The sequence below is a fragment of the Streptomyces sp. UG1 genome (assembly GCF_049974585.1).
Lineage (GTDB): Bacteria > Actinomycetota > Actinomycetes > Streptomycetales > Streptomycetaceae > Streptomyces.
Genome location: NZ_JBNGGG010000059.1, coordinates 1 through 49,298 on the forward strand (window position 1 = coordinate 1; position 49,298 = coordinate 49,298).

Consider the following 49,298-nt stretch of genomic DNA (forward strand, 5'->3'; position numbering starts at 1 on the left):
AACTCGTCCTGGAAAAGGGCCTGCTGCCCGCCGAGACCCTCGCCGACCTGCTGCGCCCGGAGGTCGTCGCGGGCAGCCGCCAGGCACTGGCCTGACCCGGGTGAACCCGCGGATGCGCGCCGGGAACGGCCGGGAGGCACAATGGTGATCATGGCAGCGTCGACGTCGTCCCTGACCTTCCAGCCGATCCTGGAGCGCATCGCGGAGGAGATCGAGCGGACCCCCGGCCGCGGCCGGCCCGCCGACTACATCCCCGCGCTCGCGGCCTGCGACCCACGGGCCTTCGGCATGGCCGTCGCCGAACTCGACGGCACGGTGTACGGCGTGGGGGACTGGCGCGAGCCGTTCTCCACGCAGTCCATCACCAAGGTCTTCACCCTCGCGCTCGGCCTGGCCCGCGAGGGCGACGAACTCTGGGAGCACGTGGGCCGCGAGCCCTCCGGCAACCCCTTCAACTCCCTGATCCAGCTCGAGTACGAGAGCGGCATCCCGCGCAACCCGTTCATCAACGCGGGCGCGCTCGTCGTCACCGACCGCCTCCAGACCCGTACCGGAGACGCGGCCGGCGAACTCCTCGCCTTCCTGCGCACCGAGAGCGGCAACCCGGCCCTGGACTTCGACAAGGACGTCGCCGCCTCCGAGACGGCACACGGCGACCGCAACGCCGCGCTCGCCCATTTCATGGCGTCCTACGGCAACATCGACAACCCTGTGCCGGCCCTGCTCGACCAGTACTTCCGCCAGTGCTCGATCAAGGCCTCCTGCGCCGACCTCGCCCTGGCGACCTCTTTCCTCGCCCGTCACGGCGTCCGCGCCGACGGCACCCGCCTGCTCACCCGCAGCGAGGCCAAACAGATCAACGCGGTCATGCTGACCTGCGGGACGTATGACGCGGCAGGCGACTTCGCGTATCGGGTCGGACTCCCGGGCAAGAGCGGCGTCGGAGGCGGCATCATCGCCGTCGTACCGGGCCGCTGCACACTGTGCGTGTGGAGCCCCGGCCTGGACGAACGGGGCAATTCGGTGGCAGGGGTGGCGGCCCTGGACAGATTTACGACGCTGACAGGCCTGTCGGTGTTCTGACAGTACTTTCTGACGAGGGATGCGCCCCTGCCGCCGAGGGGCGCGGGGAACTGCGCGACCAGCCCCATACGGCCCGCACACTGCAAACCACCGCAACCAGCCAGACGCTTCCCAGCCAACAAGCCAACCCGCAGACGATCACGCGCCGGACACACCCCGGCCTCCCCTCAGAGGGAACCCCGTCAACTCTTGGCCACCCGGCGTTGACAGCCTGACCGAGTGTTGGCCATGGCTTTCCCCGTCGATCTCCGCCGCTGCCAGATACTCGGTCTGGCCGGCACCGCCTTCCTCGCCCTGGGCGGTGAGACCGCCGGTGCGCTGCCGGTCCGGGAACTCCTGGCCCCGAGCTCGGTGCACGCCGCCCTCGGCCTGGTCGGCGTCTACTTCGGCGTGGTCCTGCTGATAGCGGCGTGGCTGCTGCTCGGCCGGCTCGTGCGCAGCGCCGACCCGCCGACCCCGCGCGCCCTGCTGCTGGTCCTGGCCGTCTGGGCCGCCCCGCTGCTGATCGCGCCGCCGCTGTTCAGCCGGGACGTGTACAGCTACCTGGCCCAGGGCGCCATGGTCGACGCCCAGATCGACGTGTACGCGTACGGCCCCTCCCACCTCGGCGGCCCGCTCGCGGACGAGGTCGCCCCGCTGTGGCGGCACACGGCCGCCCCCTACGGCCCGGTGTTCCTCGGCGTCGCCTCCGCGCTGTCCGGCGCGACCCGCGGCGAACTGCCCGCCGGACTCCTCGGCATGCGGCTGATAGCGCTCCTCGGAGTGGCCCTGATGGCGGCCGCGCTGCCGCGGCTGGCCCGGCACAGCGGAGCCGACCCGTCCGCCGCGCTGTGGCTGGGTGCCCTGAACCCGCTCGTGCTGCTGCACCTGGTCGCCGGTGCCCACAACGACGCCATCATGCTCGGCCTGCTCGGCGCCGGACTGGTGGCCGCGCTCGGCCGGTGGCCCGTCCTGGGGGCCGTACTCGTCACGCTGGCCGCGCTGGTCAAGGCGCCCGCCGCACTGGGGCTCGTCGCCGTCGTACTGCTGCGGATGCGGGCCGGTCACCACCCGGCGAAGGCCGTCCTGACCACGACCGCCGCCTCAGCCGCCACCACGGTCGCCGTCACCGCCGTGACGGGCACCGGATACGGCTGGATCGGCGCCCTGGACACGCCGGTCTCCCCGCAGAACTGGGCGCTCACCAGCCTGCTCGGCCGCGCCACCGCCTCGCTGCTGGAGCGGGCCGGCAGCGATCTGGCGCCGCTGGCGGTCCCGGTGTGGCACACCTTGGGACTGGTGCTCACGGCGGTTCTCGTGGCCCTCATATGGTGGCGCTGGCGTCCGCGCCCCGTGTACGCGCTCGGCCTGAGCCTGGCCGCGGTGGCCGCCTTCGGACCGGCGATCCGCCCCTGGTACGCGCTGTGGGGCCTGTTCCTCATCGCCGCCGCGGCGCCCAGCGCCTCGGTACGGCACCGGGTGGCGGCCCTGACCGGGGTGCTCGCGCTCGCCGTGCTGCCCAGCGGCGGCTCCGCCGACGCCGGCCAGTTGGTGCTGGCGGTCTCCGGCGGCGTGCTCGCCGTGGTCGTCCTGTGGCAGGCGCACCTCGCGGCGCAGGCCCCGGCGTTGGAGCGCATCGCATGAGGCTGCCGCGCACCGACCGCGGCAAGCTGGCGCTGGTGCTCGTCCTCGCCGCCGCCGTGACCGTCTTCACCGCCACCGTGCCGCTGCTGCGCGACTGGTTCGACCTGCGCGTCTACTACGGCACCGTCGACCACTGGATCCACCACGACGGCCGTATCTACGACTACCGGGTGCCCGGCACGACGTACGGCTTCACCTACCCGCCGTTCGCCGCCGTCGTCATGCTGCCGATGGCGCTGGTGGACCTGCATGTCGCCATCGCGCTCGCGCTGCTGCTCAACCTGGTGGCGCTGGCCTTCGTGCTGCGGGTGCTGGCCGGGCGGGCCTGGCGGCGTCTCGGCTGGTACGGCTGTGCGCTGGCCGTCTGCGGGCTGGCGCTGTTCGAACCGCTGCGGGACACCCTCAGCTTCGGTCAGGTGAACATCCTGCTGCTGGCGCTGGTGCTGCTCGACTGCTGGTTGCTGGCGACCGGCCGGGAGCGCTGGGCGGGTGTGGGCATCGGCCTCGCGGCCGCGATCAAGCTGACGCCCGCCGCGTTCATCGGCCTGCTTCTGGTGGCCCGGCGCTGGCGTGCCGCCGCGGTGGCGACGGCCGTGGCCGCCGCGGCGACGGCGCTGGCGGCCTGGGTCGCGCCGGACGCCTCCCGCTTCTACTGGACGCACGCGATGTGGGACACCACCCGGGTGGGCCGCCTCGACTATGTCTCCAACCAGTCGCTGCAAGGCATCCTCGCCCGCCTGGACGTGTCGAGCCGCGCGGTGTGGGCGGTCGTGGTGCTGCTGGTCCTCGGCGTCTGGGCGGCGCGCACGCGGCGGGCGGTCGCGGCGGGGGACTGGACGGTGGCGTTCGCCCTGACCGGGCTGACCGCCTGCCTGGTCAGCCCGATCACCTGGGTCCACCATCTGGTGTGGCTGCTGCCGTCCTTCGCCGTCCTGGTCCGCGACGGACATCGCCGCGTCGCCGCCGCCCTGTACGCGGTGCTGTGCACCAGTGTGGTGTGGCTGTGGTTCGACGACGCCTCCGGCGTGGACGGCTTCCTCGGCAGCAACATCTACGTCTGGATCACCCTGGGCCTGCTGCTGTGGCTGCCGGCCGGTCAACCGGGCTCCGGCCGCTCGACCCTGCCGCGCGTCACGAGCGACACGGCACCGGCCCCGACCCCGGCGGCACCCGCGACAACGCAGGCCTCCGCCCAGCCGGCCTCGCCCTCGGACCCCACCGCCGCCACCACGGGCACCGTCGCCGGACCCGGCCTCGGCTTGGCCCGCAAGCCGTCGAGCGAGCCCACCGGATCGACCCGCCCGGCCGCACCGAACCCCCAGTCGAGCAGCTCGCCGGCCTCCTCGTAGACCGCGAACCCGCCGCCCGCCCGGGGGTTGAGCACCGTCACCACGAGGGTGCGGCCGCCCCGGCGGGCGGCGGCGACGAGCGTGTTGCCCGCCTTGCTGGTGTAGCCGTTCTTGATGCCGATCAGCCCGGGATACGGGGTCACGCCGCCCGCGCCGGTCAGCAGCCGGTTGGTGTTGTGGATCGGATAGGCCCAGCCGCCCCCGCCCGGGAACTTCGCCTCGGCCGTTCCGCAGTACCGCGCGAACTCTTCGTTGCGCAGCCCCGCCCGGCCGAACACCGCCAGGTCGTACGCCGACGACACCTGGCCGGGCGTGTCGTAGCCGTCCGGCGACAGCACCCGGGTGTCGAGGGCGCCCAGGGAACGCGCCTTGGCCTGCATCCGCTCGGCCGTGGAGCGCCAGCCGCCGTTCAGCGCGGCCAGCACCCGCACGGCGTCGTTGCCCGAGCTGAGGAACACCCCGCGCCACAGATCGGCGATCCGGTACGTACGTCCTTCGGCGACCCCGACCAGACTGCTGCCGGCCCCGATCCCGGCCAGCTCCTGCCGGCGCACGGTGTGCGGCACGCCGGCCGGCAGGGTCGGCAGCAGGGTGAGGGCGAACAGCGTCTTGAGGGTGCTGGCGGGCGGCAGCTTGCGGTGTGCGTCGTACGCGGCGAGGACCTCGCCGGAGTCCGCGTCCGCCACCAGCCACGACAGCGCGGAGACCCGCGGCACCCGGGGCGCCCCGGCATGCGGCCGCACATGGATGCCGGACCGGTACAGCAGCGAGGGCCGTGGGGCCGCCGCCGCCCGGGGTTCGCCGTGCGGTTCGGGGTCGTGCCCGGTGCGGGCGACCGCGGCGGTGGGCGCGAGCGCCAGCAGTCCCGTCGCGCAGAGCGCGCAGACGGACACAAAGGCCCGGGGAGTAAATCCGATCTTCATATCGCCAACGTAGGAAGGGACCGGCTTCGCGCCGCGCTGCCCGGGCCGTTCGGGGCGCGCCTGCACCCGGACGGGCGATGCCCGCGGCGTGTCACTCGCCGGGCAGCGTCGGCTGAATGCGCCGGAGGAACGTGGCGTTGTCGGGCGTCTCCCTCATCCGCTCCAGGAGGGTTTCCAGGGTGGTCTGGCCGTCCCGGGCCCGCAGGACCCGGCGCAGTCCGCGTACGGCGGTCGACTCGACCGGGGGCAGGAGGAGTTCCTCGCGGCGGGTGCCGGACGGGGTGAGGTCGACGGCGGGGAAGACGCGGCGGGAGGCGAGGTCACGGCTCAGCCGCAGCTCCATGTTGCCGGTGCTCTTGAGCTCCTCGAAGTAGAAGTCGTCGGCCCGGGAGCCGGTCTCCACCAGGGCCGTGGCGAGGATGGTGAGCGAACCGCCCTCCTCGGCCAGGCGCGCGGCACCGAAGAACCGCTTCGGCCCGTGCAGCGCGGCCGCGTCGACGCCGCCGCTCAGGGTACGGCCACCGGACGCGGCCGCGTTGTTGTGCGCCCGGCACAGCCGGGTCAGGGAGTCGAGCAGGATGACGACGTCCTCGCCCGCCTCGACGAGCCGCTTGGCCCGTTCGATGACGAGCTCGGCCAGCGCGATGTGCTGCTTGGGCGCCCGGTCGAAGGTCGAGGCGTACACCTCGCCGCGCACCGAGCGCCGCATGTCGGTGACTTCCTCGGGGCGTTCGTCGAGGAGCACGACCATCAGCCGGCACTCGGGATGGTTGCCGGCGACGGCGGCCGCGATCTGCTGGAGGAGGACCGTCTTGCCGGTCTTGGGCGGGGCCACGATCAGGCCGCGCTGGCCCTTGCCGACGGGGGCGATCAGGTCGGCGACCCGGCCGGTGAGGCCGGACGCCGGGTGCTCGAGCCGGATGCGCTCACGCGGGTGAAGCGGCGTCAGCTCGCCGAAGCGGCGGCGGTTCCGGTCCGGGGTGCGGCCGCCCACGCGGGCGACTTCGGTGAGGGCGCGCTGGGTGCCGCGCACGCCGTCGACGAGGTCGCCCTTGCGCAGGCCGTACTTGCGGATCAGCGCGGGGGAGACCTGGAGGTCGGCGGGCGAGGGCAGCAGGTTCCCGGCGCGCAGGTGCCCCTTTCCGTTCGCGTCGATGTCGAGGACACCGGTGACGGCGCGGACCGGGGGCTGCTGCTGGACTGTGGGGTGTTCGAGTGTGCTGGTCATGGAGGCGGGTCCTTTCACGGACGGAAGGCATGAGACATGCGGAGGGAAGGGGCGGGCCGCGGACATCGGGAAGGCGATCAGAACGCCTTCGGGCGGCGGGAAACAGCACCTCGGGTACGGCGGACCGCTGGTCACGAGGTGGTGATGAGAAGCCGGTACATGGACCGGCGGACTGAGAGAGAACCGGCACCGGCGCCCACGACAGGGGCGTGCACAAGTGCCATGGGGAACGTACCACGCCGGATCAGTGCCTGGCGAGCACTTCTGATCCGCACAACGTCTCTCCGGCCTCTCCTATTCCCTTCCCATGCCATGCATGCACTCAGGGAGAAAGTCCCCGTGGAGCCTTACTCCGAGCGGGCCGCCTCCGCCTCCTTCGCGATCCGGTCGAACTGCGCCCCCATTGCCTCGGCCAGGGCCTGGGCGCCGGACAGCGGCCGGACCATGACCATGAAGTCGTCGATCAGGCCGTCCTCGTTCACCCGCAGGAAGTCGCAGCCGTTGAGCTCCCGGTCGCCCACCCGCGCGGTGAAGACCAGCGCGTGATCGCGGCCGCCCGGGTCGTTGATCTCCCGTACATAGCGGAAGTCCTCGAAGACCCGCACGACCCCGCGCAGGATCGCCGCGGTGATCGCCTTTCCGGCATATGGCTTGAACACGGCCGGGCTGGTGAAGACGACGTCCTCCGCCAGCAGCGCCTCGACCGCATCGAGGTCGCCCGCCTCGACCGCCTCACGGAACGCGCGCATCGGATCACCTCATAGTCAATTAGTTGAGTAGGTGCCGATGAGAATAGTCACCTGCTGTTAACGTGTCCATATGTCCCTCAAGTACGCCGTCCTGGCCGCCCTCCTGGAGGGCGAGGCCTCGGGCTACGAGCTGTCGAAGGTCTTCGACATCTCGTTCGCCAACTTCTGGCCCGCGACCCCGCAGCAGCTCTACCGGGAGCTGGAGCGGCTCGCGCAGGACGGACTCGTCGAGGCCCGGTTCGTCCAGCAGGAACGGCGGCCCAACAAGCGGATGTTCACACTCACCGAGGCCGGGCGCGAAGACCTGCGCGCCTTCGCCGCCGAGCCGCCCCGTCGGCCCACCGCCATCCGTGACGAGCTGCTGATCAAGCTCCAGGCCGTGGACGACCCCGAGGCCGGCCGCGCCATGATCGAGGAGCGCATGACCTGGGCGCGCGGCAAGCTCGGCCGCTACGAGCGTGTCCGCGAGCGCCTGCTCGACGGCCGGACCGAGGAGACGTACCTGCGCGAGTCCGACAGCGTCGGGCCGTATCTGACGCTGCTCGCCGGGATCTCCTTCGAGGAGGGGAACCTGCGCTGGTGCGAGCGCGTCCTCGCGGTCCTCGAGCAGCGCGTCGCTCAGGGGCGGTGACGCGGATGTTCAGCCCTGAAGGCCCCTCCCTGCGCGAACTCGCCGTCCAGGCACTGTCGTCCGTCGAGCGCGGATACGACCTGCTCGCCCCGAAGTTCGACCACACCCCGTTCCGTACGCCCGACTCGGTGCTCGACGCCGTCAGATCGGCGCTCGCGCGGACCGGTCCGTACGACGACGGGCTCGACCTGTGCTGCGGGACGGGCGCGGGCGTGGACGTGCTGGCCGAGGTGTGCCGGCGCAGCGTCGTCGGCGTCGACTTCAGCGCCGGCATGCTCGATGTCGCGCGGCGGCGGTCGCAGGCCGGGGTGCGGGGCTCCGGGCGGCCGCGCGTCGGCTGGGTCCGCGCGGACGCCCGTGCCCTGCCCTTCGCGCCCGCCTTCGATCTCGTGGTGAGCTTCGGGGCGTTCGGGCACTTCCTGCCCCGTGAGCTGCCGGGGCTGTTCGCGCAGGTCCACTCCGTCCTGCGGCCCGGCGGCCGCTTCGCCTTCCCGCTGGTGGCTCCGCTGCGTCCGACGGACCCGGCCTATTGGATGCTGCTGGGCTTCGACGCGGTCATGCGGGTGCGCAACGCCGTGTGGCGGCCTCCGTTCGTCATGTACTACCGGGCCTTCCGGCTCGGAGAGGTGCGCACCGAGCTGGCCCGTGCCGGGTTCGAGGTGGAGTTGCGGGCCCTGCCCGAGTTCGGGCGACGGCGCGACGGGAGCCCGCGGGTGCGGATGGTCGTGGCGCGGCGGCCGGGCTAGGCGCGCGGGACGCCGGTCGGTGCACGGCCCGGCGGCCGGGCTCGTGCGGGCTCAGCCCGCCGCGGGCAGGGTGAACTCGTAGACCAGGGTGTCCTGTTGGCCGTCCACCACGAGGTCCGTGACCTCCAGGGGGCGGGCATGCTGGTCGTGGACCCGGCGGGTGACACGTACCGTGGACGTTCCCGGGAGGCGGGTGATGGCGTCCCGATGGTGCAGCGTGAGGCCCGCCTTGCGCATCCAGTCGTAGGCGCGGCGCAGTTGGGCCGAACCGGTGGCGTCCGTGCGGTCGCGATAGCGGGCCAGTTCCGCCACCTCGGCGAGCGCCACCGCGGAGAAGGACGTCACGGCCGTACGCCGACCGACCCCGTCGGCGTCCGCGGACTCGTAGCGGTGCACCAGGGTCCGTCGGTGCGGCGCGAGACCCAGGGCCTCGGCGTGCTCCGGCGGGGGCGCCTCCCAGGCGACCGTGGCCCGATCCGCGGCGCCCGGGCCCGCGCTGCGGGCGCCGACGGGGAAGGTCGGCGAGGTCGCCGTCTCGACCGGCAGGCCGGGCAGCGTGGCATGGCTGCCCCGCCGGTCGGTGGCGACCACACCGCCGCGCCGCAGCACCTCCAGTGCCTGCCGTACGGTCTCCCTGCTGACCCCGAAGTGCTCCGCCAACTGCCGTTCCCCCGGCAGTCGTTCACCGGGCGGGACGGTCCCGTCACGCAGCTCGCCGAGCAACTCGGCGGCGATCCTCCAGTACAGCGGCTGCGCGTCCGTGAGCGAACGGTCGTGCGGGATGGTGCGGGCCATGCCGCGCCTCCTGTGGTGACGTGTCGTAGCCGTGCGGGCTCCTTGCGTCACCAGATCCAAGCACTGGTCTAAACCACCAGGGAAGAGCGGCCCGTCACTTCGGCCGAAACGGCTCGCGCGAACCGGTCGTCACAGGGCGCCGTACAGGGCGTCCACCAACGCCATCTTCCGCGGGTCGTCCGCGATATGAGGCCCCATCCGGTTCATCACATAGCCCAGCGACACCCCGGCCTCCGGGTCCGCCAGCCCGCACGAGCCGCCGAAGCCGTCGTGTCCGAAAGCCCGCGGGTTGGGCCCGTACGAGCCGTTCGGCCCGCTCAGCCACAGGCCGAGGGTGGCCTCGGTGTCGCTCTCGAACCCGGCACCGAGCACCAGATCGCGGCAAGCGCCCTGTCCCTCGCGCACCCGCTCGGCCGCCTCGGGGGACAGGACGCGGCGGTCGCCGTAGGAGCCGTGCCCCGCGAAGATCCCGTACAGCGCGGCCACCGCCCGCGCGGTGCCGTGCCCGTTGACGGCGGGGAGCTCGGCGGCCCGCCACTGCGGCGAGTTGGCCTCGTTCGGCCCCACCGCGGGGTTGGTCAGCGCGGCCAGGGCGGCGGGCGCCAACTGACTGAAGACCGCCGCCTGTTCACTGCTGCGCGCGACCGGCGGCTGCACCAGCTCGGCCACCCGTCCGGATTCCTTCTCCGGCAGCCCGATCGTGAAGTCGATCCCGAGCGGCCCGGTCACCTCCCGCTCCAGGAACGCCCCCGGCAGCAGCCCCGACACCCGGCGCACGACCTCCCCGACCAGGAAGCCGTAGGTGAGCGCGTGATACCCGGACCGGGTCCCCGGCGCCCACCACGGCTCCATCGCCGCCAGCCGCTGGGTCGTCAACTCCCAGTCGCACAGTTGCCGGAGCGTGTGCGGCTCCCGCAGCCCGGACAGGCCGGCGCGGTGCGACAGCAGATGCCGTACGAGGATCTGTTCCTTGCCCGCCGCCGCGAACTCCGGCCAGTACGTGGCCACCGGCGCGTCGAAGTCGAGCAGCGCCCGGTCGGCGAGGATGTGCGCGCACAGCGCTGTCGGGCCCTTGGTCGTCGACCACACGTTGACCAGCGTGTCGCGCTCCCAGGGGCGGCTGTGCGCCGCGTCGGCCCACCCGCCCCACAGGTCCACCACCGTCCTGCCGTCCACCGTGACGGCGACCGCGGCGCCCAGTTCCGCGCGCTCACGGAAGTTCGCCTCGAACGCCGTCCGCACCGCCTCGAACCGCGGATCGCACTGCCCGTGCACCTGTGCCCCGTGCTCTGCCATGGCCCACCCCTCGCCGTCCGCCGGAAACCCCGGGGCGCGTCCCCGCGTCCTGGGCCCCCTGAACGTACCGACTGGTCGGACCAGGTGGAAGGGGGCCAGGGAAGGACCACGTCGGCGCGGTCACGCCATGCCTGGCGCCTCAGGCGTGCGCGCGCAGCCAGTTCACCTTGGCCGCCTCGTGGAAGGGGCCGCCGCCCTCGTGGTCGTTGAAGTCGTACACCTCGATGGCCTTCTCGTCGTGGGCCCAGGCGTTGAACGCCGCGAACACCGTGGAGGGCGGGCAGGTCTGGTCCTCCAGAGCCGCCGAGAACAGGGCGGGCGCCCGGCCGCGGGCCGCGAAGTGGACGCCGTCGAAGTAGGACAGCGTGCGCAGGGCACCCTCGGTGCGGCCCCGGTGGGTCCTGAGGTAGAGGCCGATCTCACGGTACGGGTGACGGTCCGTGACAGTCGCCGCGCGCGGGAAGTCGCACAGGAACGGCACGTCGGGCGCGATCGCCGCGAGGTCCGGGACCAGGCCGCCGACCGCGACCGTGAGGCCGCCGCCCTGGCTCACGCCCAGCGCGATCGTGCGCGAGGCGTCGGCCAGCGGATGCGAGCGGGCGGCCTCGACGGCACGGACCGCGTCCGTGATCACCCGGCGGTAGTAGTAGTTCTCGGGCGCGTCGATGCCCCGCGTCATGAACCCGGGGTACGCGGGCCCGGCCCCCACCGGATCCGGCGTCCCGCCTCCTGCGCCCCACGCGCTGCCCTGGCCGCGCGTGTCCATCATGAAGTGCGCCCGGCCCGTGGCGGCCCACAGCAGGTTCTCGTGCGGCAGGCCGCGCCCGCCGCCGTAGCCGATGAACTCCACCACCAGCGGCAGCGGCTCCGTGGCCCCGGCGGGCAGCCGCAGCCAGCCCTTCACCGGCTGACCGCCGAACCCGGCGAACGTCACGTCGTACACCTCGACGGTGGACAGTCCTGCGTCGACCGGCTCGAAGCGGGCGTCCAGGTCGTGCTCACGCGCTTCCTCGAGGGTCTTGGACCAGAACGAGTCGAAGTCCTCGGGCTCGACGGACTTGCTGCGGTACTCGCGCAGTTCGTCGAGGGGAAGGTCGAACAGGGCCATGAAGGACCGCCTTTGCGAAGAGTGACTGCGGTTGATCACACCGTACGTGGGTGATCGGAGGACTCGCCAGATCTCTGCCACGCCGAGCAGCCAGGATGGGGCCATGACGTGTGGCGCCGAACCTCCGGGTGGTGCCGCGGAGATCCTGGTCAGAGACATCGAATTGCTCGTCGTGGACGCAGGTCGAGGGACCTCGGCGGCCGGTCGGCCGTCAGAGATGGTCGGGTGACCGGCGTCAGGCCCGGCGGCCCGTCCACTCCGGCTCCGTGCGGGCCCACTCCTGATCCCACTCGGCGAGGCGACGACGCATCGCGGCGTGCCGGACGGAGCTGTGGCCGAGCAGGATGACGGCGACCGCGCCGCCCGTCGCACAGACGCCGATGGTGACGGTGTACTGCCAGACCGCCGTGCCGTCCGGCGGCGGCGCGACGCTCCGGCCCTCGGAATCGAGCCAGACACGGACCGTCTCGCCGGCCCGCGCGTCCGCCGGGACGCGCGCCGTGGCCGTACGCGGTCCGTCCTGCGGATCCGCCCAGCGGACCGTCGCCTGGGTGTACGGCTGCCGGCCACCGTGCGTCAGGGGAGCCGCGCCCGAGGTTCCGTCGACGACCTCGGCCCGGACGTGACGGCGTTCGGCGCGCTGCTCGCGGACCTCGGCCAGGGCGTCGTCATGGGCCCACCAGGCCGCCGTCACCCCGACCAGCGGCGCGACCACGAACAGCAGGACGGCCACCCCCAACACCGTCCACGTCTCCACGACATCGGACCGGCGCCGCAACGGACTCGGCCGCAGGCGCCAGCCGCGCACACGGCTTCGCATGGCGTTCAGGTACCCCGCAAAGCGGACATCGTGCCTCAAACATGCCGTCCGCTCCGCCGACACCCGGGCACGTACTGGCGGCCGGCACCGGAGGGTCGGTCAGCCGAAGCGCTCGATCCGGATGCGGTGCACCGGCTGACCCGCCGCCACCAGCAACCGCGAGGCATGCTCGGCGAACCCATTGGAGCCGCACACATAGGCCTCCCACCCACCAGGAGGCTGCTCGGCCAGGAGCGGCGCCACATGTGCGGCGGCCATACGTCCCACGGGCACACCCTCCGGCGCGCTCCGCGTGAACACCGGAGTCGTCTCCGCGCCGAACTCCCGCGCGTAGATCAGCTCCTCGGGGCTGCGCGCCGACACCAGCAGCCGCAACGGCACGTCCAGGCCGCGCGCCCGGTGGTGCCGCACCATCGACATCAGCGGTACGACACCGGAGCCGGCGCCCACCAGCAGTGCCGGCCGGTCCCCGGGCCAGGCGAAGAAGCCGCTGAGCGGCCCGCGCACCTCGACCGTGTCACCGGGCTTCGCGACGGTGTGGAACCAGCCCGACACCTCACCGCCCTCGACATGGTCCAGGGTCAGTTCGATGTGCCCGAAGTCATCGGGCGCGGAGGCGATCGAGTAGTGGCGCTGGGCCACATAGCCGTCCTCCGCGGTCAGCCGCAGCATCAGATGCTGGCCGGGCAGATGCCCCGCCCACTCGGGCACCGCGAGCCGGAAGGTGGCGGCGTGCGGGGTCTCGCGGCGGACCTCGGTGATCGTGGCCGTCCGCCACACCGCGGCGGCCTGCTCGCTGACGGCGATCCGACCGGGCACCGCGAACCCGGTCGGTGGCGTGAAGGTCTCGGCTGCCTCAGTCACCGGAGTACCGCTGCTCCTCCCAGGGGTTGCCCCGCGCGTGGTAGCCGTTCTGCTCCCAGAACCCCGGCTCGTCGTGGTCCAGGATCCGCAGCCCCGCGATCCACTTGGCGCTCTTCCAGAAGTACAGGTGCGGCACCAGCAGCCGCGCCGGGCCACCGTGCTCCGGAGCGAGCGGCCGCCCGTCGTACTCCCAGGCGATCCAGGCGCGCCCACCGGTCAGGTCGGCGAGCGGAAGGTTGGTGGTGTAACCGGTGTGCGAGTAGGCGACGGCATGTGTGGCGGACACATGGGGCCGGACCCTATGGAGGAAGGCGTCCAGCGACACACCACCGAACCGCACACCGAACTTCGACCAGCTCGTCACGCAGTGGATGTCGCCCTCGTACACCGATGCCGGCAGCTCGTGCGCCTCCCCCCAGCTCCAGCCGCGCGGCTCCTCGACCAGACCGTCGATGCGGAAGGACCACTTGGCGGGCGTCAGCTCGGGCGTGACCTCGGCGGACAGGACGGGCCAGTCGTCGCCCGCGTCGTGCTGGCCGGGCGGCAGCGCGGCGATGGGGGCACCTCCCACGCCTTTAGGGCTGTGGGGGAGGGCGCGGGGGCGTCCGGTGAAGCCTCGGGTGACGTTCATACGGGGAGTGCCTCCAGGCCGTCGGGGGCGACGGCCCGCGGGTCGAGCGTGATCGGTACGTGCTTCGCACAACCGTACGCGGTCCCGTCGATGTCCGGGACCCGTCGTGATCGTTGGGGTAGGGTTGGCCCTCCGGCCGGGACAGTCCCGGTCCCGCGCAGACCCGGGAGGTGAGACCCATTACCGCTGTGTCAGGTCGGGTGCTCTCACCTCGGATCGGCGCGGATCATCGCCGCTAGGCGGCCGCGAGAGCACCCTTCGGCTTCCGAAAGGCTCTCGGCTTCCATGCCCCCTCTGTCTCCTTCCTCGCCGTCCTCCCCGTCACCGCTCTCGTATGACGCCGTCGTGGCCGTGCTGCGCGCCGCGGGCTGTGTCTTCGCCGAGGACGAGGCCCGGCTGATCCTGGCCACCGCCCGCACCCCGGACGAGCTCGCCGCCATGGTGGACCGGCGCATCACCGGCCTGCCCCTCGAACTCGTCGTCGGCTGGGCCGAGTTCCGCGGCCTGCGCATAGCCGTAGAACCCGGCGTCTTCGTGCCCCGCCGCCGCACCGAGTTCCTGGTCGAGCAGGCCCTCTCCCTCGCACCCGACGCAGCCGTGGTCGTCGACCTGTGCTGTGGCTCGGGAGCCGTCGGCGCCGCCCTGGCCGCCGCACTCGGCTCCAACGGCCGGGTCGAGCTGCACGCGGCCGACATCGACCCGGCAGCCGTGCGCTGCGCCCACCGCAACGTGGCCCCTTACGGCGGCCGTGTGCACGCGGGCGACCTGTTCCAGGCGCTCCCCGGCAGCCTGCGCGGACGGGTCGGCATCCTCGCGGCGAACGTGCCGTACGTCCCCACCGACGAAGTCGGGATGCTGCCCCCCGAGGCACGCGACCACGAGCCGCGCGTCGCCCTCGACGGCGGTCCGGACGGCCTGGACGTCCTGCGCCGGGTGGCCGCCGAGGCACCCCGCTGGCTGGCGCCCGGCGGCTGCCTGCTGATCGAGACGAGCGAACGCCAGGCGCCGACGGCCCTGGAGGCCTTCGGCGACAGTGGACTGTCGGCGCGTCTGGCCGCCTCCGAGGAGCGGTACGCGACGGTCGTGGTCGGTCTCAGCCGGCCCTGATCAGGTCGTCGTGCCGCTCTTCGAAGAGCTCTCGGAGGGGTCGGGGTGGTGCCGGTCCCAGTGGCGCGGCCCGGGGAAGCCGCCCCGCCATTCGCCCGGCCCCCGCTCCGTGCCCCGGTCCTTCTTCCACTCGTCCCAGTCGCCCGCCAGCACCCGGGAGGCCGACCTGGAGTCGTCGTCGGACCGAGTGCCGACGACGAAGATGTCCTCGCCCTTCTCGAGGTCACCGGCACCGGAGCTCGCGTCCCCGTCGTGCCGGACCGTTGTGTCCGAGCCGACGGTCCACATCCACTCGGCGCCGTCCTCGCTCTTGACGGTGACCTGGTCGCCGTCCACCTTCTCGATGGTGCCGCGCTGCCAGATCCGTACGACCCACTCGTCGCTGTCGGGGTCCTTGACGGTCGACTCGCCGTGCACGCCGCCGCCTGCGCCGAGGCCGAACCACCAGCCGGGTCCGTGCCGTTGGCCAGGGGTGTCCGGCGACGCCGACCCGGAGGCCGCGGGCGAGGCCCCCTCGCCGGAGCCCGACGCGGTCGCGGCGTAGGCGACCGTACCGCCGAGGCCCAGCACGGCCACTGTGGCCGCCGCGGTCACCGCCCGGGCGCGGACGGACTGCCGCTGCCACAGCCCGCGCAACGCGGCCGTACCCCGCGCGGGGTCCCGCTCCGGGCCGGCCGGCCCCGTGAGGACCTCGAAGTCGCTACCGGCCGGCTCGCCGCCGGCGTCGTGTGCGTGATCCGGATCGTGTGTCACGGCTCGCTCCCATCGGTCACGGCACCCGGCATCCGCTATGCCATGCCTTGCTGTGATTGTGGGTCGCGGACGGTAAGGAACCGGTAATCAGTTCCTGTGAGAACGGGCGGCCGGCCCTGTCGGCGCGAGTGCCGGCTCTGTCAACTCGGGGGCAGCACGCGCGCGATGAGCAGCGCCACGTCGTCGGAGTTGTCGGGCCGGTGCAGGGTGCGCAGGAGGAGGTCGCAGCACTCCTCCAGCGGGCGGTCGGGGTCGTCGAGGAGCTCCAGGAGTGCGTCCAGGCGCTCGTCGAGGGGGTGTTGACGGGTCTCGACGAGTCCGTCGGTGTAGAAGACCAACTGGTCGCCGGGCTCGAGGTCGACGGTCGTCGTGGAGAAGGCGACGCCGCCGACGCCCAGGGGTGCTCCGGTGGGCAGTTCGAGGAGCTGCGGGGCGTGCCCGGGGCGGACGCGGACGGGCGGCAGGTGGCCGGCGTTGGCGATCCGGCACAGTCGTAGCCGAGGGTCGTAGACGGCGTAGACGCAGGTGGCGATGGAGTGGTCGAGGCCCTCGGTGATCTTGTCGAGGTGTTCCAGGAGCCGGGTCGGTTCGAGGTCGAGGGAGGCCAGTGTGTGCGTCGCGGTGCGCAGCCGGCCCATGGTCGTGGCGGCGTCGATGCCGCTGCCCATCACGTCGCCGACGACGAGCGCGGTCTTGCCGCCCTCCAGCGGGATCACGTCGAACCAGTCGCCGCCGACCTCGGCGCTGGCGCCCGCGGGCTGGTAGCGGGAGGCGACCTCCAGGCCGCCGGTCACCGCGGGATGGCTGGGCAGCAGGCTGCGCTGCAGGGTGAGGGCGGTGTCGCGGGCGTTCTGGTACCAGCGGGCGTTGTCGATCTGCACGGCCGCGCGGGCGGCGAGTTCCCGGGCGAGCAGCAGGTCGTCCTCGCTGAACGGCAGCGGATTGCGGGTGCGTTTGAGGTCGAGGGCGCCGAGCACCTCGCCGCGTGCGATCAGCGGCACCGCCAGATAGGAGTGCACGCCCGCGCGTTCGAGCTGCACGGCGGCCTCGGGGGAGCGGGCGATCCGCGGCAGGTCCTTCTCCTCGACGCGGGCGACCATCACGGGGCTGCCCGTGCGCACGCACTCGGTGACCAGGCGGTCCGGGCCGTAGCGGGCGACCTCGCCCGGCTGGTCGGCGGCGGCGAGGGCCACCGTGACGTGGTCGGACTCGACGGCCAGGGCGCGGAGCACCGCCGGCTCGGAAGGGCCGAGGGTGCTGCGTCTGCCCTCCACCACCGCTTCCAGCAGGTCGACGGCCGCGACGTCGGCCAGCTCCGGCACGGCGACGTCGGCCAGCTCGTGCGCCGTGATCTCCAGCTCCAGCGTGGTGCCGATCCGCGCCGAGGCGTCGGCGATCAGCGCCAGGCGCCGCCGTGCCGTCTCGGCCTCCACCGCGGCCTGGTGCTGATCGGTGATGTCCACGGCCATCCCGGCCACGCCGAGCACCGTCCCGGCCGTGTCCTCCAGCCGGTAGAGCGAGACGGACCAGTGGTGCTCCCGGTCCGGATCGGCCGGCGTCCGGCCCACGATGCGCTGGTTGATGATCGGTTCGCCGGTTCTGAGCACCGCCCGCAGGGCCGCCTCGATGGCGTCGGCGTCGACGCCCGGCAGCAGCTCGCGCGGCGTACGGCCGATGTGGTCCTCGGCGGGGATGCCGTTGAGCCGGGCCAGCGCCGCGTTGACCGAGACGTAGCGCAGCTCGGTGTCGAGGACGGCGAGGCCCAAGGGAGCCTGCGCGATGGTGCGGGTCGATAGCGCGACGTCCCGCTCCAGCCGGCGGACCGTCGACTGGTCGGCGCACAGCCCCAGTGCGTAGATGTCGCCCTGGTCGTCGAGGAGCCGCATGTTGCGGAACTCCACCAGGCGCGTGCCGCCGTCCTTGCGCCGGATCGGGAACGCCCCGGCCCAGCCCTCACCGGTCTCCATGACGTCGGAGAACAGCTTTACGACCAGGTCCAGATGCTGCTCGTGGACCATGATCCGGGCGGCGTACTGGCCCAGCGCCTCCTGCGCCGAGTAACCGAACAGCTCCTCCGCCTGGGGGCTCCACAGCACGATGCGCCCCTCGGCGTCCAGCACCACCGAGGCCACGCCGAGCACGTCGAGCAGCCCACTCGGACCCACCGGCCCGCGGACCGGCTCGTCGCCCTCGGCGACGGGAGGTTCGGCTGGAGACATGCCACGCACCGCCTTCGCCCTTTGTCGCGGCACGCCGTTCCCCCGTGCCGACTCCCCTTGTTCTACCGCGTTCAACCGTCTCCCGGCCCCCTTGGTGGCTCACTTCCACCATCCCTCAACACAGCGGCGGACGTCCGCCGAAGCGGGCAGCAGGGCACGCGACTGTGGCCGAAAAGACAGCCGACGTTCGCCGTCTTGGCCTGTACATGACCGGATCTACCCCGCCAGACTGTCCGCCGACACGCACCCACCCCCCGAGGAGTCGCTCCCATGGCCCTGCGCGCCCGGCAACGTTGTCACGCACTTGTCACCGGCCTCGTCGCCCTCGCCTCCGCAGCCGTGCTGTCCACCGCGGCTCCCGCGCAGGCCGCCGACACCTGGACGGAGGTGGGCTCCGACCGCGCCGACCCGCTGACCGAGAGCCAGGGCCTGGCCTCCATCGAGGTCCCGGCCAACAGCCCCAACCGCTACACCGGCATCGGCACCATCCCCGTCTCGGTGAGCAGCCGTGGCTGGAACCATGTGGGCGACCCCGACGCCTCCTACAACGGCTACTACATCGAGCCGTACCAGGCGGACTCGGGCACCGCGAAGATGTTCCGGGTGCAGGCGCCGGACGGGACCTGGTCGGAGTACGTCCACACGCTGGGCTCCGGAGAGGCGCTGAACAACTCCTTCGTCGCCGTCACGCCCGGCGGGCAGTGGATGGTCTCCGGCGAGTGGGGCACCATGACCCGACTGCTGGTCCACCCGACGCCCGGCGTCAACGCCGCCACCTCGCCCTCGGCGAACCTCCCCTGGACCTCCAGCATCCGGCTCGACCACGCCGTACGCGACGTACAGGGCTGCGACTTCCTCGCTGCCACAACCCTGCTGTGCTCCTCCGACGACCCCGCGGGCACCCTCTTCGGCATGACCAAGCCGCTGCTCCGGATCGACCTCTCCGCCGAGCCCGGCTCGTCCGACGTGACCGGCCATGTCACGGCCCTGCGTCAGCTCCCGCTGCGCAGCTCCTGCTCGGGCGAGTTCGAGACGGAGGGCATCGACTACGACCGCCGCACCGGCACCCTGCGCGTGATCGTCCTCTCGCCGGGCTTCTGTGTGCTGACCGACAGCAAGACGTACCGGTTCACGCGCGGCTGAGACACGGCCCGGAGGGCTCCGCCGGTAGTGCTCCGGCGCGCGTGGTGCTTTTCTTGGGGTTGGGGTCCGGATCCGCGGGCTACCCGTGGTTCCGCGGTGCGGCCACGAGAGGAGCGATCACGATGGATCGTGAACGACTGCACGAGGAGCCCGTGTCCGTCGAGATCAGCGGATGCAGCAAGGAAGACGCCCGGATCGTGTTCGACGCGCTGTGCGCGTGCTTCGAGTCCGACCGGGGCCCCGAGGACGTGCCGCAGCAGCTCCATGAGACCCGCCCGATGGTGTGGCTCGGCACGTTCGAGGTGACCGACGCACACGAGTGCCCGCCGCCCGCCCGGCTCTCGGCGTCCGTCGAGGCCGACGCCCAGGGCGGCTACTGGGCCATCGAACGGCTCCGTACGACCCTGGACTCCCTGTTCACCGTCCACGACCTCGCCTCGGCCTCGGGCGACCAGGAGCGGGAGCTGCATGTGGTGCTGGAGAGCCGGTGAGCGTGACGCTCATGCGCCCAGCAGGGTGAGCACGGCGCGCCTGTAGACGGCGTGGACGGCGGGCAGGTCCGCGAGACAGGCCCGCTCGTCCACGCCGTGCAGGCCCTCGTGGCGTACACCGAAGCCCGCCGTCGCCGGGATGCCCCGGCCGGCCAGGAGATTGCCGATGTTCGACGGGCCCGCGGTCTTCGCCCGCACCGCCAGCCCCTCCGCCGCGGCGGCGTCCAGCAGTGCGGCGGCGGGCTGCTGATCCTTTTCGAGTCGGTACGGCGGCCAGGACGCCACCGGGGTGATCCCGGTCGGCCGCGGCGTGGGCAGCCGGGCGTCCAGGTCGGTCACGGCCTCCCGGACGAGCCGTTCGGCGTCGCGCGCGTCGAACGCGGGCGTGGTGCGGATGTCGACGCCGAGTTCGCACAGGTCGGGGACGACGGAGAAGCCCTGGCCGCCATGGCAGGAGGTCACCGTCAGCTTCGGCGGGAGGGGGAAGTCCGCGGCGGCGGCCGGGAGCGCGGCGGCGTCCAGCAGGCGCACCAGCTCGGCCGCGCGCGAGACGGCGCCCGGCGTCGTACGGCGGCGGGATCCGGAGTGCCCGGAGTCGGCGTGCACCGCGATCGTGGCCCGCCACAGGCCGCGCCCGCCGACCACGACCTCGTCCAGGCCCGGGTAGCCGATCATCACCCCTGCCGGTCGGGCCGCCGCCGGGTCGGCCAGATAGGCGCGGGCACCGCCGAAGCCACCCGTGTGCTCGTCCACGTCGAGGAGCACGGCCAGTCCACCGCGCAGGTCGTCGGCGCGGCCGAGCAGGTCGGCCGCGATCCGGCAGAACACCTCCGCGGCCAGCTTGGAGTCGGCCGCGCCGCGCCCCAGCAGCCAGCCGTCGACGACCTCGCCGCAGTCCGGCGGGAACGACCAGGCGCCCTGGTCGCCGTACGGAGCCGTGTCCACGCAGGCGTCCAGCGCCCACCAGGGGCCGGGCCGGCCGCCCGCGATCTCCACCAGGAGCCCGACGACGGCGCCCCGCTCGTCGTGCAGGCGGCGATGCGGCAGGCCGCGGACCGAGAGCCAGTCCTCCAGGACGGCGAGGACGGGGCCGTACTCGTCGATGCCCGCGCGGCTGGGGCGTCGGATGAGCTGCTGGGCGAGGGCGACGACGTCGGCGTACGGGCTCATGGGGGCACTGTGCCCGACAGTGGTTCGGATCACCCTTCCCCACTTGTGCAACTAGTTGCATAAACGCGGCGCGGTCCTCTACAACTACGTCAGGCACGACACCGCGCACGGAGGGCCCCGATGAGCCGTTACCCGCACCTGCTGAGCCCGCTGGACCTGGGCTTCACCACGCTGCCCAACCGCGTCCTCATGGGCTCCATGCATGTGGGCCTGGAGGAGGCCGAGCGCGGTTTCGAGCGCATGGCGGCCTTCTACGCCGAGCGTGCGCGCGGGGGAGTGGGGCTCATCGTCACCGGTGGCATCGCGCCCAACGACGAGGGCCGGCCCTACGAGGGCGGTGCCAAGCTCACTACCGAGGACGAAGCCGAGCAGCACCGGGTCATCACCGACGCCGTGCACCGCGAGGGCGGCCGGATCGCGATGCAGGTCCTGCACTTCGGCCGGTACGCCTACCATCAGGACCTCGTCGCCCCGAGCCCGCTCCAGGCGCCGATCAGCCCCTTCCCGCCGCGCGAGCTCACCGACGCCGACGTCGAGCGGACCATCGAGGACTACGCGCGCGCCGCCCGCCTCGCGCAGCAGGCCGGGTACGACGGTGTGGAGATCATGGGCTCCGAGGGCTACCTCATCAACGAGTTCATCGCCACGCGGACCAACCACCGCACCGACCGCTGGGGCGGCTCGTACGAGAACCGCATGCGCTTCCCGGTCGAGATCGTCCGGCGGGTGCGCGAGGCCGTCGGCGAGGACTTCATCATCGTCTACCGGCTGTCCATGCTGGACCTCGTGCCGGGCGGCTCCACGCTCGACGAGGTGATCACGCTCGCGAAGGCCGTCGAGGCCGCCGGGGCGACGATCATCAACACCGGCATCGGCTGGCACGAGGCGCGCATCCCGACCATCGCGACGTCCGTGCCGCGCGGCGCGTACACCTGGGTCACCAAGCGCCTGATGGGCGAGGTGTCCGTCCCGCTCGTCACCACCAACCGCATCAACACCCCCGAGCTCGCCGAGGAACTGCTGGCCGGCGGGTGCGCCGACATGGTGTCGATGGCCCGCCCGATGCTCGCCGACCCCGACTTCGTCGCCAAGGCGCAGGCCGGCCGTCCGGAGGCCATCAACACCTGCATCGGCTGCAACCAGGCCTGCCTAGACCACACCTTCAGCGGCAAGATCACGTCCTGCCTGGTCAACCCGCGCGCCTGCCACGAGACCGAGCTGACGCTGTCCCCGACCCGGCGGCGCAAGAGCGTCGCCGTGGTCGGCGCCGGACCCGCCGGACTGGCCTGCGCCGTCAGCGCGGCCGAACGCGGCCACGACGTCACCCTGTTCGACGCCGCGAGCGAGATCGGCGGCCAGCTCAACGTCGCCCGCAAGGTCCCCGGCAAGCAGGAGTTCGACGAGACGCTGCGCTACTTCCGCCACCAGCTCGACTGGCAGGGCGTCGACATACGACTGAACACCTGGGTGTCGGCCGCGGACCTCGCCGCCTACGACGAGGTCGTGGTCGCCACCGGCGTCACCCCGCGCACCCCGGACATCCCCGGCGTCGACCACCCGAGCGTCGTCGGCTACCTCGACGTCCTGCGCGACGGCGCCCCCGTCGGCGAGCGCGTCGCCATCCTCGGCGCCGGCGGCATCGGCTTCGACGTCGCCGAGTTCCTCACCGACGGCGGCGACAAGGCGAGCGAGGACCCCGAGACGTACTTCCGCCACTGGGGCGTCGACATGGACTACACGGCCCCCGGCGGCCTCGCCGCCCCCGAGCGCCCCACCCCGCCGCGCACCGTCCACCTGCTCCAGCGCAAGACCACCAAGGTCGGCGCCGGGCTCGGCAAGACCACCGGCTGGATCCACCGCACCGAGCTGAAGCACCGGGGCGTCACCATGGTGCCGGGCGTGCGCTACGACCGCATCGACGACGCCGGACTGCACGTCACCGTCGGCGAGGAGAGCACGGTCCTGCCGGTCGACACCGTCGTGCTGTGCACGGGGCAGGAGCCGCGCCGCGACCTGTACGAGGAGCTGCTCGCCGCCGGCCGCAGCGCCCACCTCATCGGCGGCGCCGACGTGGCCGCCGAACTGGACGCCAAGCGGGCCATCAAGCAGGGCACGGAGCTGGCGGCGAGCCTGTAGCGACCGTTCAGGCACCGCGGAGGCCCCGAGGGCCGTACCTAGGATGAGCCCATGTCACTCCCGCACGCGATCCTCACCGCCCTGCTCGAAAAGCCGTCCTCGGGGCTGGAGCTGACCCGTCGCTTCGACAAGTCGATCGGCTACTTCTGGTCGGCGACGCATCAGCAGATCTATCGCGAGCTGGGAAAACTGGAGGCCGAGGGGTTCATCCGGACCCTGCCGTCTCAGCAGCCGGCCCGTGGGCAGAAGAAGAGCTACGAGGTCCTGCCCGCGGGCCGCGCCGAACTGGCCCGCTGGACCGGCGCCTCCCAGGACCCCAAGCCGCACCGCGACACGCTGCTGCTGCGGATGCGCGCCGCGGCCGTCGTGGGGACCGCGGGCATCGAGGCCGATCTGCGCCGCCATCTGGAGCTGCACCAGCGGCAGTTGGCCGAGTACGAGGAGATCGAGAAGCGCGACTTCCCGCCCGGCAGGGACAGCTCGCAGGACCGGCTGCGGCACCTGGTGCTGCGCGCGGGCATTGACCTGGAGACCTTCTGGATCCAGTGGCTCACAGGCGCGCTGGAGGAGTTCGCCGAACTGCCCGGTCCCGAAACGGCATGAGCCGAGGGCCGTGTGCGACGGCCGTCGGCTCGTGGCTGAGATGCCTCCTCAGAGCCGGTACGGCTTCGACTTGCGGCGCAGGTACAGGGCCGTGACCACGGCACCCGTGCCCACCAGCACACCGCCGCCCACCAGGGTCAGGGTGCCGTAGTCCCGCGAGCCACCGCCCACGCCGCCCATGACACCGCGCGACGGCGTGGCCGTGGCCGTGGCGGAGATCGTGCGCGTGGGGGAGGCGCCCGAGACCACGACCGACTGGGTGCCCGCGGTCGTGCCGTTGGAGCAGATGACGATGACGGTGTACGTGCCCGCGCGCACGCTCGACCAGGCCGCCGACTGCAGCGCGCTGGTCCCCGACAGGGAGACCTGACGCCCCTGCGAGAAGTTCGCCTGGCTGCTGGTGAGCAGTGAGGCGGTGCCCCAACTGCCGTTGACGTTCGTGCACGACTTGGTCGTGACGGAGACCGTGGACCCGGTGGTGCTCACGGAGATCCCCGACTGCGCGGCGGCCGGGACGGCGGCCGCGAAGAGGGGGAGAGCGGAGGCGGCTGCCACGGTCAGGCCCGAGCGGAGGAAGAGCGATGAGTTGCGCATGTGGATGCCCTCCGGCGGCACGGTCGGCGGTACGTCCGTTGCGCCGCCGAGGGTCGGGTTCGCCCGTGCTGCCTCAGGGGAAGCCAACGCGCCCCGGGGCCGGCCCGCATGCGGGCCGGCCCCGGACAGGTGACTCGCTGCTGCACCCGGGGGACATCGGACCCCATGTCAGCCCTGCTCGCCGGTGGTCACCGTCTCCTCCGCCGAGAAGCCGCCCCAGGTGCCGTCCGGCAGCCGGCCCCGGATCCGTACCCGGTGGCTCACGCCGCTCTCGGGGCCCAGGTAGAAGCTGTACGTGGCCCGCTCGCGCGGCGGGCTCGCGCCGTACACCAGCGAGGTCGCCGCACGGCCGTCGAGCTGGATCTGGTACTCGGTGACGACACCGTCGGCGCGTGGCGGCACCCAGCTCAGGTCGAGGTGGTAGGCCCCGTCCGCGCGATGGGTCGTGGCCCGGAAGCCGGTGGGTGCGGTGCCGCGTCCGTCGTCGGTGCCCGGGGTGGCGATGCGGACGGCCGCCGTGGGCGGGGAGAGGTTGTCGGCGGCGTCGCGCGCCCGGACGGTGAACGAGTAACGGGTGCCCGGCCTCAGCCCGGTGACCACGGTCGCCGTCTGGTTCCCGCCCACACTGTGGATCTTTGTGTCGCCCTGATAGATGTCGTACGACACCACATCCCGGTCGTCCGCCGCGGTCGCCCACGAGAGCTGGACCGCCCTGCTGCCGACCGCCCGGCCGGTGGCCTGCCCCGGTCGTGCCGGGGCCTTGTCGTCGGCGGCCACGGCCGCCGGAGTGGTCGCCCGGACCACCTTGCTGGGCGGGCCGAGACGCCCGTCCGTGTCACGGGCCCGCACGCTGAAGGCATAGGTGGTGGACGGCTCGAGCATGGTGACATCCACCATGTGTTCCGAGCCCGCCACCTCCTTGACCTTTGTGGGGCCGCGATACACCTCATAGCCCCGGATGCCGCGTTCGGCCGAGACCGCGTTCCACATGACATGCACGCTGGTCGCGCTTCCCGCGTCGGCCGTGACACCCGTGGGCGCCGCGGGCAATGGTCCGCCACCGTCGCCGTCCGCCCCGACCCACGCACAGGAGGAGAGCAGCGCCAGCATCGCGCAGACGGCGGAAGCGAGAACGAGAACGCGTCGCACGACTCTGCCTCCCGGGGGGCGGCCTCACGGCAATGGTCCGGACCAATATGACGCGCTGACGCGACCACATCAAGAGGGCGGTCGCCGGTGAGCCCGCCGGTCGCCGATGTCTCGTCGGGCGTTGGTGATGCGCCCGGCGGATTACGTATGCTGAAGCTCCTCGCGGCCGAACTCTCCTTGGGGGATGGGGAGTTCGTGCCGCCCGGCGCGGGCCGCTGTCGTCGCTGATCCGGCGCCGGACGCGGGTGGCCGGCGGGTCGGGGTCCGGTGCGGGCTCAGGCCCCCGGCGCCTGGCGGAGAGTTAAGGGGGCCGGTGTCGTGTCGCCGGGTTTGCGCCATTTGCACCTCTCGAGTGGCAGCATGATCCAAACGCCGGTATATGGGGCCGGGCGTTCGTCGCCGCCCAGTTGTGTGTCCGCCGGCGCCCCCGGCGAGAGGGTTCCTCATCGTGCGCTTCCAGTCGCTGACGCTGGCCGCGGCAGGCGCCGCTCTGCTCGCCCCCACCCTGCCGCCCCCCGATCCGCTCGACGTCCAGGACGGACCCGAGGTGCACCGCGAGGCCGACGTCGGCGCCGCCGACCTGCTGTCCAAGGTCCGTGACTGCACCCCCGTGTCCCGCGGGCACTATCGCAGCGACGGCGGCGCGCCCGCGACGATCCCGGTCTGCGGGGCGGACGATGTCGTGTTCTGGAAGGCCGACATGGACATCGACTGCGACGGGCAGCCCACCGACCACTGCAACGCCCGCACGGATCCCTACTTTTCCGAAGCGACGGCCTTCCGGCAGTCCGACGGCCGGTACCTGAGCGCCGAACATCTGCCGTACATCGTCGTGCCCACCCCGAGCGAGATCTGGGACTACGCCGCCCACGGCATCCGTGGCGGCTCCGTCGCGGCCGTCGTGTACCGGGACCGGGTGCAGTACGCGGTCGTCGGCGACGTCGGTCCGCACGACATCATCGGCGAGGCGTCGTACGCCGCCGCCGAGGCGCTCGGCATCCCACCCGACCCGCAGACCGGCGGCACCGCATCCGGCGTCACCTACATCGTCTTCAAGGACACCCGGGTGACGCCGATCGAGGACGCCGCGGCCGCCGTGGCGGCCGGGGAGCAGATGGCGAGGGAGTTCGTGCGAGGTGGATGAGGCGCATGCGCGCTGCTTTGTGGCGAGGCGTCAGACCGCCGCCCAGCCGTCGTCGACCGGCAGGATCGCGCCGTTGATGTTGCTCGCCGCGTCCGAGGCGAGGAACACGATCGCGGCGGCCTGCTCCCCGGCCCGGGCCGGCTTGCCGATGTTGACGAAGTGCGGGCCGAGCGCCGCCGGTCCGTGCGAGTCCTGCGCGGCGTCCACCACGATGCCGGTCTGCGTGCCGCCGGGAGCCATCGCGTTCGCGCGGATGCCCTGCTTGCGGTACATCACCGCGAGGGACTTGGTCAGCCCCACCACCCCGTGCTTCGACGCCGTGTACGCCGCACCCGCCGCGCTGCCGCGCTGCCGCGCAGACCGGCCTCGGACGCCGTGCTCACGATCGCCCCCCTGCCCGCCTTCAGCATGTGCGGCAGCACCGCGCGGGTGAGCAGGAAGGGGGGCGGTGAGATTGACCCGGATGACCCGCTCCCACTCGGCGTCGGTGACGTCCGCCAGTGCCGACATGCGGTCCATGATCCCCGCGTTGTCGACCAGGACGTCCACGCCGCCGAAGCGCTCGACGCTGGTCTCGACGACGCGGTCGACGACGGCCTGCTCGCTCAGGTCGCCCACCACCGCGACCGCAACGCCGCCCGCCTCCTCGATCTGCTCGACGACCTCCTTCGCGCCCTCGGCGTTGAGGTCCGCCGCCACCACTGTGACGCCCTGCCCGGCGAAGGCCAGGGCGGCCGCGCGCCCGATGCCCGAGCCCGCTCCGGTGACGATGACGCTGCGTCCGTCCGGTCCGGTGGCCATGTGGTGCTCCCATCCATGAGTCAGCGGGGCGGGGTGAGATCGCGCGCGCCGCGGTGGACCTGTTCGTCACCCAGGGCGTGGCGGCGACGACGGGTGAGCAGATCGGGGCGGCGGTCGGCGTCTCCGCGCGGACCGTGTGGCGCTACTTCCCGAGCAAGGAGAGCTGCGTACGGCCGCTGTGCTCGGCCGGGATCGACATGATCGCCGACTGCCTGCGGCGGTGGCGCCCCGGGCAGCCGCTGGAGCACCTCCTCGACCGGGGACTCGCGGACGAGAGCCCCGCCCTCGCCGGACCCGACCGCGTGACCGTCGGCGCGCTGGTACGACTGACCCGCACCGAGCCCGGACTGCGCGCGATCTGGCTCCAGACCTACGACGAGGCCGAACCGGCGTTCGCTCGCACCCTCGCCGAACGCGCCGGCCTCCCCGCCGACGACCTGCGCCCGACGATCCAGGCGGCGACCTTGAACGCGGCCCTGCGCGCGGCGGTCGAGCACTATGCGTGGCACACCGTCGACACCCAACCCGACCGGGAGACGGCACAGGCGGAACTGACGGCGGCACTGCGTCTGGCGCTGGGTGTGGTGGCGGAGGGGGGCGCGTAGAAGACCGGCGCCGGGCGATATGTGGCGGGCACACATGTGCCGCCGAGCCAGCCGACCGCAAGGGCGACGCCCGCTTCACACCTTCCGGTATGTGTACGCCTCCGAGGCCGCGGCCTCCACCGCCGCCAGATCGGCGCCGGTGGCCGCGGTGACCACCGCCGCCACCGCGCCCTCGACGAACGGCGCGTCCACCAGGCGTGTGCTGTCCGGGAGTTCGTCGCCCTCGGCGAGCAGGGCCTTCACGGTGAGGACGGCGCTGCCCAGGTCGGTGAGCACCGCGACCCCGGCGCCGCGGTCCACCGAAGCGGCCGCCGCCGCGATCAGTTCGGCGCTGGTGCCGAGTTCGCCGCCCTCGGTACCGCCCGCCGGGGCCACCGGCACCGCAGTGGTGCCGCCAGCGAGCCCCCGCGCCAACTCGGCCACCGACGCCGCCACCTGAGCGCTGTGCGAGACCAGCACGATGCCGACGAGCCCCTCGCCCTTGTCGTCACTCACCGGCCGCCTCCGTCAGTGCCGCGATCAGCAGCGCCGAGGACGTGGCACCGGGGTCCTGATGCCCGATGCTGCGCTCCCCGAGATAACTCGCCCGCCCCTTGCGGGCCTGCAACGGCGTCGTCGCCAGGGCACCCTCCTCCGCGGCGGCCCGCGCCGCGACGAAGCCGTCGCCGAGCGCGTCCACCGCCGGCACCAGCGCGTCGATCATGGTCTTGTCACCCGGCGCCGCGCCGCCGAGCGTCATGACCGCGTCCACCCCGGCCCGCAGTGCCTTGGCGAACTCGTCCTCGCTGACCTCACCGGCGTCCCCGAGGGCCTTGCCGGTACGGCGCAGCAGCGTCCCGTACAGCGGCCCCGACGCCCCGCCGACCGTCGAGATGAGCTGCCGTCCGGCGAGGATCAGGATCGCACCCGGCGTGGCCGGTGCCTCCTTCTCCAGCTCCGCCGTCACGGCGGTGAACCCGCGCTGCAGATTGCTGCCGTGGTCGGCGTCGCCGATGGGCGAGTCGAGAGCGGTGAGCCGTTCCGCCTCACGGTCCACGGAGGCGGCGGTGGCCGTCATCCAACGGCGGAAGAATTCGGCGTCGAGCACTGGATCTCCTTGCATGACAGGTGCGTTGCGGTCGTCCGGCTCCCGATCACATACCCCACCGCAGCCCCGGCGTGTTCACCGGCGCCTCCCACAGCCGCAGCAGCTCCTCGTCGACCTGGCACAGGGTGACCGAGGCGCCGGCCATGTCGAGCGAGGTGACGTAGTTGCCGACCAGGGTGTGGGCGACGGTGACACCGCGTTCGGTGAGCACCCGCTGGACCTCGGCGTTGAAGCCGTACAGCTCCAACAGCGGTGTCCCGCCCATGCCGTTGACCAGGACGAGGACGGGGTTGCGCGGCGTCATGTCGTCCAGGACGGCGCCCACCGCGAAGTCGGCGATCTCACCCGACGTCATCATCGCCCGCCGCTCCCGGCCGGGCTCGCCGTGGATGCCGATGCCCAACTCCAGCTCGCCGGGCGGCAGATCGAAGGTGGGGCTGCCCTTGGCGGGCGTGGTGCAGGCGCTGAGGGCGACGCCGAAGCTGCGGGAGCTGTCGTTGACCTGCCGCCCGATCGCCTCCACCCGCTCCAGCGGCTGCCCCTCGTCCGCGGCGGCGCCGGCGATCTTCTCCACGAACAGCGTCGCGCCCGTGCCGCGCCGTCCGGCCGTGTAGAGGCTGTCGGTCACCGCCACGTCGTCGTTGACGAGCACCTTCGCGACCTGGATGCCCTCGTCCTCGGCGAGTTCGGCGGCCATGTCGAAGTTGAGGACGTCGCCCGTGTAGTTCTTCACGATGAACAGCACACCGGCCCCGCTGTCCACGGCCGCCGCGGCACGCACCATCTGGTCGGGCACCGGCGAGGTGAACACCTCGCCCGGACAGGCCGCCGACAGCATCCCCGGACCCACGAAGCCCCCGTGCAGCGGCTCGTGCCCCGACCCGCCGCCGGAGACCAGGCCGACCTTCCCCGCCACGGGTGCGTCCCGCCGTACGATCACCCGCTTGTCCACGTCCACGACCAGCTCGGGGTGGGCGGCGGCCATTCCGCGCAGGGCGTCCGCGACCACGGATTCCGCGACGTTGATCAGCATCTTCATTGATACCTCCTGGTGAGACTGGCAGCTAGGTCGCTTCCTGCGTTTAACCAGGTCGGAGCAGGTCGGGCCAGCTGTCGATCTTGGCGGTTCGTAGCGGTCGGGGGGCGGGTTCCGGCGGTACTGATGCTGACTTAATACTGACTTTGGTGACGGGTCGTCAGGTGCCTGTGGTCGTGCCGTGTGTCGTGGCCGGAGCCCTGGTGTCGGCAGTATCGCCCTTACAGCAGTGAAGGTCACGTGCGCAGGCGTACCGGCGCGTGCCTTCCTCCAGAGCCCCGACCTCCGGCGGGTGCCAGTTGAGGGTCCACCGTCGGTTGTTCTGGCGGAACCGACGTATGCGTACTGGCCGTTCACCTGGATGGTGGCCTTGCGGGTGGTGCTGCCGCCGCTCGCGTAGGTGATGTCCACCAGCTCGGTGCCCGCGGACGAAGCCGTGACCCGGTGAAGGTCGGGGTGGCGGCGGTGGTGGTGTCCTCGTACAGGTTGCGGGTGTCTTCCGCGGCCTTGACGAGGCTGGGGAGGGAACTGAGGAACTCGCCTTGCACCCGCTGCTGTTCGGTATGTCAGACGGTGGTCGGTTGATCGGGTCGCGCGTCCGTATGACGGCTCCGTACCGTCTGCGGTACCTCTCCATCCGGGCTCGGCCCGCTGGAGGGCAGGCCGGGAATCGGGCTCCTGGGTCAGGGCAGACGCGGATCGACGTGGATCTTCGGGCCGGGTCCGGCGTTCGGTGGACGCCGGCCGGCCAGGACGGCGCCGACTTGGCCGAGGCCGACGGTGGCGGCGACCAGTGGTCTAGGGTCGACGGTTCTGTCGGCGTAGGCGCGGATGGTGGCGTCCAGGCCGGGGGAGGCGGACAGGATGCCGACGGCGGTCACGTCCTTCAACGCCAGGGTGCGGGTGTCGATCCGGCTCGGCTCGCCCGCCAGCCCGATGAAGACGACCCGGCCGCCGGGCTCGACCAGGTCGAGGGCGGCGGCGGGCAGGTGGACGGCGTTCGAGGCGTCCACGACGGCGTCGAAGGACAGGTCGGGAACGTGGTTCTCCCGCCAGACGTGCTCGAAGCCGAGGCTGCGGGCGAACGCGAGGGATTCGTCGGTCTGTCCCATCAGGTGCACCTCGGCACCGGTGGTGCGGGCGAACATCGCGACCAGCAGGCCGATCGTCCCCGGCCCGAGGACCAGGGCGCGGTCCCCGGGCTTGAGGTCGGCGGCCTGCGCGGCGCGCAGGGCATTGCCGCCGGGCTCCACCAGGGCACCGAGGACGGCGTCGACGCTGTCGGGCAGGGCGTGCAGCGAGGAGACCGGCACGGCCAGACGTTCGGCCAGCGCACCGGGCCGATCCCCGCGGATGCCCACCTCCTGGCGCTTCTCGCACACGTGCTGGTGCCCCTTGCGGCAGCGTCGGCAGGTGCCGTCACCCAGCATGGTGTCGCCCATGACCCGCCGCCCGGTCCAGGCGGGGTCCACGCCGTGACCGACCGCGCTCACCCGTCCGGACCACTCATGGCCCGGACGCAAGGGGTAGGAGGCATGGCCGGTGTGGAGGTAGGCCATCTCGCCGGTGAAGAACTCGACGTCGGTTCCGCAGACGCCGACCCGTTCGACGTCGACCACCACCTCGCCGGGAGCCGCCACCGGTGAGGGCACCTGCTGAACCTCGTACGCGCCGGGTGCCGTCAGGACGAACGCGCGCATGTGTGCGTCGTTCACCGGGGTCCGAGCACGTTCTGCCGCTGGCGGCCCAGGTGCCGGATGCCCAGTTCCATGACGTCGCCCGGCTGCAGCCACAGCGGCGGGTCGAACCCCATGCCGACGCCGGGCGGGGTCCCGGTGTTGATCAGGTCGCCCGGTTCGAGGACGAGGAACTGGCTGAGGTGGTGAACGATGAAGTACGGATCGAAGATCATCGTCTTGGTGCTGCCGTTCTGGCGCCGGACACCGTTGACGTCCAGCCACATGTCCAGGGCGAGGACGTCGTCGATCTCGTCGGTGGTGGCGAGCCACGGACCGGCGGGGTTGAAGGTCTCGGCGGACTTGCCCTTGGCCCACTGCCCGCCGCGTTCCAATTGGAAGGCGCGTTCGCTGACGTCGTTGACGACCAGATAGCCGGCGATGGCGTCGCGGGCCTCGGCCACCGAGTCCAGGTAGCTGGTGCGCCTGCCGATGACGATGCCCAGCTCCACCTCCCAGTCCGGCTTGGTGGAGCCGCGGGGGATGCGTACGTCGTCGTTCGGGCCGACGAGCGTGTTGGGTGACTTGGTGAACAGGATCGGCTCGTCGGGCACCGCCATCCCGCTCTCGGCCGCATGGTCACGGTAGTTCAGGCCGATGCACAGGATCTGGTGCGGCCGGGCGATCGGTGCGCCGATCCGCTCCCCGGCGAAGCGGGACACCTGACCGGCGGCGGCGCGCTCGGCCACGACGGGACGGACACGGTCGATGCCGCCGGAGCCGAAGAAGGCTTCGTCGAAGTCGGTGACGACATCCGACAGGTCGATGTAGGTGTCGTCATCGATACGGGCGACAGGCTTCTCGGCGCCCGGCGCGCCGATGCGCATGAGGTACACGGGACGGTTCTCCAGGGTGAGTCGGTGACGACAGGTCAGGTGGCGCGTGAGGGCGGCCGGAATGTATCCGCTGTGGCGGAGTTCGCGGGGGTCATGGGCGAGCCGTTCCCAGGACGCCGAGCAGACCTCTGATCTCCTCGACGGCGTCCGTCAGGGCAGGTAGCGGGGTGCGGTAGGCCACTGCGCTCACGCTGATCGCGCCCGTGGGAGCGGCGGGTGAGCCCGCGTAGACGGGCAGCGCGACGCAGCTGACCCCCGTTTCGTTCTCCTGGTCGTCGACGGCGTAGCCGCGTTCCCGGATGAGCTCGAACTCCTGGTGCAGCTCTTCCGCGGTGCACCTGGTCCGTGCCGTCCGGCGCTGGAGCGGATCGGCGCCGACCCAGTCCCGGACCGCCTCCAGAGTGGGCAGCCGGTACGAGAGCAGCAGTTTGCCGACGGCGGTGCAGTGTGCCGGGTTGCGTCCGCCCACCGTGGAGGTGAGCCGCACCGCGCCACTGGGCGGGTCCACCTTGGCCCGGTAGACCACCTCGTGGCCGTCGAGTACGGCGTAGTGCGCGGTCTCGCCGAACCGGGTGGCCAGAGTGTCCAGCAGCGGACTGATGCGCACGTGTTCCGGGCGGGCCGCGTGGTGGGCGAAGGCCATGCGGAGGAACTCGTCGCCCAGCACATAGTGACCGCGCCCGTCCTGGTCGGCGAGACCGGCGCGGCGCAGGGAGCCCAACGCCCGGTGCACCGTCGGCTTCGGCGCGCCGATCGCCCGTGTCATCTCCTCCAGTCCGACGCCGTCGGGGTGACGGGCGAGTTCCTTGAGTACGGCCAGCACCCGGTCGGACCCCACCAGGCGGTGGGCGTCGCCGCGTTCGGCGTTCTTCTCGTCCGCGGGGTCTGTTGATGCGTCGTACGTCTGCGTATGCTCCATCCTGTTCCAGACTGTAGACCGTCGTACCGATTAATGAAATGAGCCGTCTGTGAAGCTCCGCAGCGCACAGTGGTACGCGGGTCAGGACCGCAACGCCTACATCCACCGGGCCTGGATGCGCCGAGGCGTGCCGGGCGACGCGTTCACGGGCCGTCCGCAGATCGCCATCGCCAACACCGCCTCCGATCTGACGCCGTGCAACGCACACCTGACCGAGGTGGCCGCCTCGGTCCGCAACGGTGTGTACGAGGCGGGCGGCATCCCGCTGGAACTTCCCGTGATCTCCCTGGGCGAGACCCAGATGCGCCCCACCGCCATGCTCTGGCGCAACATGGCGGCCATGGCCACGGAGGAGATGCTGCGGGCCAACCCCATCGACGGCGTCGTCCTGCTCGGCGGCTGTGACAAGACCATCCCCTCGCTGCTGATGGCCGCCGCCTCCGTCGACCTGCCCGCCGTCGTCGTCCCCGGCGGCCCCATGCTGACCGGCACGTTCCGGGGCGCGCCGCTGGGCTGCGGCACCGACGTGTGGCGGCTGTCGGAGGAGGTCAGGGCCGGCACGCTGTCGAACGAGGAGTTCACCCGCTCCGAGTCCGCGATGATCCGCAGCCGCGGGCACTGCAACACCATGGGAACCGCGTCCACGATGGCCATCGTCGCCGAGGCGCTCGGCACCACCGTGCCCGGCACCGCCGGCACCCCGGCCCCCGACAGCCGCCTGCTGGAGGCCGCGCACGGCACCGGACGCCTCGCGGTGGACATGGTGTCCGCCGACCGCAGGCCCGGCACCTTCCTGACCAAGGCCTCCTTCCACAACGCCATCGTGGCGCTCGCGGCCGTCGGCGGCTCCACCAACGCCGTCGTCCACCTCCTCGCGATCGCCGGCCGCCTCGGCATCGACCTGACCCTGGACGACTTCGACCGCATCGGCTCCCGGGTGCCGGTCCTGGTGGACCTGCTGCCGGCCGGACGGTTCCTCATGGACGACTTCCACCGGGCCGGCGGGCTGCCCGCCGTCCTGCGCGAGGTCCGCGATCTGCTCGACCCCGAGGCGCTGACCGTCACCGGGGCCCCGCTGGTGGACCATCTCGACGACGCGCCGATCTGGGACCCCGAGGTGATCCGCACCAGGCAGAAGCCGCTGGTGGCGGAGGGCGGCATCGCCGTCCTGCGCGGCAGCCTCGCCCCCCGGGGCGCCCTGATCAAGCCGGCGGCGGCCTCGCCGCACCTGCTGCGCCACCGCGGCAGGGCGGTCGTCTTCGACAGCATCGAGGACTTCCACGCCCGCGTCGACGACCCGGACCTCGACATCGACGCCGACTGCGTCATGGTCCTGCGCGGCTGCGGCCCCAAGGGCTACCCGGGCATGCCGGAGGTTTCCAACATGCCCCTGCCCAGGAAACTGCTCGAACGAGGCGTGCGTGACATGGTCCGCGTCTGCGACGGCCGGATGAGCGGCACCGCCTACGGCACGGTCGTGCTGCACGTCGCCCCCGAGGCCGCCGCCGGAGGCCCCCTCGCCCTGGTGCGCACCGGGGACATCATCAGCCTGGACGTCGAGGCCCGCCGTATCGACGTCGAAGTCCCCGCCGACGAACTCGCCCGACGCATCCCCAACGAGGCGACCGTCGCCGGCTTCGCCGCCCCTCGCCGAGGCTGGGAACGGCTCTACGTCGACCATGTCCAGCAGGCCGACACCGGCGCCGACCTGGACTTCCTCACCGGATCCAGCGGGTCGGAGGTCAGCCGTGAGTCGCACTGACCGGCCCCGCGCCGTGAAGGCTCCGCACCCCGGCCACGCGCTCGCCGCCGCGCAAGGCCTGCCGCTGAAGTACTGGTCGACACCCGCCGCAACTTCCGCGGGATGCCGCCCACGCCCCCGTCAACCGGACCTGCGAACTCGGCATGACCAGAGCGCCGCCCCGGCCCCTCACCGCCACCTGCTCGATCTTCTCGACGAGGCGACACGTCCCCACGCCGTTTGAACGGCGCGCTCGCTTAATTCGGGCAATTCGGACTTTCGTCGGGCCCAAGCCTTGCACCCCGGCATGCGGGCCGGAAGATGGGGCAGTGCCGGACGTACTCGAAGACCCGCACCACCCCTCTTGGTCGGCCTGCGAAGTTGCGCTACCTGGAACCACGCCTCGGGCGTATCGAGATGGTGTGCTCCGCCGCACGGGTGGGGATGCCGGCCCCTGTGATCCACCTACCGGACCGGCTCATGCCTGGCTGGAGCGGACGGCGACCGCGCGATGAAGAGCGTCCCGGCACGCCTGGATGGCAGGGTGCGGGCTGCGGCCTTGGCGTACGACGGTGACGATGCGGCGCTTGTGCCGGCCGCGGGGGAGTTGCCGCAGGGCGACGGTCGGCGGCTGTCCGCTCCAGACAAGGCAGGGCAGGAAAGCCGCGGAGTGTTTCTGCTCGACGAGGCGCTGGTGGAACAGGAGGTCGGCGGTCTCGAACCGTACGTCGGACTCGAAGCCGACGTTGCGGCACAGGGTCATGGTCATGGCCGAGTGCCGGGCGGCTGTGCCCTCGGGTTCCATCACCCAGGGGTGGCCGGCGAGGGAGCGGAGCGCCGCCGTCGGGTCGTCGGAGTCGCCTGGTCATGGGGCTGAGGCAGCGCAAGGTGGAGGGGGTCGTCGAGCAGGTCTTCCTCCGGCAGCCTCGGCACCGAGGAGGTGCTGGAGTCCTTCACGGCCGACGCGGCGATCGTCACCTAGCCGAGCCACCTCGAAGTCACCCTCGCCCACAAGGGCTTCGCCTGGTACGACGTGGAGGTCGAAGGCCGCGCCGCGCACGGTTCGCGGCCCGATCTCGGCATCGACGCCATCGCCAAGGCCGGGCACTTCCTCGTGGCCCTGGAGGACCTGGGCCGACGCCTCGCCGAGGGTCCGGCCCACCCCCTCCTGGGGACCGGCACCGTCCATGCCTCCGTCATCCATGGCGGTGAGGAACCCTCGAAGTCGTGCAGGTCGGCGGCGATTACCTCCAGGCCCATCACGTCGCTGCTCAGCGTCACGTCGCAGGACGGCGCACCCCACGGCCCAGCCTGACGGGCAGTGCCGTACCGCGATGAAGAGCAGGCTCAGAAGGATCATCATCTCGCCCGGGCCGAACACGACCTCATCTCGGACCAGCAGCGAAGCGGCGGTGAGGAGGGCCGAGGCGAGGGAGGACGCTCGCTGCGCCGGAGCCTGCGTAGAGAACGACGTCGACGACGCCCGCGGCCAGGAGGAGGCCGACGGCGCAGCCCTCCGGGGGAAACAGTGTTCACGCCGATCACGGTAGGCGAGGCGGCGCACGGCCGGATCGGCCGTTCGGCCGAGGGGCCCGGCGAGAACGCTGACCTTATGGCCGAGGTGCGCGTGCGGGCCCGCGGGCGAGGGTGGTGTCGCATCCTCACCCACGGACAAGGACCTCAGGAGCACGCGATGCAGCGCAGCAAGTTCGCCGTCGGCGTCATAGGCGGCCTCGCCGCCGTGGTCGCACTCGGCGGCCTCGGCACTTACTTGTTCTCCGGCACCGAGTCGACCAGTCGCCTGGACGACTACAGCACCACATCGGTGGACGGCCACAAGGCGCTCGCGGCGAGCATCGTCGCGGGCCGCACCCAGAGCAAGTACCACCCGCTGCCCTGGGTGGGCAGCAAGGTCACCTCCGTCACCTGCCCGAGCGGCCTCAAGGCGGTGACCGGGGCCGCCATCACCTGCACCGGCACCAAGAGCGACGGCGAGAGCGTGCGCATACCCGTCCGTGTCACCAAGGCCGGCGCCCACAGCGTCACCTGGACATTCGAGCGCTGAGAAAGAGGCGACGACAGACCATGAGCACCGTCCTGGCCGGATACGGCCTGATCAAGAAGTACGGCTCCACCACCGCCCTGGCAGGCGTCGACGTGGAGGTCGGCGAGCGCGACTCGCTGGCGATCATGGGCCCGTCCGGGTCCGGCAAGTCCACCCTGCTGCACACCCTGGCCGGGATCATCCGCCCCGACGACGGCCAAGTCCTGTTGCGCGGCGAGCGAAGCGAGATGGGGGTCCCCCCGGCTCTGGATGACCACGGGCGACAGCGGCCAGCTCAAGACCCGGCAACTGCTCGCCCTGCTGGCGCTCTTCTACGGCGCGTTCCGGCTGCTGGGTCCCTGGGTCGTGGACCGGCTGGGCCGGATCGTGGGCCGCCGTGCCAAGCGCCCGGCCACGCTGCTGGCCGCCCGCCGCCTCAGCGACGACCCGCGCGGCGCCTGGCGCACCGTCAGCGGCCTGGTGCTCGCCGGGTTCGTGGCCGGATTCTTCTCCGTCAGCACGCTGGGCTCCGAAGGCCCGAGCCATGAGGGCCAGGTGGCGGTGATCACCGCGAACGCCGCCGACGCTCGGCACGCCGCCACCGAGGCCCGTACGGCACTGCGCGGGGCGGGCGTCACCGCGACCGTCGCCGTCACCAGCGAGGACGAATACGACAGCCTGCTGGGCGGTGTCAACGGCGTGATCGCCCATGTCTCCGGCGGGCAGGAGCGCATCGACACCGCCGTCACCGCCCTGACGCCCCTCGGGGCGGGCAGGTACCCGCTCACCCAGGACTATGTGACCGCCTCGGACGACACCGCCACCGCCCGCGTCACCACCGTCAGCACCGCGACCCTGGTGCTTGGGCTTCCTCGTCGCAGCCGCCTCCGCCGGCCTCACCGCCGCCGCAAACGTCCTCGACCGGCGCCGGACGTACGGCCTGCTGCGACTGGCCGGCACCCCGTTGCAGGTGCTGGACCGGGCCCGGATCCGCGAGACGGTCATCCCGCTGACCGTCCTGGCCGGCGGCACCACCGCGATGGGCGCCTTCGGTGCCATGCAGCTCAACAAGGCGGCCGGCACCACCATCAACACCTCCGGCGTCGTACAGCCGGCGCTCTGCCTGGCCGTCGGCGCGCTGGCCGGGAGCCGTCCGCTGCTGCGGAAGGTGACGGCAAGCCCGGCACAGACGGCGGACTGATGCTGTGCCGACGGCCCAGGCCCAGCGGCGGACACGGGCCCTACTGTGCCCCTCGTCCGAGCCGCCCTGCGCGACGATGACGGCGGGGAGGACGAGCCGCGCACCGGCGATGCCGCCGACGGTGGGGCGCTGCGTGCTCGGGATCCCTCGTGTCGCGAACCACGGGTTGCCGTGCTGCCCGGATGGACGCTCCCAGGCCGGTCCTCGGTCAGGCGACGGTGACGCTGTCGTCGAGGTAGACGTCCTGGACGGCGTGGAGCAGTTCGATGCCTTCCGTCGTGGGCCGCTGGAAGGCCTTGCGGCCGGTGATGAGGCCGGTGCCGCCCGCTCGCTTGTTGATCACCGCGGTCCGGACGGCCTGTGCGAGGTCGTCGGCTCCGGCCGAGGCTCCGCCGCTGTTGATGAGCCCGACGCGGCCCATGTAGCAGTTGGCCACCTGCCAGCGGGTGAGGTCGATCGGGTGGTCGGTGGCGAGCGTGCCGTACACGAGCGGGTCGGTCTTGCCGAAGCCCAGCGCGCGGTAACCGCCGTTGTTCTCCGGCTGTTTCTGCTTGACGATGTCGGCCTCGATCGTCACGCCGAGATGGTTGGCCTGACCGGTGAGGTCGGCCGCCACCGAGTAGTCCACGCCGTCCTTCTTGAACGCCGAGTTGCGCAGATAGCACCACAGCACGGTGAACATGCCCAACTCGTGCGCCCGCGCGAACACCTCGCTGACCTCCCGCAACTGGCGGTCGCCCTGCTCCGAGCCGAAGTAGACCGTGGCGCCGACGCCGGCCGCGCCGAGGTCGAAGCACTGCTGGACGTCGCCGAACAGGATCTGGTCGTAGTGGTTCGGATAGGTCAGCAGCTCGTTGTGGTTGAGCTTCACGATGAAGGGGATCTTGTGCGCGTAGCGCCGCGAGACGGCCCCGAGCACGCCGAGCGTGCTGGCGACGGCGTTGCAGCCGCCCTCGACGGCGAGTTCGACGATGTTCTTCGGGTCGAGGTAGCGGGGGTTCGGGGCGAACGCGGAGGCCGCGGAGTGCTCGATGCCCTGGTCGACCGGCAGGATCGACACGTATCCCGTTCCGGCCAGCCGGCCGTGGTCGAAGAGGGACTGAAGGTTGCGCAGCACCTGGGGCGAGCGGTCGGTCGCGGCCACGACCCGGTCGACGAAGTCATGACCCGGCAGCACCAGGTCCTCCCTGGGAATCCCCTGGACGGTGTGGGTCAGCAGGTCCTTCGCCTCGTCGCCCAGCAGGCCTTGGATGTCGGTCATCGCTCCGCCTCTCCTGTCTCGCGGCATCCCACCGTGGTCCGTACGGTCACGTCGGTTCACCGTCCACCATGCGATGCGCCCGTGATCGCTGGGCAGAGTCCATTCGGCCCTTCGCGGAGGTCGGTCGGCCCGCAGACTCCATAGGCCCTGCGGTGGAGCGGGGCGGCGCGCCGGCCGGCTCTTTCACCAGGGCCTTCGGGAGTCCGCCGTGGAACAGTGGGAGGGATGGGAGGGGAGTCGACGGTGCGCGGCGGGCGAAGGAGGGCGTGATGAGTCACCCGGTGCTGGCGGGTATCGACGGATCCGAGCGCAGCCTGGCCGCAGCCGACTGGGCCGCGCGGGAGGCGCTGCTGCGCGGCGTTCCGCTGCGTCTCGTGCACGCCGCGCCACGGCTGCCGGGCGATGTCGTCCCCGACGCGGCGGCGGAAACGCTGCACCAGGTGGGTGAGCGACTGCTGGAGCGGGCGATCGGCGAACTCGCTGCCTGCCACCCGGACCTGCAGGTGCGGGGCGAGCAGGTGGCCGGCCCTCCGGCCCCGGCACTTCTCACCGCGACACCCAGTGCCGGGGTGCTGGTGGTCGGGGCGCGGGGCTCGGGCGGCTTCGACGGCCTCGCGGTCGGCTCGGTGGCCTTCCGGACGGCGGCGGCAGCCGCCTGCCCTGTCGTGCTGGTGCCCGAACGGTCCTCCGCGGGCTTCGCGGACGCGACCCGGGCGGCGCGCGCCGTCGGCGAGGTCGTGGTGGGTTTCGACGCGCGTCGTCCGGTCGGTGAGGTGGTGGACTTCGCGTTCGCGGCCGCCGAGGCGCGCCGGGTGCCGCTGCGCGCGGTCCAGGCCTGGGCGCTTCCCGCCGAGGCGGTGTCTCCCCAGACGCTGTTCGTGACGGAGGAGGACCGCGCCACCTGGGAGGATCAGGAGGTCCTGCGGCTGTCCGACGCTCTGCGCACCTGGCGGGAGAAGTATCCGGACGTGACGACCCGTACCGACGTCGTCCTGCTCCACCCGGCCTTGGCCCTCCTGAACGCGTCCCGGGAAGCCGACCTGCTGGTCGTGGGCCGCCGCACCGACTCCCGCGCGGCCGAGGGCCGACTGGGGCCGGTGACGCGCGCCGTCCTGCACCACGCGCGCCGCCCGGTGGCGGTCGTACCGCACGCCGGCTGACCGTCGGGAGCGTCAGCCGTCAGCCGAAGAACACTCCGAACTCGTCGTACAGCGACGGATCCACCTGCTTGGTCTTCGCCCGGGTGTCGGCGAGGGGGATGCGGACGATGTCGGTGCCGTGCAGGGCCACCATGGTGCCGAAGTCGCCGTCCTTGACCGCGTCGACGGCGTGCAGCCCGAAGCGCGTGGCCAGCCAGCGGTCGAAGGGGCTCGGCGTGCCGCCGCGCTGGACGTGGCCGAGGACGGTGGTACGGGCGTCCGTGCCCGTGCGGGCCTGGATCTCCTGGGCGAGCCACTCGCCGATGCCCGAGAGCCGCACATGGCCGTACTCGTCCAGCGACTGGTCCTTGAGGATCATCTGCCCTTCTTTGGGGGTGGCCCCCTCGGCGGTGACGACGATCGGCGCGTAATGGATCTTGAAGCGGTTCTTCACCCACGCACAGACCTGCTCGATGTCGAACGGCCGCTCCGGGATGAGGATCACGTTGGCGCCGCCCGCGACGCCCGCGTGCAGGGCGATCCACCCCGAGTGCCGGCCCATCACCTCCACCACCAGGGTGCGCATGTGCGACTCGGCGGTGGTGTGGAGGCGGTCGATGGCATCCGTGGCGATGCCGACGGCCGTGTCGAAGCCGAAGGTGTAGTCGGTGCCGGCGACGTCGTTGTCGATGGTCTTCGGCACGCCGACCAGGTCGACCCCCTGACGGCTCAGCTCCGTGGCGACCCCGAGCGTGTCCTCGCCGCCGATCACGACGAGCGCGTCCACCTGGTGCGCGGCAAGCGTGTCCTGGATGCGCCGCACTCCGTCCTCGTGCTTCAACGGGTTGGTGCGGGAGGACCCGAGGATGGTTCCGCCGCGTGGCAGGATCCCGCGGACACTGGAGACGTCCAGCGGCACGACCTTGCCCTGGAGCGCACCGAGCCAGCCGTCCCGCAGGCCGGCGAACTCGAAGCCGTACTCCTGGACTCCCTTGCGGACGACGCTGCGGATCACGGCGTTGAGGCCGGGACAGTCGCCGCCACCGGTCAGCACTCCGATCTTCATGGCTCCTCCCTTCTCGGCGTGGAGGGACACTCGCAGAGCCAGGTGACTCTCCCTCCAGCATGAGCGCCGGGGAGCCGGTCGGCGAGCCGCCCCGGCCCCGCGGCCGAGGACCGTCGGCCCCGTGACGCGGCCCTGCGGGTGTCGGATCATGGAGAGCGGGGGCAGCGGAGGTGACGCCGATGTCCGACGCGACGACCACCGACCTGTACGAGGTCACGATGGCCCTGTCGTACCTGCGTGAGGACATGACCCGGCCGGCGACGTTCAGCCTGTTCGTCCGCGAGCTGCCGCCCGAGCGCGGCTTCCTGGTCGCGGCCGGTGTGGAGTCGGCCCTGAACCACCTGACCGGCTTCCGCGTCGGCCCCGAGGACGTCGCCGCCTTCGCCGCGGCGCTGCACCGGCCCGAGAAGGATCTTGCGCCGCTGCTCGGCCTGGAGTTCACCGGCGTGGTGCGGGCGGTGCCGGAGGGCCGGATCGTGCTGGCCGGCGAGCCGCTGCTGGAGGTGACCGCTGCGCTGCCGCAGGCGCAGCTCGTCGAGACGTATGTACTGAACCAGGTCAGTCACCAGACGGCGATCGCCTCCAAGGCCGCCCGATGCGTCCTCGCCGCGGCGGGGCATCCGGTCGTGGACTTCTCCCTGCGCCGCACCCATGGCACCCACGCCGGCTATCAGGCGGCCCGGCTGGGCGCGATGGTGGGTTTCGCCGGAACCAGCAATGTCGCCGCCGCGAGCGCGGAAGCGGTCCCGGCCGTCGGCACGATGGCCCACTCGTACGTGGAGGCGTTCGGCACCGAGGAGGAGGCGTTCCGTGCCTTCGCCCGGTGCCACCCCGGTCCGGTGACGTTCCTGGTGGACACCTACGACACGGAGGCGGGCGTGCGGGTCGCGGCGCGCGTGCTCGGTGACCTCGACCTCGCGGCCCGCGGGCCGGGCTCGGCGGTGCGGCTGGACAGCGGGGACCTCGGCGCCCTGGCCGCACGGGCGCGCCGGATCCTCGACGCCGCCGGGCTGCCGGACGTCCGCGTCATCGCCAGCGGCGGTCTCGACGAGTACGCCGTCGACGACCTGGTCCGCTCCGGGGCGCCGATCGACGTCTATGCCGTCGGCACCCGGGTCGGCGTCTCGGCCGACGCCCCCTTCCTGGACTCCGCCTACAAGCTGGTGGAGTACGCGGGCCGACCGGTGATGAAGCTTTCCTCGGCGAAGGTCACGGCCCCCGGTCGCAAGCAGGTGTTCCGCCGTCCCGGGTACGCGGATGTGATCGCACTGAGCGACGAGCCGCCGCCGGGTGGGGGAGAGCCGCTGCTGGAGACGGTGATGAGGGACGGCCGACGCGTCGGCGCGCGGTCCACCGTCACCGAGTGCGCCGCGCGGTTCGCCGCCGATCTCGAAGGGCTGCCGTCCGCCGCCCGCCGGATCAGGGCGCCCCTGGCACCCAGGGCGGCGTCCTCCGGACGGCTGACCGCGCTCGCCGAGCGGGTCCGGCGCCGTATCGAGACCGAGCAGAAGGCAGTGCCGGGATGAGGAGGAAGCGATGCCCCACACAGCGGAATGGAAGGTCCGCCTCTACCTCTTCGAGGACGAGGGGACCACGAAGGCCCGGGTGGTGCTGGACACCGGCGACACCTCGCTCACCGGTCATGGAACGGCGCACCGCAACCCCGCGGACGCCGAGGTGCCCGAGATCGGCGACGAGCTGGCGGCGGGCAGGGCCCTGCGCGACCTCGGGCAGCAGCTGGTCGATGCCGCCGCACGCGACATCGACGGCATGGGCGCCTCCGTGACGCGGCGGGAACCGCCCCAAGTCGCCGGCTGGCCCGTGTGACGGACGAGAGCGCCGCCTGCGTGGCGGCGCTGTCGTCGTCGTGGCTCACAGTGTCGCCGGCCGGCTCCGGGGCGCGTCGACCCGGCGCCCGATGTGCGTGGCGACCGAGACCACGCCGTCGGCGTTCCTGCACAGCCGTTCGATGATCGGGATCAGGCTGCTCGCCTCGACGGATCCGCCGAGCGTCACCTGCCCTTCGTGCACCGTGACCGTCACCTCCGAGGGTGTGAGACGCAGCGCCCGCCGCAGCACGTTCCGGGTGATCTCACCGCTGATGGCGCCGTCCGAGCGCAGGAAGATCCGCAGCAGGTCGCTGCGGCTGATGCTGCCTCGGAGCCGGTTCGCCTCGTCCACGACGGGCAGCCGTTTGACTCCCTGCGCTGCCATGAGGCGCGCCGCCTCGACCACACTCCACTACGGACGCGCGCAGACGGCGGGCGCCGACATCAGCTCCTCGGCCGTGACGCCGGTGGGCCTTGGCCCGGAATCGGTGCTGGTCGGCGACCGTACGCTGCTGCATGTCGCTCCGCCCTTCCCGTGGTGAGGGCCGGTTCACTGGCAAGGGCTGAGGACGACTGGAGCCGGAGGGGGCGGACCGAACGGCACGGAGGACCTGCTGGTGCGGGACACGATCCGCGGCGCCGAGTGGCGGGGCCCCGGCTCACCCGGTCTTGTGCCCCCACTGCGGCCCCACCAGGTCCCACTCCCGGCCCCACTGGTCGATGCGCCGCCGGTCGAGCCGCCACCGGGCGAGGGCCCCGGCGCCGATGACCGCGCCGGCCAGGCCGGCTGTGGCGGCCGTGCCCAGAACGCCTGCCTCGATGGCGGCCTCCGTGGGGCTCGGCGGCTCGGAGACCAGGGCGCCTCGGCCGTCCAGCCAGACGGCCACCTCGGCGCCGGCCTTCTGCCCCGTGTCCACCAGGGTCCTGTCGGTGTGTGCCGTGCCGTCGGGGTCGGTCCAGCCGATCTTCGCCAGGGCGCGCGTCGCACCGGCCGCACCGGCCGATGCGGGAACGTCGGCGAGGAGCACGGCCCGTGCGGAGTGCCGTTCGGCGCGCTGCCGGGTGAACGTCTCGTCGGCGGCCTGAGCCGTCATGAGCCCGACGACAGTGCCGCCCACCAGGATCACCGCCCAGACGGCCAGCACGATCCAGGCCTCGATGACGTCGTCACGCCGCCGCAGCGGGTTGCTGTGCCACCGCCACAACCGCTTCTTCGCGCATGTGCCGTCGCTCATGGGGTCCGCACCTCCTCGACGTTCTCGTTGTCCCGACCGTGGCAGTGCGCGCCCGTCGGCGGCATGGGCCGGTCAGGCGCACCCGGGGGACCGACCGGGTCCGACCCGGGCCCCGATCCGGGACGTTCGGCCCTGATCGGCCCGGTCCTGCCGCGTACGCATGGCCCGCAGGGGCCGTCACCAAGGACCATCGGCCCCTCACCCCGCAGCGGCCGTGCCGTCACGCTCGAAGACAGCACCGCTCCGGCCAGAGGGGAGGACGCCACGCGCAGCACATCGTTCGATGCCGCGGTCCTGGGGACCTGTGTCTCGGCCGCGGTCGCCGCGCCGTCGACCCACAACTCCCAGCCGTGGCGCTTCGGCCTGGACCCGCAGACGGTCACCTTCGAGGTGCGTGCCGCCCCGGGAGCGGGTCTGCGATACACGGACCCGGAGGGCCGGGCGCTGCACCTGTCGGTGGGCGCGTGCGTGCTCAACCTCCGTGTCGCGATGGCTCACTTCGGCTGGGACCCGGTGACCCGTCTGCTGCCCCGCCCCGAGGAACCGGACCTGCTCGCCGCCCTACGGCCGACCGAGCCCGTGCCCGGCCACCCGCGACCGGGTGAGAGCGAGCTGTACGAGGCCGTCTGGCGTCGGCACAGCAGCCGCTTCCCGTTCTCCGACCGGCCGGTCCTGCCCGGCTGCGCGTCGAACTCGCCGCGGCGGCCGCCGTCGAGGGCGCCTGGCTCCTCTTCCCCGCACACACAGACCGCACGCCTGCTCGCGCTCACCGCGGACGGCGAGCGGCGCACCGCCTGGACGCGGACCGCTGCACCGAGAGCCGCCGCTACGTGCGCCAGGATCCCTACATCGAGACCGGGACCGGCCTGCCACGGGAGGCGCTGGGCCCGCAGGACGCCACGGAACGGCTCCCCATGCGCGACTTCACCGGCCAGCGCCACCCCGACCGGCTCATCGCCCGCCCCTACGAGTCGGCTCCCGTCATAGCCGTGCTCACCACCGAGCACGACCGCCGCACCGACTGGCTGCGCGCCGGGCAGGCACTCGAACGCGTCCTGCTGGTGGCCACGGTCCACGGACTGCGCGCCTCCCTGCTGCACCAGGCGATGGAGTGGCCCGACCTGCGCGAGGCCGTGACCATGGGGCCGGGACACGCACACATGCTGATACGGCTCGGCTACGGCCCCGAGGGCCCCGGCACGCCGCGGCGCGCGGCGCGCACGGTACTCGACTCCCCGCAGCCGTGGTCGTGAGCGGGCAGCCGCTGGGTGCGTATCGAAAGTGCCTGGTGAGGATGACGGAGAGCCCATTGGTGATCCAGAATGATCGGATGGTCACGCTTGAGACTCCTCGTTTGATCCTGCGTCGCTGGCGCGAGGAGGACGTCGCGCCCATGGCTGCCATCAATGCCGCCCCTGAGGTCATGCGGTGGATCCGTGACGGCAGCGTCCGTGACGTACAACAGACCCGCGTCGGGGTCCAGGCGTGGGAGAGCGAGTGGGAGTCACAGGGCTTCGGCCTGTTCGCCGTGGAGATCCGGTCCACTGGCGAGCTGGCCGGGTTCACCGGCCTTTCGGTGCCCGACTTCCTGCCGGAGGTACTGCCGGCGGTTGAGGTCGGCTGGCGGCTGGGGCGTTCCCACTGGGGTCAGGGCCTGGCCACCGAGGCCGCCGCGGCCGCTGTACGGTTCGGGTTCGAAGAGCGGGGGCTGGAGCGGATCGTCAGCATCGCTCAAGTGGGCAACCACGCGTCGGAACGGATCATGACCAAACTGGGGATGTATCCGGTCCGTGAGACCGTGAATCCCACCTGCGGTCGGCGAGTACGGGTGTTCGAGTTGTCGTCGGAGAGCTATTACCGGTGACGGTTGGGGGGTCAGGGCCGCGGGACATCGAGCGGCAGATCTCGGTGGAAAACGGTCATAGCCTGGCCGGGGCCGTTGTAGTCGTCGACGATCCTCGTGTCGAAGCCGAGGCTGCGGTGGAAGGCGATCGAGCCGGTGTTCTCGACTGACGTGATCGCCTTCAACTTCCGTGCACCATGCCGTTCCGCTGCTTCGGCGAACGCCGTGTACAGACGACGTCCGAGACCGGCGCCACGGGCATCATCCCGCGTGGCGATCAGGTGCACGTACCCGCTGCCGTCCGGGGTGACGAACCCGAAGATGTACCCGCGGATTCCGTCCTCGGCCCGGGCGACCAAGCAGGTGGAACCGAACTCCTGCACCAGGGCGAGAAGGTGCAGCGATCGAAGGTCGCGTTCACCCCAGTAGCGGCAGTGATCAGTCAGGACCTGGTGGAAGTCGGTCACCGTGGCCGGTGCGATGTGTATCCCCATGATGACGATCATGACAGGCGCCCTCTGCTCCCCATACTCTCCCTAGGGGGCTTCAACCTTCCGTGACGGTCGCGGCCCCGCCGCCCTGACGAGCGCGGGCAGGTCGGGGTGGATCTCGAACACGCCCGCCAGACTGGTGATGCGCAGCAGGCGCAGGAAGCGCGGGCTGCGAGTGACCCGCCGCAGCCCGCCCTGCCGGGCCAGGACGCGGTTGCGGGTCCGGCACAGGACGTCGAGCCCGCTGCAGTCGATGAAGGTCACGGCCCGCAGATCCAGCACCAGATCGGGGCACTCGTCGGCCGTCAGCGCGTCCAGCCGGGCCATCAGGGCCGGCGCCGCGAGGAGATCGATCTCGCCGCGCGGTGCCGCCGCGGTCGTACCAGCGACGACACGCACCGAGAGGGGTGGGGTCCGGCTGGTGTGGGTCTCGGACATGGTCACAGCGAATCCCGTACGGCGGGCGGGCGGAAGGGCCGGTCGGCCCAGGCCGCCCGATCTCACGGGGCCGACCGGCCCTCGTGCCGCGCCCCGCGCCGTGCGGCCGGGCGATCGGGCCTGCCGGCCCAAGCGCGGGGACGCCCGAGGTGGGACAAGCTGGACCTGCGGGGCAATGCAGGCACCGGCTGCATTGCCCCGGAGCGGCAGAGGAGGGAAGGATCGTCATGAAGGGCTTCGTCTTCCACGGTCCCGGACAGTCCTCCTGGGAGGACGTCCCGGACCCCGGCCTCAAGGATCCCACGGACGCGATCGTGCGCGTCGACGCCGTCACCATCTGCGGCACCGATCTGCACATCCTCAAGGGCGATGTGCCCGAGGTGCACCCCGGCACGGTGCTGGGGCACGAGGCGGTCGGCGAGGTCGTGGAGACCGGCGCCGACGTGCGCACCGTACGGCCGGGGGACCGGGTCCTGGTCTCCTGCATCACCGCCTGCGGCCGCTGCTCGTACTGCCGCAGGGCGATGTACGGCCAGTGCCGGGGCGGTGGCGGCTGGATCCTCGGCCACCTGATCGACGGCACCCAGGCCGAGTACGTGCGCGTCCCGCACGCCGACCTCTCCGTCCACGCGCTGCCCGGCGGCCTGGACGGCAAGGACGCGGTCCTGCTGGCCGACATCTTCCCGACCGCCTACGAAGTGGGCGTGCTCAATGCGCGGGTGCGGCCCGGTGACACCGCCGTGGTCGTCGGGGCCGGTCCCATCGGGCTCGCCGCGATCGTGACGGCCCGGCTGTTCGGCCCCGAGAAGATCGTCGCCGTGGACCTGGCCACCGCCCGGCTGGAGGCCGCCCGGCACCTCGGCGCCGATGCCGTGGCCGACGCCCGCGAGGCTCCGGAGCAGTTGATCGCCGACCTCACCGACGGCCTGGGCGCCGACGCGGTCATCGAAGCCGTCGGAACCCCCGAGACCTTCGAGATGTGCACGCGCATGGTCCGGCCCGGCGGGCACGTCGCCAACGTCGGCGTGCACGGCGCCCCCGCGACCCTCCACCTCGAAGACCTGTGGATCAAGAACATCACCCTCACCACCGGCCTGGTCGACACCCACTCCACCCCGACCCTGCTGCGCATGGCGGCGGCCGGGCGGCTGCCCACCGCGGACCTGGTCACCCACGTCTTCCCGCTGGACCGGATGGAGGAGGCGTACGAAGTCTTCGGCCGGGCCGCCGACACCGGGGCCCTCAAGGTCGTGCTCGGCGGGGAGCCGCACGACATGGTCGCCGTCCGCGCGGGCTGACGAGAGGAAGTGACGGGCAGTGACCGAACAGGTCGGGCCGGGCGCGACCGAGGCGGAACCGGCGGACGACCGCCCAGCGAGCCCGCGTGAGTCTTTTGAGACAACTGCTCGACGAAGACGGCGAGGACGGCGCCTGCCGCCGGACGAGGCAGCCGTCAGTACGCCCTCGCCGACGTCGGCCGTCTGACGCTCGCCGAGTTCGACCACCTTGCGCAGGCGGCCGACCAAATGGCCAAGGATCCCTCCACCGGCCTCGACGACTAGGTGTTCTGTCCCGGGAGGTTGTGGACGGTGACAGGGCTCACGGCTGATCGATCTTGAAATGGGTGAGGGCCTT

At 72.2% G+C, this 49,298-nt stretch carries 48 protein-coding genes and 6 pseudogenes; 24 read left to right on the plus strand and 30 right to left on the minus strand.

Annotated features, from left to right (window positions below):
• The 4 genes and pseudogenes from ACP4J3_RS44950 to ACP4J3_RS44965 all read left to right on the plus strand — a co-directional run.
• Positions 1 to 95, plus strand: a pseudogene (locus ACP4J3_RS44950) (aspartate ammonia-lyase); the annotation flags it as partial.
• 46 nt (positions 96 to 141) lie between these two features.
• Positions 142 to 1,083 (plus strand): glutaminase, encoded by a 942-nt coding sequence (locus tag ACP4J3_RS44955; RefSeq protein ID WP_426543022.1) that lies wholly within the window; start codon positions 142 to 144, stop codon positions 1,081 to 1,083.
• A 228-nt stretch (positions 1,084 to 1,311) separates the two neighbouring features.
• Entirely contained in the window at positions 1,312 to 2,706 is a 1,395-nt protein-coding gene (gene mptB, locus ACP4J3_RS44960) for a polyprenol phosphomannose-dependent alpha 1,6 mannosyltransferase MptB (protein ID WP_426543024.1), read from the plus strand.
• The gene (locus ACP4J3_RS44965) at positions 2,703 to 4,055 is read left to right on the plus strand and encodes a glycosyltransferase 87 family protein (protein WP_426543026.1); all 1,353 of its coding nucleotides are present in this window, start codon (positions 2,703 to 2,705) and stop codon (positions 4,053 to 4,055) included. The genes mptB and ACP4J3_RS44965 overlap by 4 nt, the downstream gene beginning before the upstream one ends.
• 38 nt (positions 4,056 to 4,093) lie before the next feature.
• On the opposite strand, the pseudogene ACP4J3_RS44970 reads toward ACP4J3_RS44965, so the two are convergent.
• The 3 genes and pseudogenes from ACP4J3_RS44970 to ACP4J3_RS44980 form a co-directional block, all read right to left on the minus strand.
• A pseudogene (locus ACP4J3_RS44970) lies at positions 4,094 to 4,978 on the minus strand (D-alanyl-D-alanine carboxypeptidase family protein); the annotation flags it as partial.
• Positions 4,979 to 5,069: 91 nt separating this feature from the next.
• Complete coding sequence (gene rho / locus ACP4J3_RS44975) at positions 5,070 to 6,206, minus strand: transcription termination factor Rho (RefSeq protein WP_426543028.1); 1,137 nt, start codon at positions 6,204 to 6,206, stop codon at positions 5,070 to 5,072.
• A 347-nt stretch (positions 6,207 to 6,553) separates the two neighbouring features.
• A complete protein-coding gene (locus ACP4J3_RS44980; protein WP_426543030.1) occupies positions 6,554 to 6,955 on the minus strand; it encodes a nuclear transport factor 2 family protein in 402 nt (133 codons plus the stop codon).
• 70 nt (positions 6,956 to 7,025) lie between these two features.
• On the opposite strand from ACP4J3_RS44980, the gene ACP4J3_RS44985 reads away from it, so the two are divergent.
• Together ACP4J3_RS44985 and ACP4J3_RS44990 are read left to right on the plus strand one after the other, a co-directional pair.
• Entirely contained in the window at positions 7,026 to 7,586 is a 561-nt protein-coding gene (locus ACP4J3_RS44985; RefSeq protein ID WP_426543032.1) for a PadR family transcriptional regulator, read from the plus strand.
• Positions 7,587 to 7,591: 5 nt separating this feature from the next.
• Positions 7,592 to 8,332, plus strand: a complete 741-nt coding sequence (locus ACP4J3_RS44990) for a class I SAM-dependent methyltransferase (RefSeq protein ID WP_426543034.1) — start codon at positions 7,592 to 7,594, stop codon at positions 8,330 to 8,332.
• Positions 8,333 to 8,383: 51 nt separating this feature from the next.
• Here ACP4J3_RS44990 and ACP4J3_RS44995 read toward each other — a convergent pair whose 3' ends face one another.
• From ACP4J3_RS44995 to ACP4J3_RS45020, 6 genes are all read right to left on the minus strand, one after another.
• The gene (locus tag ACP4J3_RS44995; protein WP_426543036.1) at positions 8,384 to 9,127 is read right to left on the minus strand and encodes a GntR family transcriptional regulator; all 744 of its coding nucleotides are present in this window, start codon (positions 9,125 to 9,127) and stop codon (positions 8,384 to 8,386) included.
• A gap of 129 nt (positions 9,128 to 9,256) precedes the next feature.
• Positions 9,257 to 10,423 carry a serine hydrolase domain-containing protein gene (locus ACP4J3_RS45000; protein WP_426543038.1) on the minus strand — a complete coding sequence of 389 codons (1,167 nt, stop codon included), beginning with the start codon at positions 10,421 to 10,423 and terminating at the stop codon, positions 9,257 to 9,259.
• 139 nt (positions 10,424 to 10,562) lie between these two features.
• Positions 10,563 to 11,531 (minus strand): acetylxylan esterase, encoded by a 969-nt coding sequence (locus ACP4J3_RS45005; RefSeq protein ID WP_426543040.1) that lies wholly within the window; start codon positions 11,529 to 11,531, stop codon positions 10,563 to 10,565.
• A gap of 235 nt (positions 11,532 to 11,766) precedes the next feature.
• Entirely contained in the window at positions 11,767 to 12,351 is a 585-nt protein-coding gene (locus ACP4J3_RS45010; RefSeq protein ID WP_426543042.1) for an Rv1733c family protein, read from the minus strand.
• Positions 12,352 to 12,450: 99 nt separating this feature from the next.
• Complete coding sequence (locus ACP4J3_RS45015) at positions 12,451 to 13,215, minus strand: ferredoxin reductase (protein ID WP_426543044.1); 765 nt, start codon at positions 13,213 to 13,215, stop codon at positions 12,451 to 12,453.
• Entirely contained in the window at positions 13,208 to 13,846 is a 639-nt protein-coding gene (locus ACP4J3_RS45020; protein WP_426543046.1) for a sulfite oxidase-like oxidoreductase, read from the minus strand. The genes ACP4J3_RS45015 and ACP4J3_RS45020 overlap by 8 nt, the downstream gene beginning before the upstream one ends.
• A 285-nt stretch (positions 13,847 to 14,131) precedes the next feature.
• Between ACP4J3_RS45020 and ACP4J3_RS45025 the strand changes: the two genes are divergently transcribed.
• A complete protein-coding gene (locus ACP4J3_RS45025) occupies positions 14,132 to 14,953 on the plus strand; it encodes a putative protein N(5)-glutamine methyltransferase (RefSeq protein WP_426543048.1) in 822 nt (273 codons plus the stop codon).
• Here the strand turns inward: ACP4J3_RS45025 and ACP4J3_RS45030 are convergent, their stop codons facing one another.
• Both ACP4J3_RS45030 and ACP4J3_RS45035 read right to left on the minus strand, forming a co-directional pair.
• On the minus strand, positions 14,954 to 15,706 hold the full coding sequence (locus ACP4J3_RS45030) for a hypothetical protein (protein ID WP_426543050.1): 753 nt from the start codon (positions 15,704 to 15,706) through the stop codon (positions 14,954 to 14,956).
• 140 nt (positions 15,707 to 15,846) lie between these two features.
• A complete protein-coding gene (locus tag ACP4J3_RS45035) occupies positions 15,847 to 17,925 on the minus strand; it encodes a SpoIIE family protein phosphatase (RefSeq protein ID WP_426543052.1) in 2,079 nt (692 codons plus the stop codon).
• Between the two features lie 270 nt (positions 17,926 to 18,195).
• On the opposite strand from ACP4J3_RS45035, the gene ACP4J3_RS45040 reads away from it, so the two are divergent.
• Positions 18,196 to 19,068 (plus strand): hypothetical protein, encoded by an 873-nt coding sequence (locus ACP4J3_RS45040; RefSeq protein WP_426543054.1) that lies wholly within the window; start codon positions 18,196 to 18,198, stop codon positions 19,066 to 19,068.
• A 122-nt stretch (positions 19,069 to 19,190) separates the two neighbouring features.
• On the plus strand, positions 19,191 to 19,559 hold the full coding sequence (locus ACP4J3_RS45045) for a hypothetical protein (protein WP_426543056.1): 369 nt from the start codon (positions 19,191 to 19,193) through the stop codon (positions 19,557 to 19,559).
• Between the two features lie 9 nt (positions 19,560 to 19,568).
• Here ACP4J3_RS45045 and ACP4J3_RS45050 read toward each other — a convergent pair whose 3' ends face one another.
• Positions 19,569 to 20,729, minus strand: a complete 1,161-nt coding sequence (locus tag ACP4J3_RS45050) for a M20 family metallopeptidase (protein WP_426543058.1) — start codon at positions 20,727 to 20,729, stop codon at positions 19,569 to 19,571.
• A gap of 120 nt (positions 20,730 to 20,849) precedes the next feature.
• Here ACP4J3_RS45050 and ACP4J3_RS45055 point away from each other — a divergent pair, with 120 nt between their 5' ends.
• Positions 20,850 to 22,865 (plus strand): FAD-dependent oxidoreductase, encoded by a 2,016-nt coding sequence (locus ACP4J3_RS45055; protein ID WP_426543060.1) that lies wholly within the window; start codon positions 20,850 to 20,852, stop codon positions 22,863 to 22,865.
• Positions 22,866 to 22,916: 51 nt separating this feature from the next.
• Positions 22,917 to 23,468, plus strand: coding sequence for a PadR family transcriptional regulator (locus ACP4J3_RS45060; protein WP_426543062.1), 552 nt, complete (start codon positions 22,917 to 22,919; stop codon positions 23,466 to 23,468).
• A gap of 48 nt (positions 23,469 to 23,516) precedes the next feature.
• Here ACP4J3_RS45060 and ACP4J3_RS45065 read toward each other — a convergent pair whose 3' ends face one another.
• On the minus strand, positions 23,517 to 24,062 hold the full coding sequence (locus tag ACP4J3_RS45065; protein ID WP_426543064.1) for a hypothetical protein: 546 nt from the start codon (positions 24,060 to 24,062) through the stop codon (positions 23,517 to 23,519).
• Between the two features lie 168 nt (positions 24,063 to 24,230).
• A complete protein-coding gene (locus ACP4J3_RS45070; protein WP_426543066.1) occupies positions 24,231 to 25,211 on the minus strand; it encodes a fibronectin type III domain-containing protein in 981 nt (326 codons plus the stop codon).
• 448 nt (positions 25,212 to 25,659) lie between these two features.
• On the opposite strand from ACP4J3_RS45070, the gene ACP4J3_RS45075 reads away from it, so the two are divergent.
• A complete protein-coding gene (locus ACP4J3_RS45075) occupies positions 25,660 to 26,355 on the plus strand; it encodes a glycoside hydrolase family 75 protein (protein WP_426543068.1) in 696 nt (231 codons plus the stop codon).
• A 30-nt stretch (positions 26,356 to 26,385) separates the two neighbouring features.
• Here ACP4J3_RS45075 and ACP4J3_RS45080 read toward each other — a convergent pair whose 3' ends face one another.
• Positions 26,386 to 27,156 carry an SDR family NAD(P)-dependent oxidoreductase gene (locus ACP4J3_RS45080; RefSeq protein ID WP_426543070.1) on the minus strand — a complete coding sequence of 257 codons (771 nt, stop codon included), beginning with the start codon at positions 27,154 to 27,156 and terminating at the stop codon, positions 26,386 to 26,388.
• Between the two features lie 53 nt (positions 27,157 to 27,209).
• Between ACP4J3_RS45080 and ACP4J3_RS45085 the strand changes: the two genes are divergently transcribed.
• A complete protein-coding gene (locus tag ACP4J3_RS45085; RefSeq protein WP_426543072.1) occupies positions 27,210 to 27,761 on the plus strand; it encodes a TetR/AcrR family transcriptional regulator in 552 nt (183 codons plus the stop codon).
• A 75-nt stretch (positions 27,762 to 27,836) separates the two neighbouring features.
• On the opposite strand, the gene ACP4J3_RS45090 is transcribed toward ACP4J3_RS45085, so the two are convergent.
• From ACP4J3_RS45090 to ACP4J3_RS45120, 7 genes and pseudogenes are all read right to left on the minus strand, one after another.
• A complete protein-coding gene (locus tag ACP4J3_RS45090; protein ID WP_426543074.1) occupies positions 27,837 to 28,256 on the minus strand; it encodes a PTS-dependent dihydroxyacetone kinase phosphotransferase subunit DhaM in 420 nt (139 codons plus the stop codon).
• The gene (gene dhaL, locus ACP4J3_RS45095; protein ID WP_426543076.1) at positions 28,249 to 28,848 is read right to left on the minus strand and encodes a dihydroxyacetone kinase subunit DhaL; all 600 of its coding nucleotides are present in this window, start codon (positions 28,846 to 28,848) and stop codon (positions 28,249 to 28,251) included. Before dhaL ends, ACP4J3_RS45090 begins: the two co-directional genes overlap by 8 nt.
• Positions 28,849 to 28,894: 46 nt before the next feature.
• Positions 28,895 to 29,887, minus strand: coding sequence for a dihydroxyacetone kinase subunit DhaK (gene dhaK, locus ACP4J3_RS45100; RefSeq protein WP_426543077.1), 993 nt, complete (start codon positions 29,885 to 29,887; stop codon positions 28,895 to 28,897).
• A 321-nt stretch (positions 29,888 to 30,208) separates the two neighbouring features.
• Positions 30,209 to 30,571 (minus strand): annotated as a pseudogene (locus ACP4J3_RS45105) (hypothetical protein); the annotation flags it as partial.
• The gene (locus tag ACP4J3_RS45110; RefSeq protein WP_426543078.1) at positions 30,568 to 31,584 is read right to left on the minus strand and encodes a zinc-dependent alcohol dehydrogenase; all 1,017 of its coding nucleotides are present in this window, start codon (positions 31,582 to 31,584) and stop codon (positions 30,568 to 30,570) included. The gene ACP4J3_RS45110 and the pseudogene ACP4J3_RS45105, both read right to left, overlap by 4 nt.
• An 11-nt stretch (positions 31,585 to 31,595) precedes the next feature.
• The gene (locus ACP4J3_RS45115) at positions 31,596 to 32,456 is read right to left on the minus strand and encodes a fumarylacetoacetate hydrolase family protein (RefSeq protein WP_426543079.1); all 861 of its coding nucleotides are present in this window, start codon (positions 32,454 to 32,456) and stop codon (positions 31,596 to 31,598) included.
• Positions 32,457 to 32,547: 91 nt separating this feature from the next.
• Positions 32,548 to 33,375, minus strand: coding sequence for an IclR family transcriptional regulator (locus tag ACP4J3_RS45120; RefSeq protein ID WP_426543081.1), 828 nt, complete (start codon positions 33,373 to 33,375; stop codon positions 32,548 to 32,550).
• A 49-nt stretch (positions 33,376 to 33,424) separates the two neighbouring features.
• On the opposite strand from ACP4J3_RS45120, the gene ACP4J3_RS45125 reads away from it, so the two are divergent.
• A complete protein-coding gene (locus tag ACP4J3_RS45125; RefSeq protein ID WP_426543083.1) occupies positions 33,425 to 35,137 on the plus strand; it encodes an IlvD/Edd family dehydratase in 1,713 nt (570 codons plus the stop codon).
• Positions 35,138 to 35,594: 457 nt separating this feature from the next.
• Here the strand turns inward: ACP4J3_RS45125 and ACP4J3_RS45130 are convergent, their stop codons facing one another.
• Positions 35,595 to 35,921, minus strand: coding sequence for a LysR substrate-binding domain-containing protein (locus tag ACP4J3_RS45130; RefSeq protein ID WP_426543085.1), 327 nt, complete (start codon positions 35,919 to 35,921; stop codon positions 35,595 to 35,597).
• Between the two features lie 213 nt (positions 35,922 to 36,134).
• On the opposite strand from ACP4J3_RS45130, the pseudogene ACP4J3_RS45135 reads away from it, so the two are divergent.
• The 3 genes and pseudogenes from ACP4J3_RS45135 to ACP4J3_RS45145 all read left to right on the plus strand — a co-directional run.
• Positions 36,135 to 36,431 (plus strand): annotated as a pseudogene (locus ACP4J3_RS45135) (peptidase dimerization domain-containing protein); the annotation flags it as partial.
• Between the two features lie 378 nt (positions 36,432 to 36,809).
• Positions 36,810 to 37,181: a DUF4333 domain-containing protein gene (locus ACP4J3_RS45140; RefSeq protein ID WP_426543087.1), complete on the plus strand. Its 372-nt coding sequence runs from the start codon at positions 36,810 to 36,812 to the stop codon at positions 37,179 to 37,181.
• Positions 37,182 to 37,201: 20 nt separating this feature from the next.
• Positions 37,202 to 37,402: pseudogene (locus ACP4J3_RS45145) on the plus strand (ATP-binding cassette domain-containing protein); the annotation flags it as partial.
• Between the two features lie 90 nt (positions 37,403 to 37,492).
• Here ACP4J3_RS45145 and ACP4J3_RS45150 read toward each other — a convergent pair.
• A complete protein-coding gene (locus ACP4J3_RS45150; protein WP_426543113.1) occupies positions 37,493 to 37,948 on the minus strand; it encodes a hypothetical protein in 456 nt (151 codons plus the stop codon).
• A gap of 74 nt (positions 37,949 to 38,022) precedes the next feature.
• Between ACP4J3_RS45150 and ACP4J3_RS45155 the strand changes: the two genes are divergently transcribed.
• A complete protein-coding gene (locus ACP4J3_RS45155) occupies positions 38,023 to 38,361 on the plus strand; it encodes a hypothetical protein (protein ID WP_426543089.1) in 339 nt (112 codons plus the stop codon).
• Between the two features lie 208 nt (positions 38,362 to 38,569).
• On the opposite strand, the gene ACP4J3_RS45160 is transcribed toward ACP4J3_RS45155, so the two are convergent.
• Positions 38,570 to 39,622 carry a class I fructose-bisphosphate aldolase gene (locus ACP4J3_RS45160; protein WP_426543091.1) on the minus strand — a complete coding sequence of 351 codons (1,053 nt, stop codon included), beginning with the start codon at positions 39,620 to 39,622 and terminating at the stop codon, positions 38,570 to 38,572.
• Positions 39,623 to 39,891: 269 nt separating this feature from the next.
• On the opposite strand from ACP4J3_RS45160, the gene ACP4J3_RS45165 reads away from it, so the two are divergent.
• Complete coding sequence (locus ACP4J3_RS45165) at positions 39,892 to 40,782, plus strand: universal stress protein (protein WP_426543093.1); 891 nt, start codon at positions 39,892 to 39,894, stop codon at positions 40,780 to 40,782.
• A gap of 19 nt (positions 40,783 to 40,801) precedes the next feature.
• On the opposite strand, the gene ACP4J3_RS45170 is transcribed toward ACP4J3_RS45165, so the two are convergent.
• A complete protein-coding gene (locus tag ACP4J3_RS45170) occupies positions 40,802 to 41,827 on the minus strand; it encodes a 6-phosphofructokinase (RefSeq protein ID WP_426543095.1) in 1,026 nt (341 codons plus the stop codon).
• Positions 41,828 to 42,006: 179 nt separating this feature from the next.
• Between ACP4J3_RS45170 and ACP4J3_RS45175 the strand changes: the two genes are divergently transcribed.
• On the plus strand, positions 42,007 to 43,353 hold the full coding sequence (locus ACP4J3_RS45175) for a nicotinate phosphoribosyltransferase (protein WP_426543097.1): 1,347 nt from the start codon (positions 42,007 to 42,009) through the stop codon (positions 43,351 to 43,353).
• A gap of 10 nt (positions 43,354 to 43,363) precedes the next feature.
• Entirely contained in the window at positions 43,364 to 43,654 is a 291-nt protein-coding gene (locus ACP4J3_RS45180; RefSeq protein ID WP_426543099.1) for a DUF1876 domain-containing protein, read from the plus strand.
• A 45-nt stretch (positions 43,655 to 43,699) separates the two neighbouring features.
• Here the strand turns inward: ACP4J3_RS45180 and ACP4J3_RS45185 are convergent.
• Both ACP4J3_RS45185 and ACP4J3_RS45190 read right to left on the minus strand, forming a co-directional pair.
• Positions 43,700 to 44,122, minus strand: a pseudogene (locus ACP4J3_RS45185) (CBS domain-containing protein); the annotation flags it as partial.
• A 193-nt stretch (positions 44,123 to 44,315) separates the two neighbouring features.
• A complete protein-coding gene (locus ACP4J3_RS45190; RefSeq protein ID WP_426543101.1) occupies positions 44,316 to 44,891 on the minus strand; it encodes an Rv1733c family protein in 576 nt (191 codons plus the stop codon).
• Positions 44,892 to 45,721: 830 nt separating this feature from the next.
• On the opposite strand from ACP4J3_RS45190, the gene ACP4J3_RS45195 reads away from it, so the two are divergent.
• Positions 45,722 to 46,144, plus strand: coding sequence for a hypothetical protein (locus ACP4J3_RS45195; protein ID WP_426543103.1), 423 nt, complete (start codon positions 45,722 to 45,724; stop codon positions 46,142 to 46,144).
• Between the two features lie 77 nt (positions 46,145 to 46,221).
• Positions 46,222 to 46,755, plus strand: a complete 534-nt coding sequence (locus tag ACP4J3_RS45200; RefSeq protein WP_426543111.1) for a GNAT family N-acetyltransferase — start codon at positions 46,222 to 46,224, stop codon at positions 46,753 to 46,755.
• Between the two features lie 11 nt (positions 46,756 to 46,766).
• Here the strand turns inward: ACP4J3_RS45200 and ACP4J3_RS45205 are convergent, their stop codons facing one another.
• Positions 46,767 to 47,240: an N-acetyltransferase family protein gene (locus ACP4J3_RS45205; RefSeq protein WP_426543105.1), complete on the minus strand. Its 474-nt coding sequence runs from the start codon at positions 47,238 to 47,240 to the stop codon at positions 46,767 to 46,769.
• Positions 47,241 to 47,270: 30 nt separating this feature from the next.
• Positions 47,271 to 47,663 (minus strand): STAS domain-containing protein, encoded by a 393-nt coding sequence (locus tag ACP4J3_RS45210; RefSeq protein WP_426543107.1) that lies wholly within the window; start codon positions 47,661 to 47,663, stop codon positions 47,271 to 47,273.
• 227 nt (positions 47,664 to 47,890) lie between these two features.
• Here ACP4J3_RS45210 and ACP4J3_RS45215 point away from each other — a divergent pair, with 227 nt between their 5' ends.
• On the plus strand, positions 47,891 to 48,961 hold the full coding sequence (locus ACP4J3_RS45215; RefSeq protein ID WP_426543109.1) for a zinc-dependent alcohol dehydrogenase family protein: 1,071 nt from the start codon (positions 47,891 to 47,893) through the stop codon (positions 48,959 to 48,961).
• The last annotated feature ends 337 nt before the right edge of the window (positions 48,962 to 49,298 follow it).

Excerpts from the sequence above, each read along its gene's own strand:
- ACP4J3_RS45170 (WP_426543095.1), bottom strand. The coding sequence starts at position 41,827 with ATGAAGATCGGAGTGCTGACCGGTGGCGGCGACTGTCCCGGCCTCAAC.
- ACP4J3_RS45120 (WP_426543081.1), bottom strand. The coding sequence starts at position 33,375 with ATGGAGCATACGCAGACGTACGACGCATCAACAGACCCCGCGGACGAG.
- ACP4J3_RS45210 (WP_426543107.1), bottom strand. The coding sequence starts at position 47,663 with ATGTCCGAGACCCACACCAGCCGGACCCCACCCCTCTCGGTGCGTGTC.
- ACP4J3_RS45045 (WP_426543056.1), top strand. The coding sequence starts at position 19,191 with ATGGATCGTGAACGACTGCACGAGGAGCCCGTGTCCGTCGAGATCAGC.
- ACP4J3_RS45110 (WP_426543078.1), bottom strand. The coding sequence starts at position 31,584 with ATGCGCGCGTTCGTCCTGACGGCACCCGGCGCGTACGAGGTTCAGCAG.
- ACP4J3_RS45130 (WP_426543085.1), bottom strand. The coding sequence starts at position 35,921 with ATGGAACCCGAGGGCACAGCCGCCCGGCACTCGGCCATGACCATGACC.
- ACP4J3_RS45190 (WP_426543101.1), bottom strand. The coding sequence starts at position 44,891 with ATGAGCGACGGCACATGCGCGAAGAAGCGGTTGTGGCGGTGGCACAGC.
- dhaK (WP_426543077.1), bottom strand. The coding sequence starts at position 29,887 with ATGAAGATGCTGATCAACGTCGCGGAATCCGTGGTCGCGGACGCCCTG.
- rho (WP_426543028.1), bottom strand. The coding sequence starts at position 6,206 with ATGACCAGCACACTCGAACACCCCACAGTCCAGCAGCAGCCCCCGGTC.
- ACP4J3_RS45175 (WP_426543097.1), top strand. The coding sequence starts at position 42,007 with ATGTCCGACGCGACGACCACCGACCTGTACGAGGTCACGATGGCCCTG.
- ACP4J3_RS45050 (WP_426543058.1), bottom strand. The coding sequence starts at position 20,729 with ATGAGCCCGTACGCCGACGTCGTCGCCCTCGCCCAGCAGCTCATCCGA.
- ACP4J3_RS45160 (WP_426543091.1), bottom strand. The coding sequence starts at position 39,622 with ATGACCGACATCCAAGGCCTGCTGGGCGACGAGGCGAAGGACCTGCTG.
- ACP4J3_RS45165 (WP_426543093.1), top strand. The coding sequence starts at position 39,892 with ATGAGTCACCCGGTGCTGGCGGGTATCGACGGATCCGAGCGCAGCCTG.
- ACP4J3_RS45065 (WP_426543064.1), bottom strand. The coding sequence starts at position 24,062 with ATGCGCAACTCATCGCTCTTCCTCCGCTCGGGCCTGACCGTGGCAGCC.
- ACP4J3_RS45215 (WP_426543109.1), top strand. The coding sequence starts at position 47,891 with ATGAAGGGCTTCGTCTTCCACGGTCCCGGACAGTCCTCCTGGGAGGAC.
- ACP4J3_RS45000 (WP_426543038.1), bottom strand. The coding sequence starts at position 10,423 with ATGGCAGAGCACGGGGCACAGGTGCACGGGCAGTGCGATCCGCGGTTC.
- ACP4J3_RS45205 (WP_426543105.1), bottom strand. The coding sequence starts at position 47,240 with ATGATCGTCATCATGGGGATACACATCGCACCGGCCACGGTGACCGAC.
- ACP4J3_RS45055 (WP_426543060.1), top strand. The coding sequence starts at position 20,850 with ATGAGCCGTTACCCGCACCTGCTGAGCCCGCTGGACCTGGGCTTCACC.
- ACP4J3_RS45140 (WP_426543087.1), top strand. The coding sequence starts at position 36,810 with ATGCAGCGCAGCAAGTTCGCCGTCGGCGTCATAGGCGGCCTCGCCGCC.
- ACP4J3_RS44980 (WP_426543030.1), bottom strand. The coding sequence starts at position 6,955 with ATGCGCGCGTTCCGTGAGGCGGTCGAGGCGGGCGACCTCGATGCGGTC.
- ACP4J3_RS45020 (WP_426543046.1), bottom strand. The coding sequence starts at position 13,846 with ATGAACGTCACCCGAGGCTTCACCGGACGCCCCCGCGCCCTCCCCCAC.
- ACP4J3_RS44995 (WP_426543036.1), bottom strand. The coding sequence starts at position 9,127 with ATGGCCCGCACCATCCCGCACGACCGTTCGCTCACGGACGCGCAGCCG.
- ACP4J3_RS44965 (WP_426543026.1), top strand. The coding sequence starts at position 2,703 with ATGAGGCTGCCGCGCACCGACCGCGGCAAGCTGGCGCTGGTGCTCGTC.
- ACP4J3_RS44955 (WP_426543022.1), top strand. The coding sequence starts at position 142 with ATGGTGATCATGGCAGCGTCGACGTCGTCCCTGACCTTCCAGCCGATC.
- ACP4J3_RS45040 (WP_426543054.1), top strand. The coding sequence starts at position 18,196 with ATGGCCCTGCGCGCCCGGCAACGTTGTCACGCACTTGTCACCGGCCTC.
- ACP4J3_RS45200 (WP_426543111.1), top strand. The coding sequence starts at position 46,222 with ATGGTCACGCTTGAGACTCCTCGTTTGATCCTGCGTCGCTGGCGCGAG.
- ACP4J3_RS45060 (WP_426543062.1), top strand. The coding sequence starts at position 22,917 with ATGTCACTCCCGCACGCGATCCTCACCGCCCTGCTCGAAAAGCCGTCC.
- ACP4J3_RS45180 (WP_426543099.1), top strand. The coding sequence starts at position 43,364 with ATGCCCCACACAGCGGAATGGAAGGTCCGCCTCTACCTCTTCGAGGAC.
- ACP4J3_RS45005 (WP_426543040.1), bottom strand. The coding sequence starts at position 11,531 with ATGGCCCTGTTCGACCTTCCCCTCGACGAACTGCGCGAGTACCGCAGC.
- ACP4J3_RS45080 (WP_426543070.1), bottom strand. The coding sequence starts at position 27,156 with ATGGCCACCGGACCGGACGGACGCAGCGTCATCGTCACCGGAGCGGGC.
- ACP4J3_RS44985 (WP_426543032.1), top strand. The coding sequence starts at position 7,026 with ATGTCCCTCAAGTACGCCGTCCTGGCCGCCCTCCTGGAGGGCGAGGCC.
- ACP4J3_RS45010 (WP_426543042.1), bottom strand. The coding sequence starts at position 12,351 with ATGCGAAGCCGTGTGCGCGGCTGGCGCCTGCGGCCGAGTCCGTTGCGG.
- ACP4J3_RS45025 (WP_426543048.1), top strand. The coding sequence starts at position 14,132 with ATGCCCCCTCTGTCTCCTTCCTCGCCGTCCTCCCCGTCACCGCTCTCG.
- mptB (WP_426543024.1), top strand. The coding sequence starts at position 1,312 with ATGGCTTTCCCCGTCGATCTCCGCCGCTGCCAGATACTCGGTCTGGCC.
- ACP4J3_RS45035 (WP_426543052.1), bottom strand. The coding sequence starts at position 17,925 with ATGTCTCCAGCCGAACCTCCCGTCGCCGAGGGCGACGAGCCGGTCCGC.
- ACP4J3_RS44990 (WP_426543034.1), top strand. The coding sequence starts at position 7,592 with ATGTTCAGCCCTGAAGGCCCCTCCCTGCGCGAACTCGCCGTCCAGGCA.